The sequence below is a fragment of the Streptomyces sp. NPDC002886 genome (assembly GCF_042888445.1).
In the GTDB taxonomy this organism is placed as follows: domain Bacteria; phylum Actinomycetota; class Actinomycetes; order Streptomycetales; family Streptomycetaceae; genus Streptomyces.
In genome coordinates this window covers 813,840-870,191 of record NZ_JBIAPV010000004.1, presented here as the reverse complement: position 1 = coordinate 870,191, position 56,352 = coordinate 813,840, and the positions used below count along the sequence as shown (strand labels likewise).

Genomic DNA, 56,352 nt, shown 5'->3' with positions numbered 1-56,352 from the left:
TCAACGGGTTGGCCGCCTAAGTCAATGACGGCACCGGGGGCTGCTCCTAAGGTCGGCCTTCGGGCACCAAGAGCGGCACGCTCCAGCGCCCCCCCGCTCGGGGAGCGTGCCGCTCTTGCTGTCGCGATCGCCACCGCTCAGAGGAGTACGCCGTGATTCTCTTCCTGCTCCCCGCGGGAGACTACGACCCCACCGAGGCGGCGGTGCCCTGGGCCGCCCTGCGGAAGGCCGGCTTCGAGGTGCGGTTCGCGACCCCGGGCGGCAAGGCCGCGTACGCCGACCCCCGGCTCACGGACCTCGGCTTCTCCTGGCTGTCGCCCTGGCTGATGACCCGCCGCGCCGAGCTCGCCGCCTACCGGGACCTCACCGAGGACCCCCATTTCCTCGCCCCCTCCTCGTACGAGGAGGTGGACCCGGCCGACATCACGGGCCTGTTCGTACCCGGCGGCCACGCCGCGGGCATGCGCACCCTGCTCGAGGACGCCACCGCCCAGGACCTGTTCGCCCGGGTCTTCACCCAGGGGTTGCCGGTGGGGGCCGTCTGCCACGGAGTGCTCCTCGCCGCCCGGGCCAAGGATCCCGCCACCGGACGCTCGGTCCTCCACGGCCGGCGGACGACGGCCTTGACGTCCCTGCTGGAGCTGACCGGGTGGAACCTCACCCGGTTCTGGCTGGGGCGCTACTACCGCACCTACCGCACCACGGTGCAGCAGGAGGTCACCGAGGCGCTCGCCGATCCGGGTCACTTCCTCGCCGGGCCGCCGCTGCCCGTCCGCGACACCGCCGCGAGGCCCGGACGTGGCTTCACCGTCAAGGACGGCAACTACGTCTCCGCGCGGTGGCCCGGCGACTGCCATCGCCTGGCGGCCGACTACCTGGCCCTGGTCCGTACCCATGTCACGTCGTGAACGCACCGTGAAGGAGAAAGGGATGGGGATGAACCGTCGAAGAGCCCCCGGGCGAAGCCGGTACTTGTTAGCCGGCCTGGTCCTCGCGCTGGTCACCCTGCTGCTCGGCCCGCCGGCCGTCGGCGCGGCGGCCGGCCCGCAGTGGTGGGAGCCCGTGGCGCGCCCGGCCCCGGACTCACAGGTCAACGTCACCGGGGAGCCGTTCACCGGCACCGACGCCCAGGGCCGGGTCCGCGGATACGTCGACGGGCACGTCCACCTGATGTCCGACGAGGGCTTCGGCGGACGGCTGGTCTGCGGAAAGACCTTCTCCGCGGCGGGGGTGGCGGACGCCCTCAGGGACTGTCCCGAGCACTACCCGAACGGTGTCCTCGCCCTTTTCGACATGATCACCAAGGGGGGTGACGGCCGGCACGACCCGACCGGCTGGCCGACGTTCCGCGACTGGCCGGCCCACGACTCCGCCACCCACCAGCAGACCTACTACGCCTGGGTGGAGCGGGCGTGGCGGGGCGGCCAGCGGATCCTGGTGAACGACATGGTCACCAACGGGGTCATCTGCTCGCTGTACTTCTTCAAGGACCGCGGCTGTGACGAGATGACCGCGATCAGGCTCCAGATCCAGAAGACGTACGAACTCCAGAACCACGTGGACACGATGTACGGCGGCCCCGGCAAGGGCTGGTTCCGGGTGGTCACCGAGCCCGACCAGGCCCGCAAGGTCATCCAGGAGGGCAAACTGGCGGTCGTCCTCGGGGTGGAGACCTCCGAACCGTTCGGCTGCAAGCAGGTACTGGACGGCGCCCGCTGCACCATGGCCGACATCGACCGCGGCCTCGACGAACTGCACGGTCTGGGCGTGCGCAGCATGTTCCTGTGCCACAAGTTCGACAACGCCCTGTGCGGCGTCAGGTTCGACTCGGGCACCCAGGGCATGGCCATCAACGCCGGCCAGTTCCTGTCGACGGGCACCTTCTGGAGCACGGAACCCTGCCCCGGCGCCGAGCACGACAACCCGATCGGCTTCGGACTGGCCGCAGAGGGCCGTGCGGAGGCGGGGGCCGCCGTGCAGGCCTCGGCCCCCGGCACCTCCGAAGCGCAGGCGCAGGCCGAGGCCGAGGCCCGGATTCGGAAATCTCTGCCGGAAGGCGTCGAACTTCCCCAGTACGGCGCCTCCTCGCAGGACACACAGGCCGCACAGGCCGCACAGGCCGCACAGGCCGCACAGTGCAACCGCCGGGGCCTGACCGCGCTGGGCGAGTACGCGGTCCTGGGCATGACCAAGCGCAACATGATGCTGGAAATCGACCACATGAGCGTCAAGGCGGCCAACCAGGCGCTGCGCGTACTCGAAGCCGAACGCTACTCCGGCGTGCTCTCCACCCACGGCTGGATGGACGACAACTGGACCGAGCGGGTCTACCGCCTGGGTGGCTTCATCACCGGCCACATGTACGAGGCACCCGCGTTCACCGCCGAGGCGCGCAGACACGCCGCCCTGCGCGCCGAGTACGGCGCCGGATACGGGATCGGCACCGACATGAACGGCTTCGCCTGGCTCCCCGGCCCCCGGGCCGCGGCCGGGAACCCCGTCCGCTACCCCTTCCGCAGCCCCGACGGCGGATCGGTCCTCGACCGCCAGGTCACCGGCTCGCGCGTCTGGGACGTCAACACGGACGGCGGCGGAACCCACTACGGCCTCGTACCCGACTGGATCGAGGACATCCGGGTCACCGGCGGCCAGGACGTGGTGGACGAGCTCATGCGGGGAGCCGAGGGCTACCTGCGCACCTGGGAGGGAGCCAGTCGCCACACCACCCCGTACGTACCGCTGGTCCGCGGCCACCGACCCCACGCCGGGCACTTGGCGTCCTCGCGCTCCCTGCCCTCCGGGTTCACCCACGAAGGGGTCTGGAAGGTGCTGAGGGACCCCGCGCCCGGCACCGTCCGCCTCTACGAGTGCAAGGTGGCGAACCACTCGCTGCTGACCGCCGACCCGGGGTGCGAGGGCCAACAGCCCCTCGGCGCGGTCGGATACGTGTACACCAGGCCGGTGCCGGGCTCGGTGCCCCTCTACCGGTGTTACGCCCCCTCGGTGTTCGATCACTTCGTCTCCAACAGGGCCGACTGCGAGGGGCCTTACACGAAGGAGGGCCTGCTGGGCCACGTCATGCCCGTGGCCGCGCCGTAGCCTGGCGATGATCTGCCGATGGTGCCTGGCCTGGGGAAAACACCAGGTCAGGCACCATTTCGCGTGCCCCTAGAAGAAGCCGAGCTTCTGTGGCGAGTACGACACGAGCAGATTCTTCGTCTGCTGGTAGTGCTCCAGCATCATCTTGTGGGTCTCGCGGCCGATGCCCGACTGCTTGTAGCCGCCGAAGGCTGCGTGGGCGGGGTAGGCGTGGTAGCAGTTCGTCCAGACGCGGCCCGCCTGGATCGCTCGGCCCGCGCGGTAGGCCGTGTTGATGTCGCGGGTCCAGACGCCGGCGCCCAAGCCGTACGCCGTGTCGTTCGCGATGCGCACCGCGTCGTCGAAGTCCTGGAAGGAGGTCACCGACACCACCGGGCCGAAGATCTCCTCCTGGAAGATCCGCATGCGGTTGTCGCCCTCGAAGATGGTCGGCTGGACGTAGAAGCCGCCCGCCAGTTCCCCGCCGTGGTCGATGCGCCCGCCGCCGGTCAGGAGCTTCGCGCCCTCCTGCTGGCCGATCTCCACGTAGGAGAGGACCTTCTTCAGCTGCTCCGCCGAGGCCTGCGCGCCGATCATCGTGTCGGTGTCCAACGGGTGCCCCGGCACGATCAGTTCGGTGCGGGCCACGGCCGCGTCGAGGAAGTCGCCGTAGCGGCCGCGCTCGATCAGGGCGCGCGACGGGCTGGTGCACACCTCGCCCTGGTTGAGGGCGAACATCGTGAAGCCTTCCAGGGCCTTGTCCCGCAGGTCGTCGTCGGCGGTCCAGATGTCGTCGAAGAAGAGGTTGGGGCTCTTGCCGCCCAACTCCAGCGTGACCGGCTTGAGGTGCTCCGCCGCGTACTGCATGATCAGCCGCCCGGTGGAGGTCTCCCCGGTGAAGGCCACCTTCGCCACGCGCGGGCTGGACGCGAGCGGCTTGCCCGCCTCCTCGCCGAAGCCGTTGACGATGTTCACCACGCCCGGCGGCAGCAGGTCCGCGATCAGGCTCATCAGGTAGTGCACCGACACCGGGGTCTGTTCGGCCGGCTTCAGGACCACCGTGTTGCCCGCGGCCAGGGCCGGCGCCAGTTTCCACACGGCCATCAGGATGGGGAAGTTCCACGGGATGATCTGGGCGACCACACCCAGCGGCTCGTGGAAGTGGTAGGCCACCGTGTCCTCGTCGATCTGGCTGAGGGCGCCCTCTTGGGCGCGCAGCGCGCCCGCGAAGTAGCGGAACTGGTCCACGGCGAGCGGCATGTCTGCGGCCAGGGTCTCGCGGATCGGCTTGCCGTTCTCCCAGGTCTCCGCGACCGCGAGTGCTTCCAGGTTCCGCTCGATGCGGTCCGCGATGCGCAGCAGGATCGTGGACCGCTCGGTGGTCGAGGTGCGTCCCCACGCGGGCGCGGCGGCGTGCGCCGCGTCCAGTGCGCGTTCGATGTCCTCGGCCGTACCGCGCGCCACCTCGGTGAAGGTCTCGCCGGTCACGGGGGAGGGGTTGGCGAAGTACCGCCCGAGGGCGGGTTCGACGTACTCGCCGCCTATGAAGTGGCCGTAGCGGGACGCGTACGACATCAGCGCGCCTTCGGTACCGGGCGCAGCGTAACGGGCCATGGACGGTCCTCCCCTTGCCGGGCGTCGGCCGCCGTCGGCCGGTGCTCGCCGTGAGGCTAGGGGCGGGCAGGTTGCCGGTACGTTGCACGGCCGCGCGGTGAACGGCCCGCGGGCGGCGGTGCGGTGGCGGTCGGGGCGCTCCCCGCCGGGGTGTCGCGGCGCCGCGCCGGTGATCCGGGGACCGGGGCATGCGCCGGTGGCGTCCCGAGTTCCGCGTCGATGGCCCGTACGCGGGCCAGCGCGGCCGTCCGGCCGGCAGCCGGGAGGACGGCCGCCAGGGCCCGCCAGACCTCGGCGTCCTCCGCGCCCCACGGGCTGCACACCCAGTCCGTCAGCAGCCCGGGGTCGGCCCGCGCGATCACCGCGGCCCGCGCTTGCTCCTCGATGCGGCGCCGGAGCCGGACGATGCCGGGCGCCGTCGAGGCGGGCAGGAGCGGGCCCGGGTAGCGGGCCAGGGCCCCCGAGACGGCGCCGGAGGCCAGATGGCGGGTGACGGCGGTGAAGTCGGCCTCCAGCGGGGCCGCCGTGCGGTACGGGCGGGAGAGCGGGGCCTGGGGGCCCAACAGGCCGCGCAGTCGTGACATTTCGGCGCGCAGGGTGACCGGTGACACCGACTCGTCCTCGTACAGGGCGATCGCTAGTTCCTCCCCCGACAGTCCCTCGGGGTGGTGCGCGAGCAGCGCCATGATCTCGCTGTGCCGCCGCCCGAGCCGGAGCTCACGGCCACCGCCGGTCAGCAGCGCCTCGTCGCGGCCCAGCGCCGTCAGGCAGTCCCCGGGTGCGCCGGGCCCCGGATCCAGCAGGGCGAGCCGGGCCTCCGCCGCGCACGCCACCGCACGCACGAAGGCCAGGGAGTGCGGATGGGCCAGCCAGTCGCCCCCGGTGACGTCGACGGCGCCGAGCAGCCTTCCGGTGTGCGGATCGCGGACCGGAGCCGCCGCGCAGGTCCACGGGTGCACCCGACGGCTGAAGTGCTCGGCGCCGAAGACCTGGACCGGCTCCCCGACCGCCACCGCGGTGCCGGGGGCGTTGGTGCCCATCGCCGTCTCCGCCCAGCGGGCGCCCGGCACGAAGCCGAGGCCCTCCGCACGCCGCATCGTGGCGGGTTCGCCCTCCACCCAGAGCAGGCTGCCCCGGGCGTCGCACACCGCCAGCAGATGGGCCCCGTCCGAGGCGAAGGCGCCCACCAGGTCCCGGAACAGCGGCAGCACCCGGGCCAGCGGATGCTGCTCCCGGTACGACCGCAGTTCCGCCCCGGCCAGCTCCAGACGCGGCGTGCACTCCGGGCTGACCCGGGCCCGGGCGCAGCGGCGCCAGGACCTCGCGATGACCGCCCGCACCGGGGCCTCGACCCGCCCGTCCTGGGTGAACGCGGCGTGGGCCGCCCGTAGTTCCCGCGTCCGCTCGGCGGGGTCGGCCCCGCCCGGCAGAGCCACCGAAGGATCGTCCATGTCGCCCTCTCGCGGTGCCTTGGTACCCGGAGCGCCCCATCGTCGTACCGGCCCGCCGCCCCGGCAAGCGGTGCGTCGGCCAGTGCGGACGAACTCGGCCGGTCCCGATCGGTGCGCGCCCCGGGGAGGCCGCGCTAGGTCGTCTCTTTCGGATCTTGTCGGCCGAGTCCGCGGCGTCTGGTGCCGTGCCTGGGCGTGCTGTCGGGGCGCTCGCGTACTGGGCGTACGGGGGCGCCTCGGCAGTGCGGCCAGGCACGGTGCCAGGCGTCGCGGGCCCGGCAAGATCTGAAAGAGACGGCCTAGGCCGTCTCCTCCGGGTCCAGCGCCGCCAGCGCGGCCGCGGGGTCCGTGGACGGCGGGCCCGCCGGGAGCCAGTGGTCCGCCGCGCGGCGGTACGGCCACCAGCGGCCGTCGCGGCCCAGGCGGAGCTGGCGGTCGCCGCCCGGTTCGGTCCAGCGGGACCGGATCCGGCGCAGCACCGGGGCGTCGACGTCGGGGCCGGCGTCCGTGGTGGCTTCCGCCCCGTCGGGCCGTACCGCCGCCAGCGCGGCCCTGGCCCTGGCCAGCGACGCCCGGTCCGGGGTCCAGTCCTCCTCCAGCACCGCGACGGCCTGTGCCCCGCCCAAGCCCCAGGCGAGTACGGCCCGGTCCATGGCGGCCCGGTCCCTGTCGGAAGCCGCCGACAGGCGGGAGCGGACCCGAAGGTCGTGGGCCTGCGCCGTGAGCCGTACGGCGTCCTGCGCGAGCGTGGGACCGGGCTGCGGGGCGCGCTCCGCGTGCGCCGGAGCGAGCGCCTCCGCGAGCAGCCGGTACGCCTGCGTCGCGGCCGCCTGCGCCAGGAACTCCACCCCGTCCACATCCAGGCCCGGCGGCTCCGTCCCCGACTCCGTGTCCAGCGTCGGAGGCTGGCCCGGCGCGTCCGGCAGCCGCGCGGGCGGGGGCAGCGGGGGCAGGGCGGAAGCCGCCGCGTAGACCTCGGCGGCGGGGACACCGGCGTCGGGCGCGGAGCCGGGGGATCCCGCTCCTGCCTCCGCTTCCGCACCCCCCGCTTCCGCCGTGCTGCGCTCCTCCAGCTCGGCCACCAGGCCGGCCTCCGCCCGCCCGCGGAGCAGCAGCAGCACGAAGGGGTCCTCGTCCAGCAGCCGCGCCACCTGGTAGCAGAGCGCCGCCGTGTGCGGGCAGTGGTCCCACTCCTCGCAGTCGCAGCGCGGGTCGAGGTCCCCTATCCCGGGCAGCAGGTCCACCCCGGCCGCTGCCGCGTCCTCCGCGAGCTCCGGCGGGACCTCCCGGTCGAGCAGCGCCGCGATGTGGCCGGACTCGGCGGCGGCCATCCCGAGCAGCCGGTCCCATTCCGCTTCCGTGAACTCCTGCACCAGCACGTCGGTCCGGTGCGCCGTCCCGTCCGGGTCGCGCACCACGGCCGTCAGCCCGCCCGGGCGTACGGACACGGCCCCGACCGCGCCCGAACGCGCGTACCGGCGGCCCTGCTTGACCTGCTGCCCGTCGATCGCGCTGTCCTCCAGGGCGCGCAGCCAGGCATGGCCCCACCAGGTGTGGGCGAAGCCGCGGCCCGGGGCCGGCGGGAACGGCGGGAAGGTCTTCTCGTACGGGTCCCTCTCGTACGGGTCCCGCTCGTAGGAGTGCCGCTCGTAGGAGTCCTGCGTGTTCATCCGTGTCGCTCCCCGGAGGCGGTCGGGCGGAGGGCGACGAGTTCGGCCAGCTCCGCGTCGCTCAGTTCGGTCAGTGCGGCCTCGCCGCCCGCGAGGACGGCGTCGGCCAGGGCCCTTTTGCGTTCCAGGAGTTCGGCGATGCGGTCCTCGACGGTGCCTTCGGCGATGATCCGGTGGACCTGGACGGGCTGGGTCTGGCCGATGCGGTAGGCGCGGTCGGTGGCCTGTTCCTCGACGGCCGGGTTCCACCAGCGGTCGTAGTGGATGACGTGCCCGGCGCGGGTGAGGTTGAGCCCGGTGCCGGCCGCCTTGAGGGAGAGCAGGAACACGGGCACCTCGCCCGCCTGGAAGCGGTCCACGAGCTCCTCGCGACGCGGCACGGGCGTGCCCCCGTACAGCAGTTGGGACGCGATGCCGCGCGCGGTCAGATGGCGCTCGAGGATGCGGGCCATCGTCACGTACTGCGTGAAGACCAGCACCGAGCCGCCCTCGGCCAGGATCGTGTCGAGCAGCTCGTCGAGGAGCTCCAGCTTGCCGGAGCCCGTCCCGGCGGCCTCCTCGGGGCCGTACCGCTCCTTCGGGTGCCGCTCCTTCGTGTACTGCTCCTTCGTGTACTGGGCGGGGTGGTTGCAGATCTGCTTGAGCGAGGTCAGCAGTTTGACGACGAGCCCGCGGCGCTCCATCCCGTCCGCTCCCGCGATCGCCGCGAGGGTCTCGCGCACGACCGCCTCGTACAGCCCGGCCTGTTCGCGGGTCAGGGACACGGCGTGGTCGGTCTCGGTCTTGGGCGGCAGTTCGGGCGCGATCCCCGGGTCGGACTTCTTGCGGCGGAGCAGGAACGGCCTGACGAGCGCCCCGAGCCGGGCCGCCGCCCGCGGGTCGCGGCCGCTCTCGACCGGATCGGCGTAGCGCGTGCGGAAGGTGCCGAGGCGGCCGAGGAGGCCGGGCGTGGTCCAGTCGAGGACGGCCCACAGCTCGGACAGGTTGTTCTCGACCGGGGTGCCGGTGAGGGCCACGCGGGCGGCTGAGGGGATGGTGCGCAGGGCCTTGGCGGTCGAGGAGCGCGGGTTCTTGACGTGCTGGGCCTCGTCGGCGACGACCATGCCCCAGCGCACGGTGGCGAGTCGGGGCGCGTCCAGGCGCATGGTGCCGTAGGTGGTGAGGACGAATCCCCCGACTCCTCCGACGCCTTGGCCGGTCGGCCCGTCGAGCTCGCGGCCGGCGCCGTGGAAGCGTCGCACCGGTGTGCCGGGGGCGAACCTCTCGATCTCCCGCTGCCAGTTGCCCAGCAGCGAGGCCGGGCAGACCACGAGCGTCGGTCCCTCGTGCCCGTGCTCCTGGCGGTGCAGGTGCAGGGCGATCAGCGTGACCGTCTTGCCGAGGCCCATGTCGTCGGCGAGGCAGGCGCCGAAGCCCAGCCCGGTGAGACGGGCGAGCCAGCGCAGGCCGCGGAGCTGGTAGTCGCGCAGGGTCGCGCGGAGGGCGGCCGGGGCTTGTACGTCGGCCCGCGTCTCGGAACGCCCCGGGTCGCCGGGCCCGGGACCGGGACCCGCCTGCTCGGGGTCTGTGGTGAGGAGTGTGCGGAGCCGTTCCAGCGGACCGGTGGCCTCTACGTCGTACCGCGTGCCGTCGAGCTCCGCCGAGCCGGTCAGTACGGCCGCCAGCGCGTCGGCGGCCGTCACCTCGTGGACCTGGCGGGCGAGGGCACGGGTCCGCCGGGCCGCGGCCGGATCGATCAGGACCCACTGGTCGCGCAGCCGGACCAGGGGCCGCTTCGCCTCGGCGAGCCGGTCCAGCTCGTCGGCGGTCAGATCGCCCCGGCCGCCCAGGCCGTAGCGCCACCCGACGGGGTGCGCCGAGGTGGCGGAGGGCGGCCCGGACAGCCCCGGCAGGCCGGAGCCGGTGGCGGGCCCGCCCACGACGGCCCGCGCGGTGAGCGTACGGGCGAGCCCGCGCGGCCAGTGCACCTGCACCCCGTCGGCCGCCAGGGCTCCGGCGGCCTCCCCGAGCAGCTCCACGACCTCCTCGTCGGCGAGGTCCACCGCGTCGGGGACGGCGGCGCCGAGCAGGGGCGCGAGCGGCGGCCACAGCCGGGCGGCGCGGCGCAGGGCCCGGAGCGCGTCCAGGCGGGCACGGGGCGGGAAGGCCGCCGCGGCGGGTCCGGAGCCGGCCCAGACGTCGGCGGCGTCCGCGACGAGGGTGGCGTCGGCGAGGCCGTGCATCTGCAGGACGGCACGGAAGGCGGGGGGCTGGACGTCCGGGTCCACCTCGATGCGGAGCGAGACGCGGACCCCGGCGTCGTGCCCGGCCGCGACCTCCGCGGCCCAGTCGCGCAGTTCGGGGTGGCGCCGGGCCGGGCGGGCGGCGTAGGCGGAGCCGCCGGCGGCTGCGGGTGCGGCGGGGGAGCGGGGCAGGGTGTCGGCGACGGCGTCGAGGAAGGCGCGCAGCAGCGGCTCCGGGGCGGGCAGCAGCGGCGGTGCGGCGGTGTCGTGCCGCCCGCCGGTGACGGTGGCGGTGCTTCCGCCGGTCCTGGCGTTGCCGTCGGCGTCGAAGCCGGTGCCGGTGCCGGTGCGGGGGCCTGGACCTGGACCTGGGGCGAGCGGTACGCAGTGCGCGGCGGGCGGCATGGCCGCCGCCAGCTCCCGGACCTCCTCCAAGTCGGCGGCGTCCAGCGGCCCGAGCCGCCAGGCGTCGTACCCGGCGGGGCTCAGGCCCGGCAGCAGCAGCCCGCGGGCGGCGAGGCGCAGGGCCAGCAGGGCGGCGGCGCCCCAGAACGGCGCGGCGCCGGCCGACGCGGCGGACCGGACCCGGGTGAGCAGGGGCAGGGCTTCGGCGAGGGGCAGGACGAGGGCGGTCACGGTGGTGTGCCGCAGGTCGGGCGTGACGACGGTGAGCTGCTCGGTGGTGCCTTGGCCTTCGAGGTGGAGGACCTCGTCCGGGTCCGGCCGCCAGAAGGCGATGCGGCCGTCGCGGGCCGGCTCGGCGGGCAGGAAGACGGCGGAGCAAGGGATGAGACCGGAGATCGTCGGGAGCACACATTCCTCAAACTTGACTACCGAATACGGGGTGGCCGAGAGTAACTCACCCGAGGCCGCCCCGGCCCGTGGCGACACCGTGACCCGGGTCACGTCCTTTCTCCGTCCGCGCGAGCGGGAAGCGGGACCACGGGGACGCAATGCGGCGGGGCCGGGAAGCCGGAACGGAAATGTGGGAGCGGGACGGCGGGGCGGGAACGCGGGGGCGGAAGCACGCGTTGTGTGGGGTAGTGGCCGACGGAGAAAGAGGGTGCCGCAGATGTCCACGAGCGGAAAGATCGCGGTTGCCGGTGTGGTGGCAGCCATCGTGCTGTTCTGGGCGGTCGGCTTCTGGGCCGGGCTGCTGGTCCTGATCGGCGTCCCCGCAGCCGCCTACCTGCTGTTGGACTCCTCCCAGCGTCGTAGGCTGCGGGGTATATCCAGGAAGCAGATCGGCCGCTGACGGCGGCAGGGGGGTCAACCATGAGCGTGGGGATTACGGCCGGCGCGGCGCAGGTCGCGGCGGTCAGCAGCAACGGGGTCTATTCGTTCACCAAGCCCACGCGCGAGAGCATCAGGCTCCTCGAGGGGCTCGGGGTCGAGGGGGACGTCCACGCGGGAGTCACGGTCAAGCACCGTTCGCGTGTGGCCCAGGACCCCACGCAGCCGAACCTCCGTCAGGTGCACCTGATCCACCGGGAGCTCTTCGAGGAGGTGGCCGAGGCCGGCCACCAGGTCGAACCGGGCCAGCTCGGGGAGAACGTCACCACCACGGGCATAGACCTGCTCGCCCTGCCGACCGGCACCTTGCTGCGCCTCGGTGCGGACGCGGTGGTCGAGGTCACCGGGCTGCGCAACCCGTGCCTGCAGATCGACAACTTCCAGCACGGGCTGCTCAAGCAGGTGGTGGGCAGGGACGACGAGGGGAACCTGCTCCGCAAGGCCGGAATCATGGGCGTGGTCCACCGGGGCGGCACCATCCACCCCGGCGACACCATCGAGGTCACGCTCCCCCCGACCCCTCACATCCCGCTCGAACGGGTCTGACCCACCGGGCCAGGGGCCCGGCCCGGCCGATCCACGGACCGGGCGGGCCTTCTCGGCCGGTCTCAGCTGGTTGCGGCTGGTCGCGGTAGGTATCGGTCGGTCCCGGTAGGTCCCGGCCGGTCCCGGTAGGTCCCGGCGGGTGTCTCAGCCGATCCACGCGCGGAGACGCTCGCTGAGCACCACCTCATGGGGCAGCCGCTCCAGCTCGCCCGCGGGCACGTCCACCCCGTGCCGCCCCAGGACACCGGCCAGGTAGCCCCAGTGCCCGGCCGCCATCTGTTCCCGTGTCCTGTCGCCGAAGGGCTCGTCCGGCCCGACCACCGTCCGGGCCGTCTCCGCGATGTGCTCGGCGGAGGTGCGCGCGGGGAGGCCTGCCGGACCGGAGCTGCTCCAGCCGCGATCGTCGAGCAACACCACGTTGCGGCCGTCAGCGAGTACGGCCTCCAGCCGTGCCGACACGGCCAACTGCCGAGCGTTCGTCTGGTCGGCGTCCAGATCGGTGTAAGTGACCAAGCGAGTCACCCCAGTCATGCCGCACTCCTGTCGGCTCGCCCCAAGCTCGGACCTGTTCCTCGATCAAGGAATCCCGGAGCCTACACTCGGCGCCCGGCCCCCACCCCGCGCGACTCAGTAGTAGTCGCGCATCAGCTCCGTCGCCCACTCCGGCTGGCGGTGTTCGCCGCGCGGGCCGAATTCCGTCATGTACGGCTTGAGGTCGAGCACCGGCGTGCCCGCGACCGCGTCCAGCCCCTCCACGTGCAACTCCGGGCCGTCCGCCGCCCGTACGTCCACCTTCAGGACGCGACAGCGCGAGAGCCCCAGCCGGTTGGGCCGGTTCTTGCCGCGCTGGGCGAAGATGCCGACGAGCGGCCAGTCGGGATTGCCCCGGGGGCGCCGCGCACCCGTCTCGATCCTGTCCTCGGGCACCCGGTCGAAGTGGAAGACCACCTCGACGTGCGAGAAGTCCTCCAGTCCGTAGAGCGCTTCCGGACCGAACCGCTCCCGGTCCAGGCGGATCACCGCGACCTCCCGCCCCCAGTCGTCGTCGACGACCTCCGAACGGCCGCCCACCACCGTGCCCACCGGGACCAGTTCCAACGGGACCACTTCCACCGGATCCATCAACGCTTCCTCCCCCTCCAGCCCAACCCAGTCCAGCCCAGCCCAGCCCCGCACCACACGCGGCTCACCCGAGCGAACAGAACCCGCTCAAGCAGGCCGCACGGCGACCCGGTCCAGCGCCGCCAGCAGCTCCGACAGCTCCGGAAGCTTTCCGTGGGCCTCGTGCGGCACGGCCAGCACCTCGCTCGGTTCTGCGTCGAGCAGGACGAAGGCGGCCCCGTCCGTACGGGCCACCAGCGACCACCCCGGCCCGTCGACGCGCAGCGTCCGCGCCTGGTCGCCCGCGAAGGCCGACCGCACCCTGCCGGGTGGCGGCGGGCTCTGCGTGTATCCCAGGGCCTCCTCCAGGGCCCGCGCCAGCCCCGGGTGCGCGGCCGCCGCGGCGCCGCCGTCCGTCGCCACGCGCTCGCTCCAGGCGGTCCACTCCCGGGCGATCTGGTCGGCTCCCATACGCCGCTGTACCGGACCCCAGGCCTCCGCCGACGGCGGAGCCAGCGGCACCCGCCCCGTGCCGTCCGCGCCCTGCTCGGGATCGTGCGGGTCGGGTATGCCGGCCGTGGCCACCGCGAGGTCCAGCGGCCACCCCGCCAGCGAGATCACGATGGACCGTTCGTCGGGGGACAGGTCGTATTCCATCCCGCAGTCCCACGAGGCGATGGCCACGGCCACGAGCGAGACGTCGTCGACCACGACCGTCCAGCGCGCGCCCTCCTCGTCCTGTCCCAGCACCAGGCCGTACCCGGCGGCCGCCGGCGACACGCCGAGCAGCGAGCAGGCCTCGGGGTAGTCGTCACCCAGGATGCTCGGGAACTGCGCGGGGGTCAGCAGCACGGCGGTCAGCACGTACAGCGAACCGCCGTCCTCCTCTTCGGACACGTGGCCTCCCGGTCGTTCTCTCGTCGGCGCACCCTAACCAGCGAGTAACCACCGCGTCGAGAGCTGACGGGAGCCGATTTCCGAGCCCGCCACCTGCACGGAGGGCCGGCCGCCCCGCCACCGACGCGGTTCGGCGCGCCGGTGACGGCGCGCCCCGGTGCTCGGGAGTCGTGCCGCGCCGCTCAGGGCGTACGGACCGCCAGCGCGAGGAAGCGGGTGTCCTCGTCGGCGTACGAGGTGAGCCGCCAGCCCGAACCGGCGAGCAGCGGGCCGAGGTTGTGCTCGGCGCGCATGTCGTCCGGGGTCAGCTCGCGGCCGTGGCGCGCCGCGAGGGCGGCCCGGCCGATCGGGTGGAACAGTGCGAGCCGGCCGCCCGGGCGGACGACCCGGGCGAGCTCGCGCAAGTTGGCCCCGGGGTCGGGAAGATGGGCGACGAGACCGGCGGCGAACACGGCGTCCAGCACCCCGTCGCGCAGCGGCAGCAGGGCCACGTCCGCCAACAGCAGGGCGCCCTCCGCGTCCCGGCCGGCCTCGCGCGCGGCGGCGAGCATCTGCGGGGTGACATCGGCGCCGAGCACCGTCCCCGACGGACCGACGGCCGCGCGGAGCGCGGTCAGTGCCCGCCCGGTGCCGCAGCCCGCGTCGAGCACACGGTCCCCGGGACGCAGCCCGAACTCACCCACGGCGGTCGCGAAGGCGGGCCCGTCCCCGGGGAACTTGCGGTCCCAGGCCGCGGCGCGCGCTCCGAAGAACTCCTGGACGTGGCCGCGGTCCTGCGTCTGATCCCGAGGCCGGTCCCGAGCGGGGTCCTGAGTCCCGTCCCGAGCCGGGTCCTGAGCCGGGTCCTGAGCCGGGTTCCGGGTGTGGTCCTGTGTGCGGTCTTCGCTCATGTGCCCATGATCCCTCACCGGCGCTCCGGCACATGCCTGCGGAACGTGTGCAAGGTGGTACGTGGCGTGATCGAAGAAGAACGTATCTCTGTCATATTCCAGCAGTTCCAGTGGCTTTCGAAATGCGGCCCGTGTTCGCTCCCTCACCCGGACTAGCTTCCGTGGCCATGGGACACCTGGACCACGCCGCCTATGGCTGGCTTACCCCCGCGCTGTCATACGTGATGGCTTCCATCGGCGCCGCCCTCGGCCTGCGCTGCACCGTTCGCGCGCTCGCCGCGACGACCGGAGCCTCCCGCCGCAACTGGCTCCTCACGGCGGCCTCGGCCATCGGCACCGGGATCTGGACGATGCACTTCGTCGCCATGCTCGGCTTCCACGTCACCGGGACCGAGATCCGCTACAACGTACCGCTGACCATCCTCAGCCTCCTCGTCGCGATGATCGTCGTCGGCGCCGGAGTCTTCGCCGTCGGCTACGGGAAGGACCGCGGCCGGGCCCTCGTCGTCGGCGGCCTCACCACCGGCCTCGGCGTCGCCAGCATGCACTACCTCGGCATGGCGGCCCTGCGCCTGCACGGCTCGGTCTCCTACGCGCCGCTCACCGTCGGGCTCTCCGTCGCCATCGCCGTCGTCGCGGCCACGGCGGCCCTCTGGGCGGCCCTCAACATCAAGTCCCCGGTGGCCGTGGCCGTCGCCTCGCTCGTCATGGGCGCCGCCGTCAGCAGCATGCACTACACCGGCATGCTCGCCGTCGCCGTCGAGGTCACCCCCTCGGACGCGGCCCTGCCGGGCGCCACCGCCATGCAGTTCATCTTCCCGCTCGCCGTCGGCCTCGGCTCCTACCTCTTCATCACCTCCGCGTTCGTCGCCCTCTCACCGACCGCCGACGAGCGGGAGGCCTCGGCGGCGGCCTCCGCCGACCTGCGCCTGAAGGAGCGGGCCGCCACTACCGCCGCCCCCGCGCCCAGCGGCTGAGGCGCGGCCACCCCAGGCACCGCCGCGCCGGCCACCCACACCACCGCCCCCGCGACCGTCACGTACGTACGCACCGCCCGGAACGAGGAGCCCATGCGCAGACCCCGCAGAACACCGGAAGCAGCGGCGTCGCGGCCGCCCGCGCCCGCGCCGGCGGGTGGCCGCGGCAAGGGTCCGGGCCGCCGGGCGCACGCCGGACCGCCCGCCGAAGAGCCGGCGGAGCGCGCGGCGTCCGACGCGCTCGCGGCGATATCCGGCGCCGCCGGGAGCGGTGGCGGCGGTCCGCGGCTCCGCCTGCGTCCCGCCACCGTCCGGGCGAAGATCGTCTCGCTGCTGATGGTGCCGGTGGTCTCGCTCCTCGCCCTCTGGGCCTTCGCCACCGTCGACGCGGCCCAGGACGTCGCCCGCCTCGGCCGGGTCCAGCGCGTCGACCGGGAGCTACGGGCACCGGTCGAGGCCGCCATCACCGCGTTGCAGGCCGAACGGCGCACGGCCGTAAGGCTGCTGGCCGATCCCACCAGCGGTCAGGCGGCCGCCGCACAGGCCCCCGGTCAGGCCGCGGCCCTGGAGGAACAGGCCCGCCGGACCGACGGCTCGCTACGGGCCCTGCGGCTCGGTGACCGCAACACCGTGGCCGACTCCGGCGACTACCGCACCGACATCGTGATCCGGATGCGCGGCTTCGTCGCCGCCGCCGAGGGGTTGGGCCCGGTCCGCAAGGACGTCGCCGACCACCGGGCGACCCCGGAAGCGGCGTACGAGACGTACAGCCGGGTGATCGAGGCGGCGCTGGAGGTCGGCGGAGCCCTCTCCGGAGGTGGCCAGGACGCAGAACTGGGCGTCGACGCCAGGATCCTGCTGGAGTTCGCGCGGGCCGCGGAGCAACTGTCGCGGGAGGACGCCCTGCTGACGGCGCCGGGGCCGCGCACCGCCGAAACGCTTCGCCGTCTGACCGGCGCGGTCGAGACCCGGCGGGCCCTGACCGCCTCCGCCGCCCGGGACCTGCCCGCCGCGCAGCAGGACGCCTGGCAGTCCGTGGCCAAGAGCGCCGCCTACGCCGACCTCACCGGGGCCGAGGACCGGGCGCTGGCCGCCGCGGCCGGCGCCGGGACCTCCGCCCCGCCCGCCGGCTGGGAGGCCGCGTACACCTCGGTCGCCGGTTCGATGCGGGAGATCGGAGACGCCGCCCACGCCGCCTCCGCGGACCGCGGCGACCCGTTCGGCGAGGGTGCGCTGAGTCCCGCCGGAGCGGCCGTCCTCCTGGGCCTGGCCGCCGTGGCGGCCTCGCTCGTCATCTCGGTCCGCATCGGCCGGGCCCTCGTCGTCGAACTGGTCTCGCTGCGCAACACCGCGCTGGAGATCGCGCACCGCAAACTCCCGCAGGCCATGGACCGGTTGCGGGCCGGCCAGGACATCGACGTGGCTGCCGAAACCCCGCGGGGCCCGGCGGCCGACGACGAGATCGCCCAGGTCGGCGAGGCCCTGGACACGGTCCACCGGGCCGCCCTCAGCGCCGCCGTCGAACGCGCCGAACTGGCCAGCGGCGTGAGCGGGGTCTTCGTCAACCTCGCCCGGCGCAGTCAGGTCCTGGTGCACAAGCAGCTCACCCTGCTCGACTCGATGGAGCGGCGCGCCGACGACCCGAACGAGCTCGGCGACCTCTTCCGGCTGGACCACCTCACCACCCGGATGCGGCGGCACGCGGAAAGCCTGATCATCCTGTCGGGCGCCGCTCCCGGGCGCGCCTGGCGGATGCCGATCCCGCTGACGAACGTCGTCCGGGCCGCCGTCTCCGAGATCGAGGACTACCCGCGCGTCGAGGTCCGCCAGCTCGCCGAGGCGGCCGTCGTCGGCGGAGCCGTCGCCGACCTCACCCACCTGCTGGCCGAACTCATCGAGAACGCCACCCAGTTCTCCCCGCCCCACACCAAGGTCCGTGTCAGCGGAGAACCCGTCGGCGCCGGCTACGTCCTGGAGGTCGAGGACCGGGGGCTCGGCATGGGCCGCGAATCCCTCCAGGAGGCCAACCGGCGCATCGAGCAGTCCGAGGCCCTGGACCTCTTCGACAGCGACCGGCTCGGGCTCTTCGTGGTCAGCCGCCTCTCGGCCCGCCACGGTGTGAAGGTGCACCTGCGCATGTCACCGTACGGCGGCACCACCGCGGTGGTGCTCCTCCCCAACTCCCTGCTCCAGGGCGCCCTGACGGCCGCCTCCCCGCAGCCCGAGGAGGAGCGCACCGCCGCCCCGGCCCCGACCCCGGCCCAGGAGCCGGTCACCGAGCCGGTACGGGAGCGGTTCCGGGAGACGTCCCAGGTCATCAGCGTCGTACGGGACGACGCGCGCGGGGTGCCGGTCCCGGACCGGAGCCCCGTACGGGAGGAACCGCGGCCTTCCCCGGTGGCCCCGCTGCGGCCGCGCGGCTCGGCGGGGGCGGCTCCCCGTACGCCCGCCACGGCAGCGGCGCCCGCCCCGGCGGTCACGGCGGCGCCCTCGGGCCCGTCGGCCGCCTCGGGTGCGGCCGCCTCGGGTCCGGCCGCCTCGGTCACCGAACTGCCGCGCCGGGTCCGGCAGGCAAGCCTCGTCCCACAGCTGCGCGAGGCTCCCGCCCCCAAGGCCCCGGCCGGTGTCCGGGGGGCGGAGGGGCCGCCCGGCCGGAGCCCGGAGCAGGCGCGCGAGCGGATGGCGGCGTACCGGGCCGGCTGGGTGCGGGGCACGCAGGCGAGCGGCGAGTCCCGTGCGGACGGTCCGGGCGGCGCGGGCGGCGCGGGGTCCGCGGGCGGTCCGGGCGGCACAGGCAGTACTGGCGAAGGCGAAGGAGCACGATGATGATCGAACATCAGAGGATCGACCTCGACGGAGTCCGCAGGTCGGGCGAGCTCGACTGGCTCCTGGACGACCTCGTGGTCCGGGTGCGCGAGGTCCGGCACGCCGTGGTCCTGTCCAACGACGGCCTGGCGGTGGGTGCCTCCAGCGCGCTCAGCCGGGAGGACGCCGAGCACCTGGCGGCCGTGGCCTCCGGCTTCCACAGCCTGGCCAAGGGCGCGGGCCGGCACTTCCACGCCGGAGGCGTGCGCCAGACGATGGTGGAGATGGACGAGGGCTACCTCTTCGTGGCGGCCGCCGGAGACGGCTCCTGCCTGGCCGTGCTCAGCGGGGCGGGCGCCGACATGGGGCTGATCGCGTACGAGATGGCCCGGCTGGTCAAGCGGGTCGGCGAGCACCTGTACACCCCGGCCCGGTTCGCGGCGCGGCCGCCGGCCGCCGGTTGAGGGCGGCGGCCTTGAGCACGAACGGCCGGTGGTACGACGCCGACGCGGGCCCGCTCGTCCGTCCGTACGCCATGACGGGCGGGCGCACGAAGCCGGGACCCCACGGGGTCCGGTTCGACCTGATCGCGCTGGTCGCCGTGGACCCGGCGGGGACCGACGAGGCGGCCGAGTCGCTGCTGGGCCCGGAGCACCGGGCGCTCCTCGGCCTCTGCCGGGACGAGACCCAGTCGGTGGCCGAACTCGCGGCGGACGCGGACCTGCCCGTGGGCGTGGTGCGCGTGTTGCTCGGGGACCTGCTGGAGGCCGGGCACGTCAAGGTCAGCCGGCCGGTGCCGCCCGCACAGCTGCCGGACGAGCGGATTCTGCGTGAAGTCATCGAGGGATTGCGAGCGCTGTGATGGGACTGCACGACAACGGGCAGGCGCCGGCCGCCGAAGGCGGCGAGGAACTGGCCGCGCTCGCGCTGAAGATACTCGTGGCGGGCGGCTTCGGAGTCGGGAAGACGACCCTGGTCGGCGCCGTCAGCGAGATCAGGCCGCTGCGGACCGAGGAACTGCTCAGCGAGGCCGGTGAGCTGGTCGACGACACGGGAGGGGTCGACCAGAAGACGACGACCACCGTGGCCATGGACTTCGGGCGGATCACGATCAGGTCGGGGCTGTCGCTCTACCTGTTCGGGACCCCGGGGCAGGACCGGTTCTGGTTCCTGTGGGACGAGCTGTCACAGGGCGCGCTGGGCGCGGTGGTCCTCGCCGACACGCGGCGCCTGGAGGACTGCTTTCCGGCCGTGGACTACTTCGAGCACCGCAAGATCCCGTTCGTCGTGGCCGTCAATTGCTGGGCCAACGCGCGGCGGTACGCCTCGAACGAGGTCGCGCGGGCGCTGGACCTGGATCAGGGGACGCCGGTGGTGCTGTGCGACGCGCGGGACAAGGACTCGGGGAAGGAAGTGCTGATCCGGCTGGTGGAGTACGCGGGGCGGGTGCACACGGCGCGGCTGCTGGAGTCGGTGGAGCCGCGGGCCGACTCGGTGTGAACCGGCCCACGGCGAAGGGGGTGTTGAGGCCCCATGGGTCTGTCTGCGGACGGGGGCGCCGTCAGTCGGCCACGCCGGCGGCCGAGATCACCTTGTCGATGCGGACGCGCACGAGGAGCTCGCCGGGGACCGCGTTGCGACGGCCGAAGGCCTCGCCGTGCTCCGCTCCCATGTAGCGGGCGCCGATCCTGGTCGACCAGGGGAGCATCGCGTCCAGATCCTCGCTGATCTCCGCCCGGCCCTGGAGGACGACGTAGGAGAAGGGCGGCCGGTCGTCGTCGACGCAGAGGGCGACGCGGCCGTCGCGGGCCAGATTGCGCCCCTTGACGGTGTCCTTCCCGGTGTTGAACACGAAGGAGTCGCCGTCGAGAACGAACCAGATGGGAGCGATGTGCGGGCTTCCGTCCTCACGGACGGTGGACAGTTTTCCGGTGCGGGTGGAGTGGGAGACGAACTCCCGCCATTCCTCTTGAGTCATCTTCTTCACCATGGGCCCATCCTCCTTGCCGGAAAGCCCCTGGTGGGGAAGGCTGGCGGCACGACCATGCGGGGTGGGGCGCGGCCGGACCGGCCGCGTCGACGGGGAGGGACTGTATATGGCGCTGGACAAGCAGCTGGACTGGCTGCTGGACGACTTGACGCGGCGGGTGCAGCAGGTGCGGCACGCCGTGGTGCTCTCCAACGACGGCCTGGTGACGGGCGCGAGCGCGGGGCTGGCACGGGAGGACGCGGAGCACCTGGCGGCCGTCGCGGCGGGGTTGCAGAGCCTGGCGAAGGGCTCGGGGCGGCACTTCCGTGCCGGTGAGGTCCGCCAGACGATGGTGGAGTACGACGACGGGGTCCTCTTCGTCATGGCGGCGGGCGCGGGCAGCTGCCTGTGCGTGCTGAGCGCCTCCGAGGCCGATATCGGGCACGTGGCGTACGAGATGACGCTGCTGGTGAACCGGGTGGGGGAGCACCTCGGGGTCGCGGAGCGGCGGATCACCGGCGGCTGAGGCGGGCGGCGGGTTCGTCCTTTCCGGGTTGTCCACAGGCCCTGCGGGGCGTCGTAGCTCTGAGTTACGTTCTTCACACACAGTAATCACTCTGGTGGGGAGAGCGCGATGACACAGACGGTTCAGGCGCCGCGGACTACGGCTACGGCGACCGCCACGGCGACGGAGGCGATGGCGGAGTCCGCGGTGGCGGTGTGTGGCGAGGTCGCCGGACTGCTGGGCGGCGGGCGTGCCGCGGGGGAACTGGGGCTGACCCGAGCCGAGTTCGCCCGTGCCGTGCAGCTGGGCCTGGTACGGGCCGGCCCCCCAGGGGTCGCCGGGGCGGCGCGGTACACCCGGACCGAGCTCGAGCGGGTCCGGTCGGCCGCGGGGTTCCCGCAGGCGCTGATCGAGCGCGTGGAGACGGTCGCGGGAGCGGAGGCCGCGGCGGCCGTCCTGGGGGTCGGCCCGAGCCGGTTCACCCGGCTTGCCCGCTGCGGACACCTCACCCCGGTGGGATACCGGATCAACCGCTACCGGGCGGTGGTGTGGCTCTATCTGACCGCGGAGCTACGGGACTTCGCGGCCCGCGAGCCCGCGATGCTGACGGGGAGCGCGCCCCCGGCGGACCGGGAGCTGACGGCGGCGAGGGCCGACCTGCGCCCCCGGAAGTGGCGCGAACGGCACGTAGGGCTGTTGCTGAGACGGACCGCCGACCCCTGGGAGCGGGCTGCCGTACTGGCCTCCGTGCTCCCCGGGGACGACGTGCGCGCGACCGTGCCCGACCCTGCGGAGCGCATCCTGCTCTGCGCCCTCGCCCCGCCCCCGCCCTACGGACACCCTCAGGTCCCGGCGGCCGCCGAGGTGGCGGCCCGGCTGCTGAGGGCCGGGCCACCGGACGAGATCGGGTGGTACCGCACCAGCCTCGACTTCGCCCTGACCGGAGCCAGGGGTCAGTCGAAGTCGACGGGGGAGAGGGGGCCGACGTAGACCCAGGCCCCGTTTTCCCGGGCGAAGGAACTGTGCTCGTGCAGCGAGCCGGTGTGCCGGCCCTCGCGGTAGTGGGCCCGGAACTCCACCGAGCCCTCCGTCTCGAACATCCCGCCGCGCTCGGTGGCCATGATCTCCAGCCGTTCCCAGCGCTGCCCGGGATCCAGGTCGAGCACGCCCGGCCGGGTGGACGGGTGCCAGGAGCGCAGGAGGTAGGCGGTGTCGCCGACGGCGAAGGCGCTGAACCGGGAGCGCATCAGCAGCTCGGCGGTGGGCGCCTGCCGCTCGCCGGAGTGGAAGCGGCCGCAGCACTCCGGGTAGGCGGCGGGCAGCCCGCAGGGGCAGGGAACGGCTGGGGCGGGAGCCGGCGTGGGCATGGAAGCGCTCAGTTCTTCGGGAAGGTGAGGGACTACTGCGGGGAAACGGCCGGCTTGGAGGCCTTGGAGCCGTACGGGCGGAAGAGACCCTCCTGGACCACCGACACCAGCAGCTTGCCTTCGAGGTCGTAGATGCGGCCGCGTGCCAGGCCCCGGCCGCCGTGGGCGATGGGCGACTCCTGGTCGTACAGGAACCACTCGTCCGCCCGGAACGGCCGGTGGAACCACATGGCGTGGTCGAGGGAGGCCATGTCGAAACCGCGCATGCCCCACAGGGGCTCCACGGGGATGCGCACGGCGTCGAGGAGGGTCATGTCACTGGCGTAGGTGAGGGCGCAGGTGTGCACCAGCGGGTCGTCGCCCAGCGGGCCGACGGCGCGCATCCACACCGCGCTGCGCGGATCGGCGTCCTTGAGCTCCTCGGGGGTCCAGCGGAGCCGGTCCACGTAGCGGATGTCGAAGGGCTGGCGGCGGGCCATCCGTTCCAGCGCCTCCGGCAGCGTGCCCAGGTGCTCGCGGATCTCGTCCACGACCTTCGGGAGCGTGTCCGGGTGCGGGAAGTCGAGGCGGGGAGGCAGCTGGTGCTCGATGCTGCCCTCCTCCGGCTGATGGAAGGAGGCGGTCAGATTGAAGATGGTCTTGCCCTGCTGGACCGCGGTGACCCGGCGGGTGGTGAAGGAGCGCCCGTCGCGCACCCGCTCCACCTGGTACACGATCGGCACTCCGGGGATGCCGGGGCGCAGGAAGTACGAGTGGAGGGAGTGGACGGGCCGGTCGCCCTCCGTGGTGCGGCCTGCCGCCACCAGCGCCTGGCCGGCGACCTGGCCGCCGAAGACGCGCTGGAGGGACTCCTGGGGGCTGGCGCCCCGGAAGATGTTGACCTCGATCTGCTCCAGGTCGAGCAGATCGACCAGCCTCTCGGCGGGGTTCGTCATCAGAGGATCTCCACTGTCGGGCCCGGCCGCCGCGGCGGCGCCGGTCGGTTGCGGGTCGGGGTTCGGTGGCGGGTGGGGTGCCCGCCCGGGCGGAACCGGAGGGGGGTCAGAGCTGTCCGAGTTCGCCGACCGAGGTGACGCGCAGGACCGCGCGGCCCTCCTCGTCGGAGGCGGCGAGGTCCACCTCGGCGCTGATCCCCCAGCCATGGTCCCCGTTGGGGTCGGCGAAGGTCTGGCGGACGCGCCACAGGCCGTGCGCCGCGTCCTCCTCGATCTGGAGAAGCTTCGGGCCGCGCGCGTCGGGACCCGTGCCCAGGTCGTCGTACTCGTCCCAGTAGCCGTCCATGGCCTCGCCCCAGGCGTCGGCGTCCCAGCCGGAGTCGCCGTCCAGCTCGCCCAGGACGTTGACGTGGTCCAGGGCCGCCAGTTCCACCCGGCGGAACATGGCGTTGCGGACCAGGACGCGGAAGGCGCGGGCGTTCGCGGTGACCGGCTTGACCTGGTCGGCCTTCTCCTGGGCCTGCTCCGCCGTCTCCACCTCCGGGTTCGCCAGCTGCTCCCACTCGTCGAGGAGGCTGGAGTCGACCTGGCGGACCAGCTCGCCGAGCCACTCGATCAGGTCCTGGAGGTCCTCGGACTTGAGGTCGTCAGGGATGGTGTGGTCCAGGGCCTTGAAGGCGCTCGCCAGGTAGCGCAGCACGATGCCCTCGGTGCGCGCCAGCTCGTAGTACGAGGTGAACTCGGTGAAGGTCATCGCGCGCTCGTACATGTCGCGGATGATCGACTTCGGCGAGACCGGGTGGTCGCGGACCCACGGGTGGCTCTTGCTGTACACGTCGTAGGCGTGCAGGAGCAGCTCTTCGAGGGGCTTGGGATAGGTGATCTCCTGGAGCCGCTCCATCCGCTCCTCGTACTCGACCCCGTCGGCCTTCATCGCGCCCACGGCCATGCCGCGTTCCTTGTTCTGCTGGGCGGCGAGGATCTGGCGCGGGTCGTCCAGCGTGGACTCCACCACCGAGACCATGTCCAGCGCGTAGGAGGGGGACTCCGGGTCCAGCAGGTCGAAGGAGGCCAGCGCGAAGGTGGACAGCGGCTGGTTCAGCGCGAAGTCCTGCTGGAGGTCGACGGTCAGCCGGATCGTGCGGCCTTCGGCGTCCGGGGTGTCGAGCTTCTCGACGACACCGCCGTCCAGCAGCGAGCGGTAGATGGCGATGGCCCGGCGGATGTGGCGCAGCTGGGCCTTGCGCGGCTCGTGGTTGTCCTCCAGCAGGTGGCGCATCGCCTTGAAGGCGTCGCCGGGGCGGGCGATGACCGACAGGAGCATGATGTTGGTGACCTTGAAGCGCGAGGTCAGCGCCTCCGGGTCGGCGCCGATGAGCTTCTCGAAGGTGATGTCCGACCAGGCCACGAAGCCCTCGGGGGCCTTCTTGCGGACCACCTTGCGGCGCTTCTTCGGGTCGTCGCCGGCCTTGGCGAGGGCCTTCTCGTTCTCGATGACGTGCTCGGGCGCCTGGGCGACCACGTAGCCGGCGGTGTCGAAGCCGGCCCGGCCGGCGCGGCCCGCGATCTGGTGGAACTCGCGGGCGCGCAGCGTGCGGACCCGGGTGCCGTCGTACTTGGTCAGTGCCGTGAACAGCACGGTGCGGATCGGGACGTTGACGCCGACGCCGAGGGTGTCGGTGCCGCAGATGACCTTCAGCAGGCCGGCCTGGGCCAGCTTCTCCACCAGGCGGCGGTACTTGGGCAGCATGCCCGCGTGGTGCACGCCGATGCCGTGGCGGACGTAACGGGAGAGGTTCTGGCCGAACTTGGTGGTGAAGCGGAAGTTGCCGATCAGGTCGGCGATCTTGTCCTTCTCCTCGCGGGTGCACATGTTGATGCTCATCAGCGACTGCGCCCGCTCGACCGCCTGGGCCTGGGTGAAGTGCACGATGTAGACCGGTGCCTGCCGGGTCTCCAGCAGTTCGGTGATGGTGTCGGTGATCGGCGTGGTGACGTACTCGTACGACAGCGGGACGGGCCGGGTCGCGGAGCGCACCATCGAGGTGGGCCGGCCGGTGCGCCGGGTCAGGTCCTCCTCGAACCGCTTCATGTCGCCGAGCGTCGCCGACATCAGGATGAACTGCGCCTGCGGCAGCTCCAGGATCGGGATCTGCCAGGCCCAGCCGCGGTCCGGCTCCGCGTAGAAGTGGAACTCGTCCATCACGACCTGGCCGATGTCGGCGTACTTGCCGTCGCGCAGCGCGATCGAGGCCAGCACCTCGGCGGTACAGCAGATCACCGGCGCGTCCGAGTTCACCGATGCGTCGCCGGTCAGCATGCCGACGTTCTCGGTGCCGAAGAGCTTGCACAGGTCGAAGAACTTCTCCGAGACCAGCGCCTTGATCGGCGCGGTGTAGAAGGTGACCTTGTCCTGCGCCAGCGCCGTGAAGTGCGCGCCGGCCGCCACCAGGCTCTTGCCGGAGCCGGTCGGGGTGGAAAGGATCACGTTCGCGCCGGTGACCACCTCCATCAGCGCCTCCTCCTGAGCCGGGTACAGGGTGATGCCCTGGTCCTCCGCCCACGAGGAGAAAGCCTCGAAGAGGGCGTCGGGGTCGGCGTTCGGCGGGAGCTGATCAATGAGGGTCACACCCCCCATCTTGCCTGGCTTCGCCCCGGATCAGGGAACCGGAGGACAGAAGGAAGATCATCGGCGGTACGCTGTGCCGTCGATGAGGCCCGAACGACACCGTCAACAGGGTCCGACCAGCACACCACCGGGGCGGGGAACGACCATGATGGGTCCGGCGCACTCACTGTCCGGGGCAGCGGCCTGGCTGGGGGTGGGCGCCGCGGCTGCGGCCGCCGGGCACGCGATGCCCTGGCCCGTCCTCGTCGTCGGCGCGCTCATCTGCGCCGGAGCCGCGCTCGCCCCCGACCTGGACCACAAGTCGGCGACGATCTCCCGCGCCTTCGGCCCGCTTTCCCGGGTCCTGTGCGAGGTGGTCGACAAGATCTCCTACGGGGTCTACAAGGCGACCCGTTCGCCGCGCGACGCCCGCCGCACCGGAGGCCACCGCACCCTGACCCACACCTGGGTCTGGGCCGTCCTGATCGGCGCCGGTTCCTCCGCGATCGCCGTCACCGCCGACCGGTGGGGCGTGCTCGCGCTCCTCTTCATCCACCTGGTCCTCGCCGTCGAAGGCCTGCTGTGGCGCGCCGCCCGCATGTCCAGCGACGTCTTGGTCTGGCTGCTCGGCGCGACCAGCGCCTGGATACTGGCCGGCGTGCTCGACCAGCCCGGCAACGGCTCCGACTGGCTCTTCACCGCCCCCGGCCAGGAATACCTGTGGCTCGGCATCCCGATCGTGCTCGGCGCCCTGGTCCACGACATCGGCGACGCCCTGACCGTCTCCGGCTGCCCGATCCTGTGGCCCCTGCCCATCGCGGGCAAGCGCTGGTACCCGATCGGCCCGCCGAAGATGATGCGCTTCCGTGCCGGGAGCTGGGTGGAACTGAAGGTCCTGATGCCCGTCTTCATGCTCCTCGGCGGAGTGGGCGCAGCCTCGGCCCTGGGCTTCTTCTGAGGTCGTAGCCTGGCGGGATGCCTGAAATCCATGAGCTCTGGCCCCTGGCGCCTTCCTCCGAGACCGACTGGCTGACGGAGCTCTGCGGGGACGGGACTCTGGGCTTTGCCCCGCCCCGCAAGCCGGACGCGGCCTGGGTACTGAACGCTATGTACGAGCACATTGGCGGGATCCTGGGCATCTCCTACCACGAGGCGCGGCAGGCGGCCATCGCCGCCGGCGCCGTCACACCCGTCCGGTTCGGCGGCATCGACTCGGAAATGGGGGTTGCCACGGGCGGCGCACTGGGACGCGCGGAACACCCCGGGCCCCAGCACCGCCGCCTGCGCTGGGCCGAGCTGTCCGCCCGATGCGGGGACCCCATGGTCCCGGAAGGGAGCCTTCCGTCGTGGCGCTGCTTCCCGTCCGCGAAGCTGGACAACAGCTGGCCCGTCGGCCTCCAGCCGCCCACGGAAGGCAGCCTCGACCGTCCCACGTGGGACCGGCTGATCGGCCTGCTCACCGCCCATGCCCCCGAAGGCGCGGACACCCGCTGCCTGGCGTACTACAACCCGTTGATGCTGGCCGCCTGCGACTTCGACAACCTCCACGTTCGCGCGGGCAGGCTCGGGGACGCGCACGCCCTCTACGACAACCCGGAGGTGGACTTCAGCCCCTCCAACCTGTGGGCCGAGGACCGCTCCTGGATCCTGTACACCGACTACGACCTGTGGGCCACCAAGGTCTCCGGACCCGAGCACCTGGTCGAAGCACTGCTCCGTGACTCCGAGATCGAGGCCGTCCGCCTGCCCTGGACCACGTAGGCGGGTCCAGGGCCAGGCGGCCCGGCGCCGGTCAGCCGTGCCAGGAGCGCCACAGGGCGGCGTACGCGCCGTCGGCCGCGACCAGGGCGTCGTGCGAGCCGAGCTCGGTGATGCGGCCGCCCTCGACCACCGCGATCACGTCCGCGTCGTGCGCGGTGTGCAGCCGGTGCGCGATCGCGATCACCGTCCGGCCGTCCAGCACCCGGGCCAGCGAACGCTCCAAATGCCGTGCCGCTCGCGGGTCCAGCAGCGAGGTGGCCTCGTCCAGCACCAGCGTGTGCGGATCGGCCAGCACCAGCCGGGCCAGCGCGATCTGCTGCGCCTGCGCCGGGGTCAGCGCCGAGGCGCCCGAGCCGACCTCGGTGTCCAGACCGGCGTCCAGCGCCCGCGCCCAGCCCTCCGCGTCGACCGCGCCGAGCGCCGCCCACAGCTCGGCGTCACCCGCCTCCGTACGAGCCAGCCGCAGGTTGTCCCGCAGGGAGCCCACGAACACGTGGTGCTCCTGGTTGACCAGGGCCACGTGCTCGCGCACCCGCTCCGCCGGCATCTGCGACAGCCGCGCCCCGCCGAGGGTGATCTCACCGGTCCGCGGCGCGTAGATGCCCGCCAGGAGCCGGCCCAGCGTGGACTTGCCCGCGCCCGAGGGCCCGACCAGCGCCATCCGGGTGCCGGGCGGCACCGACATCGACACCTGGTGCAGTACGTCGACGCCCTCCCGGTATCCGAAGTGCACCCGGTCGGCCCGGACGTCCCGGCCGTCGGGGGAGACGCCGGCGTCGCCCGCGTCGGGCTCGATCTCCCGCACGCCCACCAGCCGGGCCAGCGAGACCTGCGCGATCTGGAGCTCGTCGTACCAGCGCAGGATCAGACCGATCGGGTCGACCATCATCTGCGCGAGCAGGGCGCCCGTGGTCAGCTGCCCCACCGACATCCAGCCCTGGATCACGCAGTACCCGCCGATCATCAGGACGGAGCCGAGGATCGTCACGTAGGTGACGTTGACGACGGGGAAGAGGACCGTGCGCAGGAACAGCGTGTACCGCTCCCACGCCGTCCACTCCTTGATCCGGCGCTCCGACAGCTCGATCCGGCGCCCGCCCAGGCGGTGCGCCTCGATGGTGCGGCCCGCGTCCACCGTCTCGGTGAGCACGGCCGCGACCGCCGCGTACCCCGCCGCCTCGGACCGGTAGGCCCGGGGCGCCCGCTTGAAGTACCAGCGGCAGCCGATCACCAGCACCGGCAGCGCCACCAGCGCGGCGAGCGCCAGCGGCGGCGCGGTCAGGGCGAGCGCCCCGTAGAGCAGGCTCGCCCACACCACACCGATGGCCAGCTGCGGCACGGCCTCGCGCATGGCGTTGGCCAGCCGGTCGATGTCCGTGGTGATCCGCGACAGCAGGTCACCGGTTCCCGCGCGCTCCAGCACGCCCGGCGGCAGGCCCACCGACCGCACGAGGAAGTCCTCGCGCAGGTCGGCCAGCATCTCCTCGCCGAGCATCGCCCCGCGCAGCCGGACCAGCCGCACGAACACGGTCTGGATCCCGAGCGCCAGGGCGAACAGCAGCCCCACCTGGCCCAGATGGAGGTCGCGCGCCCCTTCCGAGAGCCGGTCCACGACCTGGCCCAGCAGGTACGGGCCGACCATGGAGGCGATCACCGCGACCGTGTTGACCCCCACCAGGACCAGGAAGGCCCGCCGGTGGCGGCGGAACAGGCCGCGCACGTAGCCCCGTACCGTCGCGGAGCTGCCCACGGGCAGGGTCGCGGCCGTTTCCGGAGCGGCCGGATCGTAGTCCGGCGGCGCCACGCCGATCATGCGGATTCCTCGATCTCTGTCAGTACGGATTCCAGCCGCGGGAGCCGCTGTTCTTCCTCGGCCCGCTGTTCTTCCTCGGTCTGGCGGGTGACGACCGCCCGGTAGCGGGGGTCGGCGTGCAGCAGCTCGCGGTGCGTGCCGCTCGCCGCCGCCTTGCCGTCGTGGATCAGGACGACCCGGTCGGCGCGGTCCAGCAGCAGCGGCGAGGACGCCAGTACCACCGTCGTGCGACCGGAGCGCAGGGCGGAGATCCCGTCCGCGATCCGGGCCTCGGTGTGCGAGTCGACCGCCGAGGTCGGCTCGTCCAGCACCAGCACCTCGGGGTCGGTCACCAGGGACCGCGCCAGCGCCAGCCGCTGTCGCTGCCCGCCGGACAGCGAGCGGCCGCGCTCGGTGATCCTGGCGTCCATCGGGTCGTCCACCCCGTCCGGGGCGGACTGCAGGAGGGCGTCCAGTACGTCCGCGCACTGGGCCGCCGCGAGCGCTGCCGGCGGTGCGACCGCACCGGACGCCGGTACGTCGAACAGCTCGCGCAGCGTCCCGGACAGCAGGACCGGATCCTTGTCCTGTACGAGGACCAGCTCGCGCGCGGTGGCCAGCGCGAGCTCGTCCAGCGCGACCCCGCCCAGCAGGACGGAGGGCCCGGTCTCGGCGTCCATCGGGTGCCCGCCCAGGCGCTCGGCGAGCCGGCCCGCCAGATCGGGGTCCCCGCACACCACGGCGGTGAGCCGGCCCGCCGGGACCAGCAGCCCGGTCTCGGGGTCGTACAGGTCGGCGCCGGGGGCCGGGGCCCGCGGCACCTCGGTGGCGACGACCGGCTCCGTACGGGCCTCCGGCTCCGTACCGGCCTCCGGCTCCGTACCGGCCTCCGGCCGCGCACCGGACTCCGCCCGCGCTTCGGTCCGCGTCAGCGACAGCACCCGCGCCGCCCGTTTGGCGGAGGGACGGGAGAAGGAGTACGCCATCGCGATCTCCTCGAAGTGCCGCAACGGGTAGAGCATGGTCGCCACCGCGCTGAAGGCGGCGACGAGTTCGCCGACGTCCAGCCGGCCGTCCAGCACGAGCGAGGATCCGTACCAGACCACCGTGACCAGCAGAGCGCCCGGCAGCAGCACCTGGATCGCGGAGATCAGCGCCCACATCCGGGCGCTGTGCACGGCGGCCTCGCGGACCTGCTGCGAGGCCTCGCGATAGCGGCCGAGGAACAGTTCCTCGCCGCCGATGCCGCGCAGGACCCGCAGCCCCGCCACGGTGTCCGAGGCCAGCTCGGTGGCCTTGCCCGCCTTCTCCCGCTGGACGTCCGCGCGCCGGGTGGCGCGGGGCAGCAGCGGAAGGACGGCCAGGGCGAGCACCGGCATGCCGACGGCCACGACCACGCCGATCGTCGGCGCGTAGAAGAGCAGGACGACACAGCCGATGACCAGGGTCAGCGCGGCGGCCAGGAAGCGGGAGACGGCTTCGACGAACCAGCCGATCTTCTCCACGTCGCCCGTGGACACGGCCACGACCTCGCCCGCCGCGACCCGCCGGGTCAGGGCCGAGCCCAGCTCGGCGGTCTTGCGGGCGAGCAGCTGCTGGACCCGCGCGGCGGCGGTGATCCAGTTGGTGACGGCCGTACGGTGCAGCATCGCGTCGCCGAGCGAGATCGCGACGCCGAGCAGCGCGATCAGCCCGCCGACCCACAGCAGCCGGCCGCCGTCGCCGTCCACGACGGCGTCGATGCCCAGGCCCACGGTGTACGGCAGCCCCGCGATGCCGCCGAAGTGGAGCAGCCCCCAGCCCAGGCTTTTGGCCTGTCCGCCGAGTTGGCCCCGCCCCAGCCACCAGAGGAAGCGGGGGCCGGAGCGCGCATCGGGTACCCCTGGGTCCGGATACGGAAGATCGCTGATCTGCATGACGCCCCATGACTGGTCGAGAGTTCCAAACCGTGCAAGGTTCGCGTTCCGGACCGGTACGGGGCAATCGATTTTCCGTCGGTCGGAGCTCTGCGCGGGCGGACCTGCCGCTCACCCGTCGAGGCGGGTTCGGTGTCCGCTGTCAAGGCACGAATTCCCGAGACATGACGCGCGGTCTTTCGATCATGCCTAGTGAGAGGCGACCCTTCACCCCGCATGACGGCTTGGGAGAGACGAATGCCGACGAACCCGGAGATCGATACGGTCGAGTGCGCCGGACAAAAGACCGGAGGCCGCGCGTGCGCGCTTCGTGGCATGTGCGGATCTCAGGCTTCTGCCCTGCGCGAGATCAAGCGCTGGGCGACCGCCGACCGAATGCCGGAGGAATCCGACGGCATTTCCCTCGCCCGGTCCGTGGCGGAACACGTGCGGGGGAAAGGGAAGCATTTCCTGTCGGATCGCGTACGCGTCATGCTGAGTGACATCAGGCGACGCCACGGCGTGGACCGCCCGTTCCTCAGTGCTTTTCTCGACTGTGCCCTCGACAAACACGAGGGACGTTTCCACAACCGCACCTACCTCGCGCTGCCGGTCCTGGAGCTGCTCATGGACGACCGGGGCGCCGCGCTGAGCGCGGACCGGATGTCGACCCTGCTGATGGCCGATGTGGTGCGTTTCGAGATCGGAGCGGCGGCCGTGGCGCCTGCGGGGCCCGGGCGGGACCGGCCGGATGCGGCGACGCTGAGCACGAGGTTGAGGCACTCCCTGCGGCTCGTGACGACGGGGCTCGGTACGCCGGAGTCCGACGACCTTCCGTCGCGGCTGGCGCACACGCCCCGATCCCGCCTCGAAGGCCTTGCCGATCGCCTGCCCCGGCCGCCGGCGAACGATTGCGCCCGATGGTTCGACGTCACCGTCCAGCCCGTCTCCCTCGTGCACGACGAATACTTCTTCATTCGCGTCCTCCAGACCCACGAAATGCATTTCACCGCCATGGCGGAATCCATGAGGAAGGTGATCGGGGTGCTGCGCGCAGGAAATCCGGAAGGGGCTGCGGAGCTGGTGGAGCACGCGGTGGTCATGTTCGAGCGGACGGCGACGCTCTTTCGCGTCGTGGCCACGATGAGGGCGGAGCAGTTCTCCGCCTTCCGGCAGTACACCCAGGGCGCAAGCGCCATTCAGTCCGAACAGTACAAACGGTTCGAGAGTCTCTGCGGCGTACCGCCCGCCCCCCGCCTGCGGTCGTCCGCGTTCACGAGCGTGCCCGCCGTACGGGCCGAGGCGGAAGATCCCGGCCACGACACCGTCACTCGGGCCTACCTCGACCTCCGGAACGCGGGGGGTCTCGACCGGACGCGGTGGAACCGCCTCGACACGGCGATAAGTCGTCTGGAGGGCGGGCACCAGCGGTGGAAGTCGGCACATCGCGGGCTCGCCGCACGCATGCTCGGCGACGCCCACGGCTCGGGCTACACCGACGGCGTTCCGTACCTGACGCAATGCCTGGGGAACCGGCTCTTCCGGCAACTGGATACCGGCCCCTGATGCGCGAACCGTCCCTCATTGCGGCCGTGTTGCAGGTTCGTGGCCATCCGGGCGAGGAGGTTCCCGCAGGTGGGGCCCGGCTTCTACGGTCCGTCGGGAATCACGACCAAGGAGTGTCCCGCCATGCCCCTCGACCTGTCGGACGAGAGCCAGTACGACCGTGCGCGCCTGCGGCAGTGGGCGCGTGGCCGCGCCCGCTCCTCCGGGGTGGACCGCCGCGACCTGCTGAAGCTGTTCGCCGCGGGGGCCGCGGCCGGCTCCCTGGGCCTGGGCGCCGCCGGAACCGCCGAAGCCTCCGCAACGGGCGCGGCCGCGAACGGAGCCTCCGGAGCCGCCGCGTCGACCGCCGCCGCCGCGCCCGGGACCGTGAAGCCGCTGCCGCCGGAGCTGTTCACCATCCGGGGCACCAACGCGGAGACGAACTTCGCCGCCCTGCGCGACACGGGCCCCCTGACCCCCATCGACCGGTTCTTCGTACGCAACCACACCGTCACCCCGCGCCTCGACGCGCACGACTGGCGGCTGAAGGTGTGGGGCGACGCCCTGACCGGCGGGCCGGTCGAGTTCTCCTACGACCGGCTGCGCGCGCTGCCGGCCGTCGAGCGGACCCTGTTCATCGAGTGCGCGGGCAACGGCCGGAGCTTCTACACCACCCAGCAGGGGCAGCAGGTGAGCGGGACCGCGTGGACCCTCGGCGCGATCGGCGTGGCACGCTGGCGCGGCGCCCGACTGTCCGACGTCCTCAGGCGGGCGGGCCTGGACCGCCGGGCCGTGGACGTACTGCCCCGCGGGCTGGACGACGAGGTCGTCACGAACGGGGTGAACCTGGGCCGGGTGCGGCGCCCGCTGCCCGTCTCCAAGGCCCTCGACGACGTGATCCTCGCCTACGAGATGAACGGCGAGCCGCTGCCGCCCGACCACGGCGGTCCGGTCCGGGTGGTCGTGCCGAACTGGATCGGGATCTCCTCGATCAAGTGGGTCGGGGACATCGAGGTGAGCGGGCAGCCCCTCTACACACCGTGGAACACCGACCTGTACCGGCTGTTCGGGCCCGACCAGCCCCCGCAGGGCAGCGCCCCCCTGACCCGCCAGACCCTCAAGAGCGCCTTCGAGCTGGAGCACGGTGCGACCGTCCCGGCCCACCGGACGCGGCTGCTGACCGGGCGCTCGTGGTCGGGCGCGGCGGCCGTGCACCGGGTGGAGGTCAGTACCGACGGCGGGGTCCGCTGGCAGCGGGCCCGGCTGCACGATGCCCCGCGCCGGGGCGGCTGGGTGCGCTGGTCACTGCCGTGGACCCCGCGGGCCACCGGTCCGACCGCGCTGCTCGCGCGGGCCACCGACACCACCGGACGGACCCAGCCGGCGACCACGCCCCACAACACGCAGGGCTACCTGTTCGACGCGGTGGTGCACCACCAGGTGACCGTGGTCTGACCCGAGCGGCCGAGCGGGCTCCGCCACCCGCCCCTAGGGGCGGGTGGCGCGCTCCAGTTCCAGCAGCGCCGAGTAGTAGCTGCGGCCCGTGGCCCGGTCCATGCCCACCTCGCACATCCGGTTCGCCGACAGGTGCGCGTCGAACTCCCGCGCCGTCACCTCGGCGGCCTCGCGCGCCGTCGCCGACTCCGTCAGCTCCGGGTGCAGCATCCCGCGGTCGCCGGCGAAGGCGCAGCACCCCGCGTCGTACGGGACCACCACCTCGTCGGCGCAGGCCTCGGCCACCGCCCTCAGCTGCGCCTCGTCGTCCAGGTGCCGCATCGAGCAGGTGGGGTGGAGCACCGCCGAGCCGACCGTCCGCCGTACCTCCAGGTGCGGCAGCAGCTCCTCGGCGGCCCAGACGATGGAGTCGACGATCCGCAGCTCGGAGTGGAGCGAGCGGTTGTCGTCCGTCAGGTAGGGGACGACCTCGTGCGCGATGCCCAGGGTGCAGGAGGACGCGTCGACCACCAGCGGCAGCCGCCCGCCGGCCGTCCAGCCCCAGGCCGCCTCCACGATCCGGTTGGCCATCACGCGGTTGCCGGCGTCGTACCCCTTGGAGTGCCAGATCGTCGCGCAGCAGGTTCCCCGGACGTCTCCGGGGATCCACACCGGCCTGCCCGCCCGCTCCGACACCGCCACCACGGCCTCGGGCAGGGAGGGCCCGGACCCACCGTCGGGGCCGCCGAAGATCCGGTTGACGCAGGCCGGGTAGTAGACCGCGGCGGCGCCCACGCGCCGGGTGGCGGGCAGCTTGCGGGCCGCCGCGCCCGGGATCTGCGGAAGCCACTCCGGAACCAGGTCGGGCCGTACGGCCTTGCGCGCGGCCCCCGTCACGGCCCGCAGGATCCCGTCCCCGACGGCGTCGGTGATCGTGTCGGCGGCGGCCACGGCCAGCCGCGCGGCCACCTCGACCGCGCCGAACCGCAGGGCGGCGAGCTCGGCGGCGCGCTCCTCGCGCGGGCTGTGCCGGCGGTGGCGGAAGTCCTTCATCAGGGCGCCGGTGTCGATGCCCACGGGACACGCGAGCTTGCAGGTGGAGTCGCCGGCGCAGGTGTCCACGGCGTCGTACCCGTACGCGTCGAGCAGGCCGTCGAGCACAGGGGAGCCGGGCTGCTGGCGCATCATCTCCCTGCGCAGCACGATCCGCTGGCGCGGGGTGGTGGTCAGGTCCTCGCTGGGGCAGGTCGGTTCGCAGAACCCGCACTCGATGCAGGGGTCGGCGACGGCCTCCACCTGCGGGATCGTCTTGAGGCCGCGCAGGTGCGCCTTCGGGTCGCGGTCCAGGAGGATCCGCGGGGCGAGGACCAGGTCGGGGTCGACGACCCGCTTGGTGCGCCACATCATCTCGGTGGCCCGGGGCCCCCACTCCAGTTCCAGGAAGGGGGCCATGTTGCGGCCGGTGGAGTGCTCGGCCTTCAGCGAGCCGTCGAACCGCTCCACGGTGAGCCGGCAGAAGGCGTCCATGAACGCGGCGTACCGCTCGACGTCCGCGGGCCGGGCGGCGTCGAAGGCGAGGAGGAAGTGCAGGTTGCCGTGGGCGGCGTGGCCCGCGACGGCGGCGTCGAAGCCGTGCTCCGCCTGGAGTTCGAGGAGGGCCTCGCAGGCCTCGGCCAGCCGGGACGGGGGGACGGCGAAGTCCTCGGTGATCAGGGTGGTGCCGGAGGCGCGGGCGCCGCCGACGGCCGTGACGAAGGCCTTGCGGGCCTTCCAGTAGCCGGAGATGGTCTTGGCGTCGCGGGTGAAGGCATTGGTCACCGAGGCCACCGGGGCCACCAGGTCCAGCCCGGCCAGCACCCCGGCGGCCCGCCGCTCGTACTCCGCGCGGCCGGCCTCGTCGGGGGCCCGGAACTCCACCAGCAGCGCGGTGGTGTCCTTGGGCAGCTCGGCCCAGTCGGCGGGGACGCCCGCGACGCTCACCGAGGCGCGCAGGGTGTTGCCGTCCATCAGCTCGACGGCCAGCGCCCCCGCCTCGTTGAAGAGCGGAACGGCGGCGGCCGCGGCGGGCAGCGAGGGGAAGAAGAGCAGGGCGCTGGTGAGCTCGCGGTCCAGCGGCAGGGTGTCGAAGACGACCTCGGCGATGAAGCCGAGCGTGCCCTCGGAGCCGACCATCAGCCCGCGCAGGATCTCCACCGGGGTGGTGCCGTCGAGGTAGGCGTCGAGCCGGTAGCCGGTGGTGTTCTTGATCTCGTACTTGGCCCGGATACGGGCGACGAGTTCCGGATCCGCCTCGATCTCCTTCTTGATCTCCATCAGCCCGCGGCAGAGGGAGGGCTCGGCGTGCGCCAGCTCCTCGTCGGCGAGCGGGTCGGCGGTGTCCACGACGGTGCCGCTCGGCAGGACGAAGGTGAGGGAGGACAGGGTGCGGTACGAGTTCCTCGTGGTGCCCGCCGTCATGCCCGAGGCGTTGTTCGCGACGACCCCGCCGAGGGTGCAGGCGATGGCACTGGCCGGGTCCGGGCCGAGGACGCGGCCGTGCCGGGCGAGCGCGGCATTGGCGCGCACGACGGTGGTGCCGGGCTGGATCCGGGCCCGCAGGCCCTCCTCCAGCACCTCGATCCCGGCCCAGTGGCGGCGGACGTCCACGAGGATGTCCTCGCCCTGGGCCTGACCGTTCAGGGAGGTCCCGGCGGCCCGGAAGACCACCTCGCGCTGTTTGCCGTGGGCGTAGGACAGGACGGCGGAGACGTCGTCGATGTCCTCCGCGATCACGACGACCTGCGGCAGGAACCGGTACGGGGACGCGTCGGAGGCGTAGCGGACCAGGTCGGAGACGCCTGAGAGCACCTTGCCGGCGCCCAGCAGTTCGGCCAGCTCGCTCCGCAGCGGCTCGGGGGTGCCCGTCGACCTGCGGTCCGGCACCCGGTCGGGGGCGGGACCACTGATGGTGCGCGGGCGCAGGGCCCCCGGCTTTGGTTCCAGCAGTGGCATCTGCAGCCCCTCAACTCGCGCCGTGTCGGTCGATCACGCTCAGTCGATCTCACTCGTTCGGCGCAGCGCCGGCCCGGTTCCGGCCGGACCGTCGCCCGTCAGCAGCCGTGCTCCGCCGGAGCGTCCGCCAGAGCGTTCAGCAGCCCGCCGAGCACCTCGCGCTGATCGGCGGTCAATGGAGCCAGGATCTCCTCTGCGGCGCCGGTTCGCGCGTTGCGCAGACGGCGCAGCGTGGCGCGGCCGGTGTCGGTGAGCTCGATCCTTATGACGCGGCGGTTCTCCGGGTCGGGCACGCGGCGGACGCAGTCGGCGCTCTCCAGACCGTCGACCAGGGTGGTCACGGCGCGGGGCACCACCTCCAGGCGGGCGGCGAGGTCCGCCATCCGGGGCGGCCGCACCGCGGAGAGGTGGGCGACGGTGCGCAGCAGCCGGGACTGGGCCGGGGTGATGCCGAGCGGCTCCAGATGGCGCTTCTGGATGCGGTGCAGCCGCCGGGTCAGGCGGAGCAGCTGCTCGGCGAGCACGCCGTCCGTGGTGTCGGCGCCGTCGGTGCCGGCGCCCTGGCTGCTGTCGGTCTCGGAAGCGGTGCTCATGCTGCGGTCCTCATAATGGGAACGATATCAGGACCAGATTCATTGTGAGTATAGGTAACAATGAGCTATGCTCATTCGAGTCTCGTCACCTGTCATGAAGGAGGCCCATGCGCCCCAAGGAACCCGAGTGGGAGCCCTCGAAAGAATCCCTGGACCCCAGCGGTCCCGCCCCGGACGAGCGGCCGCGCGAGCTGCGCCGCATCGTCGGACTGTTCCGGCCCTACCGGGGCCGCCTCGCCGTCGTCGGCGTACTGGTCGCCGCCTCCTCGCTGGTCGGGGTCGCCACCCCCTTCCTGCTGAAGGAGATCCTCGACGTCGCGATCCCGCAGGGCCGTACCGGGCTGCTCAGCCTGCTCGCCCTCGGCATGATCGCGACCGCCGTCGTCACCAGCATCTTCGGCGTGCTCCAGACCCTGATATCCACCACCGTCGGCCAGCGCGTCATGCACGATCTGCGCACCGCCGTCTACGCACAGCTCCAGCGGATGCCGCTGGCCTTCTTCACCCGTACGCGCACCGGCGAGGTGCAGTCCCGCATCGCCAATGACATCGGCGGCATGCAGGCCACGGTCACCTCCACGGCGACCTCCCTCGTCTCGAACGCGACGGCCGTCATCGCCTCCGTCGTCGCGATGCTCGCGCTCGACTGGCGGCTCACGCTCGTCTCGCTCGCCCTGCTGCCCGTCTTCGTGTGGATCAGCCGCCGCGTCGGCGGCGAGCGCAAGAAGATCACCGCGCAGCGCCAGAAGCAGATGGCCGCGATGGCGGCGACGGTCACCGAGTCCCTGTCGGTCAGCGGCATCCTGCTCGGCCGCACCATGGGCCGCGCCGATTCGCTCACCAGCTCCTTCGCGGAGGAGTCCGAGAAGCTCGTCGACCTCGAAGTGCGCTCCAGCATGGCCGGGCGCTGGCGGATGTCCACCATCGGCATCGTCATGGCCGCCATGCCCGCGCTCATCTACTGGGCGGCCGGCATAGCCCTGCAGACCGGAGCCCCCTCGCTCTCGGTCGGCACCCTCGTCGCCTTCGTCACCCTCCAGCAGGGCCTGTTCCGGCCCGCCGTGAGCCTGTTGTCGACCGGCGTCCAGATCCAGACCTCCCTGGCGCTCTTCGCCCGCATCTTCGAGTACCTCGACCTGCCGGTGGACATCACCGAGCGCGAGGACCCCGTCCGCCTCGACCGCGCCAAGGGCGAGGTCCGCCTGGAGGACGTCCACTTCGCCTACGACGCCAAGAGCGGCCCCACCCTCACCGGCATCGACATCACGGTCCCGGCCGGCGGTTCCCTCGCGGTGGTCGGCCCGACCGGATCCGGCAAGAGCACGCTGAGCTACCTCGTGCCCCGGCTCTACGACGTCACCGGCGGCCGGGTCGTCCTCGACGGCGTGGACGTGCGCGACCTCGACTTCGACTCCCTGGCCCGCTCCATCGGCGTGGTGTCCCAGGAGACCTACCTCTTCCACGCCTCCGTCGCCGACAACCTGCGCTTCGCCAAGCCGGACGCCACCGACGAGGAGATAGCGGAGGCGGCCCGCGCGGCCCAGATCCACGACCACATCGAGTCCCTGCCCGACGGATACGACACACTCGTCGGCGAGCGGGGCTACCGGTTCTCCGGCGGAGAGAAGCAGCGCCTGGCCATCGCGCGCACCATCCTGCGCGACCCGCCGGTGCTGATCCTCGACGAGGCCACCAGCGCGCTGGACACCCGCACCGAGCACGCCGTGCAGCGAGCCATCGACAATCTCTCCGAGGGCCGCACCACCATCACCATCGCCCACCGTCTCTCCACCGTCCGCGACGCCGACCAGATCGTCGTCCTCGACGGAGGCCGGATAGCTGAGCGCGGCACCCACGAGGAACTGCTGAAGGCCGACGGCCGGTACGCCGCCCTCGTGCGCCGCGACCGGGAGACCACGCTCAAGCCGGAGACCCCGATGGCCGGGGGGCTGCTGTCCGGGGCGCCCGGTTCCGCGTTGCGCACGGCAGGCCTGCTCAAGCCGGGGACGTTCAAGCCGGACACCCTGCGCGGCACCGAGCCGACCCCGGTGAACGTGTGATCGTATGACCGGCGCACGGGTCGGATGTCGGGAATCCGACGGTTCGCGGGTTAGCGTGCCCGCATGCGTCATGAGAACCGGCCGCCGTCACCGCGCCGTTCCCGGCTCACCCGCCGGGGCAGGCTGGCGCTCTTCCTCGGAACCGTCCTGGGACTCGGGGCAGCCCTCCTGATCCCCCTGTTTCCAGGGGAGCGAGCGCCCGAGAAGCCGCGCCAGTTGCTGATCCCCGAGGGCTGGCGGGCCCCGCAGGTCTACGCCGCCATCGACCGCGAACTGAAGCTCCCCGCCGGCTCCGCCAAGGCCGCGGCCGCAACGACCGCCCTGCCGCTGCCCGCCGAGGCGAAGGGCAACCCGGAGGGGTACCTCTTCCCGGCCACCTACCCGGTGACCTCGAAGTCCACCCCGGCCGCCCTGCTCACCTACATGGTCGAGACGGCCAACAAGAGCCTCTCCACCCAGGCCGTCGCGGACGGCGGCAAGGCCCACGGAATGACCCCGTACCAGACGGCCACCCTCGCCAGCATCATCGAGGCGGAGGCCGAGACCCGCGGGGACATGGGCAAGGTCGCCCGGGTGGTGCACAACCGGCTGGCGAAATCGATGCCGCTCCAGATGGACTCCACCATCAACTACGCGCTGAACCGTTCCGCGGTGGACACCAAGCTGAGCGAGACGAAGATCGACAGCCCCTTCAACACGTACGAGCGCCAGGGCCTGCCGCCCACCCCGATCGACAGCCCCGGCCTGCAGGCCATGGCTGCCGCGGTGGCCCCGACGCCCGGAAACTGGCTCTTCTTCGTCACGGTGAAGCAGGGGGACACCCGCTTCTCGGCGACGTACGAGGAACACAAGCGGCACGTGGCCGAGTTCAACCGGCTCCGGTCGGCCTCGCGCGCGACCTGAGCCGGCGGCGTGCTCCGGCCCCGGGCGGGCCGGCCTAGCGGATACCGGCCCCGGTGCGGGCGAGCAGGCGGCGGATCTCGCGGACCGCGGCGCCGCCGGCCCGGTTGGCGCCGATGGTGGAGGCCGAGGGGCCGTATCCGACCATGTGGATCCGCTCGTCGCGGACCGTCCGGGTGCCGTCGAGGCGGATGCCGCCGCCCGGCTCGCGCAGGCGCAGCGGAGCCAGGTGGTCGATGGCGGGCCGGAAGCCGGTGGCCCACAGGATCACGTCGGCCTCCACCCGGCTGCCGTCCGACCAGGCGACCCCCGTCCTCGTGAGGTGGTCGAACATCGGGAGGCGGTCCAAGACCCCCGACTCCAGCCCGCCCCGGACGGCGTCGTTCAGCGCCAGCCCGGTGACGCTGACCACGCTCCGCGGCGGCAGACCCTGCCGGACCCGGTCCTCCACCAGGGCCACCGCCGCACGGCCCTGCTCCTCGCCGAAGCTCCCGTCTCGGAACACCGGGGGGCGGCGGGTGACCCAGGTGGTCCGCGCCGCGCCCTCGGCGATCTCCAGCAGGTGCTGCACCGCCGAGGTGCCACCGCCCACCACGACGACCCGTGCTCCGGCGAACTCCGCCGGGCCCGGGTAGTTCGCCGTGTGCAGCTGGCGGCCCCGGAAGAGCTCCTGTCCCGGATAGCGCGGCCAGAACGGCCGGTCCCAGGTCCCGGTGGCGTTGATCAGGGCCCGCGCCGACCAGGTCCCCGACCGGGATTCCACCAGGAGCCGGCCGTCTTCCCCGTCGCGTACGGCGGTGACGTCCACGGGTCGGCGTACGCGCAGGTCGAAGCGGTTCTCGTAGGCGGCGAAGTACTCCGCGATCACCTCCGAGGACGGCCGCAGGGGATCGGCGCCGGTCAGTTCCATCCCGGGCAGGGCGTGCATGCCGTGGACCTTGCCGTAGGTGAGGGAGGGCCAGCGGAACTGCCACGCACCGCCCGGGCGCGGCGCATGGTCCAGGCCCACGTGGCCGATGCCCGCCCGCGCCAGGTGGTAGGCGCTGGACAGTCCCGCCTGCCCCGCGCCCACGACCACCACGTCCACGTCCTGCACCGCGAATTCGTTCACGGTTCTACCAACTGGGAGCGGCGCCGAGATCTTCCCGGCCCCGGCTCAGCGCGCCAGCAGGCCGCGCGCCGCGAGCTCCGGAGTCACCCCCTCGCCGAACCAGTACGCCTCCTCCAGGTGCGGATAGCCCGACAGCACGAAGTTCTCGATCCCGAGCGCGTGATACTCCTCGATCCGGTCCGCCACGTCCCCGTGGCTGCCGACCAAGGCGGTGCCGGCGCCTCCGCGCACCAGGCCGACCCCGGCCCACAGGTTCGGTGAGATCTCCAGCTTGTCGCGCGAGCCGCCGTGCAGGGCCAGCATCCGCTGCTGGCCGACCGACTCGCTCGCGCCCAGCGCCGTCTGCGCCGCGGCGATGGACGCGTCGTCCAGGTCGCCGAGCAGCCGGTCCGCCGCCGCCCAGGCCTCCTTCGCCGAATCCCGGGAGATGGTGTGCAGCCGGATGCCGAACTTCACCGTCCGGCCCCGCTCCTCGGCCAGCGAACGGATCCAGTCGATCTTCTCCTTCACCTCCTGCGGCCGCTCGCCCCACGTCAGGTACACGTCCGCGTGCTCGGCGGCCACCGGCCCCGCCGCGGCCGAGGAGCCGCCGAAGAAGATCTCCGGCAGCGGGTCGGGCGGCAGCGCCGTCAGTCCGCCGTCGATCCGGTAGTGCTCGCCGTGGAAATCGAAGGGCTGCCCGCCCCAGACGCCCCGTACGACCGAGAGGAACTCGGCCGTGCGCGCGTAGCGCAGATCGTGACCGAGGTGGTCGCCGAACCGCCGCTGCTCCGCCGAGTCGCCGCCCGTCACCACGTTGAGCAGCAGCCGGCCGCGCGTGATCCGCTGGTACGTCGCCGCCATCTGCGCGGCCAGCGTCGGCGAGATCACCCCCGGCCGGAAGGCCACCAGGAACTTCAGCCGCTCGGTGTGCTGCGCCAGCGCCACCGTCGTCAGCCAGGCGTCCTCGCACCAGGTGCCGGTCGGGGTCAGCACCGCCTCGAAGCCGAGCCGCTCGGCCGCCTTCGCGATCTGCGCGAGGTACTCGATGTCGGGCTCGCGCACCCCGGCGGCGGCGTGGTTGTTGGCGTAGGCGTGCCGGTCGACCAGGGTGCGGCCGTCGCCGCCGGTCGGCAGGAACCAGTGCAGTCGTACCGTCATCAGGAGTCCTTCCCGTACGTGCGCGCGGGGGTGGTGGAGGGCGGCAGGTTCTTGTTGAAGCGGGTGTCCACGAAGTCCTTGAAGACGACCTTGCCCGGGATCAGCTTCAGCTCGGTGAAGGTGTCGGCGATCTTCTGCTCGGAGGCCACGGCCGCATCGTCCACGGCGACCGGCACCCGGGTGCCGTTGCTCCGCTTCACCGCGTCGAAGGCCACCTCGTACGGCAGTCCCGTCTCCTTCGACCAGACCTTGGCCCACTCCTCCGGGTGCTTGAACACCCAGTCCTGGGCGCGCTGGAGGCGCTCCAGGTAGTCCCCGATGGCCTTGCTCTTGGCCTCGTCGGCCAGCGCGCCGGGCGCCGCCACCTGGAAGCCGAGTCCGTTGACGATCCCCTCGCCGCTGGTCAGGATGCGGGCGCCGGAACGCAGCACCTGGGAGGTGTACGGGTCCCAGACCGCCCAGGCGTCGACCTTGCCGCTGTTGAAGGCGGCCAGCGCGTCGGCCGGCTGGAGCAGGGTGATCTGGACGTCGGCCGGGGTCAGACCGGCCTGCTGGAGGCTCGCGATCAGCTGGAAGTGGGCCGAACTGCCCTGCGCCACCGCGATCTTCTTGCCGCGCAGCTCGGCGGGGGTCTGGAGGGCCGAGCCCTTGGGTACGAGGATCGCCTCGCCGGTGGAGGAGCCGTGGGTGGCGCCCACCACCACGATCTTCGACTTGGCGGCGGCGGCGAAGACGGGCGGGGTGTTGCCGACGCCGCCGATGTCGACGGCCTTGGCGTTGACGGCCTCCAGCAGCGGCGGCCCGGAGGTGAAGGTGGACCACTTGATCTGGTAGTCGAGCTTGTCCAGTTCACCGGCGGCCCGCAGCAGCGACTCGTTACCGCCCTTCTGGTCACCCACGTTGAGGGTGACCTTGGCGCCGCTCTTGGCGCCGTCCTTCGCACCGGAACCGGTGTCGGCGGCCGAACTGCCGCCGCAGGCGGTCAGGACCAGCGACAGCGGAAGCAGCGCGGCGAGCAGGGGCAGGGTGTGACGTCTCATGTCGCTTCTCTTCGATCTCTCGTACGGGAATCAGGGCGGGGAAGGCGGAGGGGGTCGGTCGGAGCTCAGCCGACGCCGAGCTCGGCCAGCAGCCGGGCCCGCAGCGCGGCGAACCCGGGGTCGCCGACCGAGCGCGGCCGTTCCAGCGGCACTTCGGTGTCGTGGGCGATGCGGCCCTCGTCCATCACGAGCACGCGGTCGGCCAGCAGCACCGCCTCGTCGACGTCGTGCGTGACCAGCAGCACCGCGCAGCCGCGCCGCTGCCACAGCTCGGCCACCAGCCGCTGGGCATTGATCCGGGTCAGCGCGTCGAGCGCGCCGAACGGCTCGTCCAGCAGCAGCAGATCGGGCTCCCGGACCAGGGCGCGGGCCAGGGAGGCCCGCTGCGCCTCGCCGCCGGACAGGGTCTTCGGCCAGGCATCGGTCCGGTGTTCCAGCCCGACCTCGGCCAACGCCCGCTCCGCGCGCTCCCGTTCGGGGCGCCCGGGCAGGCCGAGCAGCACATTGCGCCAGACCTTCTTCCAGGGCATCAGCCGGGGAGCCTGGAAGGCCACCGCCCGGCGCTCGGGCACCAGGACCTCGCCCTCGATCTCCCGGTCCAGACCGGCGAGCACCCGCAGCAGGGTGGACTTCCCGCAGCCGCTGCGGCCGAGGAGCACGGTGAACTGACCGGCACGCAAGGTCAGATCGAGTCCGTCGATGACGGCCCGGCCGTCGAAGGACCGGGTCAGGCCCCGGACCCGTACGGCGGTATCGGCCGGGCCGGTCGGGTCGGTTGGGTCGGTCGGGTCGGCCGGGTCCGCCGCGATGGTGCCGGTGGCGGCGGCAGCCGTCACTGGCCGGTGAAGGTCGGTCGCCATTGCAGCAGCAGCCTTTCGAGAGCGCGGACGATGAGGTCGGCGGTGAGGCCGAGGAAGGCGTAGACGACGAGGCAGACGACGATGACGTCCGTGCGGAAGAATTCGCGGGCCTGGTTCATCAGGAACCCGATCCCGGCGTCGGCGTTGATGGACTCGCCGAACACCAGGGCCAGCCAGCCGGTGGCGAGGGAGTACCGCAGCCCGGTCATGAAACCGGGCAGCGCGCCGGGCAGCACCACGTGCCGTACCAGGCCCCAGCGGCCCAGCCCCAAGGCCCCGCCCGCTTCGATGAGTTGCTCGTCCACCCCGCGGATCCCGGCGTACACGTTCAGGTACAGGTGGAAGGCCGTTCCGAGGGCGATGAGCGCCACCTTCGGCGCCTCCCCGATGCCCATCCAGATGATGAACAGCGGGATGAGCCCCACCCACGGCACCGTGCGCAGCATCTGCACGCTCGCGTCGATCAGGTCCTCGCCCAGCCGCGAGAGTCCGGACAGCAGCGCCAGCACCGTCCCCACCGTGCCGCCCAGGACCAGGCCGATCGCCACGCGCTGCAGCGACACCCCCATCGCGGCGGGCAGGGTGCCGTCCCCGATCAGGCCGGCGGCGGCGCGCGCGATGGTCGAGGGCGGAGCGAGCACGTCGGCGGGCAACCAGCCGGCACTGCTGGCCAGTTGCCACGCGGCCAGGAGCAGGAGCGGTCCGATGGTGCGCCGTGCCCAGCGGGGCGGGGAGCGCCGTTTCGCCGAGGCGGGTACGACGGGTACGAGTACGGGGGCGGCGCCGACCGAGTGCACGGATGCTCTTTTGACGGATATGTCCGGTCGAGCATGGCTGGTGAGAGTCATGGGTGCTCCACGGAAGGGGAGAGGGAGGGGCGGGGAGGGGAGGGGTGGGGCAGGAGGAAGCGCACGCCCCTCGGTCTCCACGCCCATCGACCCCACCCGCCGTGTACGGCGGCGGAGTTCGTGGGGCTGCGGGGGTGCGGAGAGCCGGAGCCGGCGGAGCCGCGGGAGCCGGGGCCGCGGAGGGCCGGGGCTCAGGGGATCAGCGGATCAGGGCGTGCGAAAGGAGAGCGCGGAGCGCTCGTGTCACAGGGGAAAGGGCGTCAGCAGCCGCGACAACACGCGGCGGAGGCCACCCGCAGCAGGTCGATGTGACCGCGCGTGGTGAGCATGACTGAACGCAACATGCGGCGAAACTTAGCCATTCGCCCGCGCCGGGTCAATGGCGTCTCGCGCTCTGGGACGGCGATCTCTCCCGTCGGGACAAGACCGGTCAGGGGCGGTGTGCGCGGAGGGTGGCCAGCACCGGGTCGCGGGGCTGGAGGGTGAGGCCCGGGAGGACCCTCGCGCGGGTCGGGCCGCTGTCCAGGTGGAAGCGCTGGGCCACGACGGCCAGCACCAGTGCGGCCTCGACGAGGGCGAAGCGGGCACCCAGGCAGGCGCGCGGGCCGCCGCCGAAGGGGAACCAGGCGTGCTCCGGGATCTGGTGGGCGGCGGTCCCTTCGGCGGACCACCGCTCGGGGCGGAAGGCCTCCGGCTCCGGGAACCAGCGCGCGTCCCGGTGCATCGACCACGGGCTGATCCACACCGACAGGCCGGCCGGTACCGGACGGCCGCCGAGCGTGGCGCCTTCCCCGGCCACCGCGGAGATCAGCCAGATCGGCGGGTAGATCCGCAGTGCTTCCTTGACCACCTGCTGGGTCCAGGGCAGCCGCGCGTAGTCCTCGTAGGTCGGCAGCCGGCCGCCGAGTACCCGGTTCAGCTCCTCCGTCAGCCGCTCGCGGGCCTCCGGTGCCCCCGAGAGCAGTTGCCAGGCCCAGGTCAAGGTGGTCGACGTGGTCTCGTGGCCGCCGATGTAGAGGGTGATCGACTCGTCCCGCAGCTCCGTGCGCGACAAGGGCGCGCCGTTCTCGTCGCGGGCGGCGAGGAGCCTGCCGAGGAGGTCGTCCCGCTCCTCGCCGGCCGCCGAGGCCGCCTCGTGCTCCCGGATGACGTGCTCGATCTCGCGGTCGAGCACGTCCACGGCCGCCCGCATCCGGCGCCGGCCCGGAGTCCGGACCCAGGGCGGGAGGAACATCGTCACGCCCCGGAACTCGGCGCCGAGTTCGCGCTGCGCGGTGGCCATGGCCGCGCTGATGGGCGCCTCCCGGCCGGCGGCGTCGCTCCCGAACAGGGTGCGCACCGCGATGCGTTGGGTGAGTCCGGCCATCTCCCGGTGCACGTCGATCCGCGCGCCGTCGCTCCAGCCGGAGACCAGCGCGTCGGCACACTCCACCATCGTGGCCGCGTACGCGCGCACTTGGCGCGGACGCACCGAGGGCTGGACCAGCGCCCGCTTGCGCCGCCAGTCCTCACCGGTGGCCACGACCACCCCATTGCCCAGCAACTGCCGAAAGGCCCAGCCCAGTTCGGTCGGACTGAAGGTGGACTCCACCGCGCCGAGCAGCTCACCGGCGTGCTCAGGCCGCGAGACCAGCACGTTGCGCTGCGGGCCGAGCGCCCAGGGCACCCAGTCCCCGTACTCGTCGCGCAGCGACTCGAAGAAGGCCAGCGGATCGCGGGCGAAGGCGGGCAGGTTCCCCACCAGGGGCCAGCGGCGCGGTCCGCGCTCGGAGCCCGGGGGCGTCAGGGTGGCGGTCACCCCGGCATGGTGACAGCGCCGCCGCCAGGAAACCAGAGCACGTCAGGGAACGCTGGAGCGTACGGGACCCCGGACCGCCGGCGGAGGCCGCCGGGCCCGGGGTGGTCCGGACGGTTCAGGCCGCCTGCGCGGCGGTCAGCCAGCTGTAGGCGCTCTCCGCGCTGAACTCCGCCTGCCCGGAGGGGAAGAGCAGTCCGGCCGCCGCGAAGGCGGGGTCGTCCGCCATGGCCGCCACGTACGGGATCGCCACGCACCGCATGCCCGCCGCCCGGGCGGCCAGGGCGCCCGGCGCCGCGTCCTCGACGACCACGCAGTCGGCGGGCTCCGCGCCCAGCCGGCGCGCCGCCTCCAGGAACACGTCCGGGGCGGGCTTGCCCTGCGCGACCTCCTCGGCGGAGACGACCGTGGTCAGCAGCGCGTCCAGCCCGGTGCCCGCCAGGACCGCGTCGATCGCCTCGAGCGAGGAACCCGAGGCCACCGCCATCGGGACGCCCTCGGAGTGCAGCCGCCGCACGAACGCGCGCATCTCGGGGTAGGCCTCGGTGTGGGTCCGGGCCAGCTCCAGATAGGCGGCGTTCTGCTCGGCGAGCAGCTGCTCCACCGGCGCCGTGATCCCGTACTCGTCCCGGAGGATCTCCAGGGTCTCCAGGGTGCCGATGCCGATGTACCGGGCGTGCTGCTCCCAGGTGAAATCGGGGACGCCATGGCGCTCGAGGGTGCGCCGCCCGGACTCGTAGTAGTTCGGCTCGCTGTCCACGAGGGTGCCGTCGAGATCGAATATGACGGAGATCATCCGTTGTGCCCGTCCTGCCGGTGCCGGTCCTGCCGGTGCCTGTCCTGCTCCTGTCCCGTCCATCTTGTCAGCATTTTTAGGGTTTCCGTGCTGCTCGTCCCACGGACTCGACCAAGGGGAGCAGTCGGTGCGGCACCCGCTCGCGCAGCGCGACCTCGGTACGGGTGCGCACCACACCGGGCAGCCGGATCAGCCGCTGGATGACGTCCTCCAGATGAGCGTTGTCCCGCGCGGCCACCCGGGTCAGCAGGTCCCCGCCGCCGGTGATGGAGAAGGCCTCGATGATCTCCGGCACGGAGGCCAGCGCGTCGCCGACTTCGTCCAGGTGCCCCTGGGTGACCTCGATGTGCACGAAGGCCAGGACCGGATGCCCGAGGGCGGCGGGGGAGAGCGCCGGCCCGGTCCCGGTGATCACCCCGGTGCGTTCGAGCCGGTCGATCCGGGCCTGGAGGGTGCCGCGCGCGACGCCGAGGATCCGGGCGTACTCCCGGACGCTGGTGCGCGGCTGCTCGATCAGCAGGCGCAGGATCCGTGTGTCGAGCTCGTCCACCGCCATGCCGCGACTGTACCAACGCGTCCCGATATCGGTAGCCGGCCGATCACGCCCGCTCCGAGCCGCCCTGGCGCCGCGGCCGGCGGGGCGGCAGCGGCAGGAAACCGCTGGTACGGGCCCGGTACGCGGCGTAGCCGGGCCGGTCCGCCATGTGCCGCTCCAGCAGCCGCTTCCCGCTGCCGCCGATCAGCAGGTACGACATCACGAGCGGGGAGACCACCGACACCGCCACCGCTCCGCCCGAGGTCCAGGCGGTCAGCGACAGCCCCCACCACACGCAGAAGTCACCGAAGTAGTTCGGGTGCCGGGTCCAGGACCACAGGCCCCGGTCCATGATCCGGCCCCGGTTCGCGGGATCGGCCTTGAAGCGGGCCAGCTGGTGGTCGCCGACCGCCTCGAAGAGCAGCCCGCACAGCCACAGCGCCGTGCCCGCCACCGCCAGGGCCCCGGGCCGCCCGGTCGCGTACGCCGCCGCCTGCACGGGCAGCGAGACCAGCCAGACCAGGCCCGCCTGGAGCAGGTAGACCATGCGCAGCGCGTACAGGTTGCGGTGGCCCGGAGCCTTGGCGAGCATCCGCTCGTAGCGCGGGTCCTCGCCGTGCCCCCGGCCCCGCCACGCGATGTGCCCGGCCAGCCGCAGGCCCCACACCACCGCCAGGACCGCCGGGAGCGGATGCCGGCCGCCCGACTGCGCGTACGTGGCCACCGCGACGGCGACGAAGCCCAGGCCCCAGGCCACGTCCACCCCGCGGTGCCGGCGCAGCCGGACCCCGATGGCGAAGGCGGCCAGCATCACGGCGAGGGCCGCCCCCGCCGAGACGGCCAGGTTGAGCCCGAAGGCGCCCCAGTTCACCGGGCACCACCGCCCGCGGCGAGCCCCTCCGGGGCCGTGCGCGTCAGCAGGAACTGGTGCACGTCCAGGTAGCCCGAGGCGAAACCGGCCTCGCAGTAGGCCAGGTAGAAGGTCCACATCCGCCGGAACGCGGCGTCGAAGCCCAGCTCCGCCACCCGGTCCGCCCGCTCGGCGAAGCGCTCCCGCCACAGCCGCAGCGTCTGCGCGTAGTGGGCCCCGTACGCCTCGGATCGGGTCACGCGCAGCCCGGAGTGCGAGCGCGCCACCTCCTCCACCGCCCGTACCGACGGCAGCATGCCGCCGGGGAAGATGTACTTGTGGATCCAGGTGTACGTGTCCCTGGTGGCGAGCATCCGCTCGTGCGGCATGGTGATGGCCTGGAGCGCGACCCGCCCGCCGGGCGCCAGCAGCCGGTCCAGCGTGGCGAAGTACACCGGCCAGTACTCGGCGCCGACCGCCTCGATCATCTCGACGCTCACGATGGCGTCGTAGCTCCCCTCGGCCTCCCGGTAGTCGCACAGCCGCACCTCGACGCGGTCGGACAGCCCGGCGGCCGCGATCCGGCGCAGGGCCAGCTCCCGCTGTTCCCGCGAGAGGGTCAGGGTGACCACGTGCGCACCGCGCCGGGCGGCCCGGACGGCCAGCTCGCCCCAGCCCGTGCCGATCTCCAGCAGCCGGGTCCCGGGGCCGGTCCCCGCCAGGTCCAGCAGCATGTCGATCTTGCGGTGCTGGGCCTCGGCGAGCAGCTCCGGGGTGGCGGGCAGGGCGGCGAACACCGCCGAGGAGTAGGTCATCGTCGGGTCGAGGAACTCGGCGAAGAGCTCGTTCGACAGGTCGTAGTGGCGCTGGATGTTCGTCCGCGAGCCGTCCGGGGTGTTCCGGTCCGAGGCCGGGTGCCGCGAGGCCCACAGGCCGCGCAGCCGCTGGAGCGGAGCCGGCACCAGCCCCGTCACGTGCCCGGCCAGCACCGTCAGGACGGCGACCGGGTCGCGCGCGTCCCACTCCCCGGCCAGGTACGACTCGCCGAACCCGATCAGCCCCTCGGCCGCGATCCGGCGCTCGAACGCGTCCGGGTCGTACACCGCCATCGCGGGGCCGCCCCGCCCCAGGGTCCCGTCGGGGCCCATCCGGACCTGGAGCGGCAGCCGGTCCAGGGCCCGGCGGATCAGCAGCCGCCCGACGGCGGCCCTGGCCCGGGAGCAGGGCGGCACGGCCGGGGCGGCGGCGGTGTTGGTGGTGGTCGACGTGCTCACTTCAGGCCCTCCTGGGGTACGTGTACGGGGCGCGGCCGGACCGGCTGGCCGCGCAGCCACAGCCGGACGCCGTGGAAACGGATGCCGACGCTGACGGCGGCGGTGGACCAGGGCCGGCGCAGCGCGGCGCGCAGCAGCCCGCGGGCGCCGGCGGGGCGGCGTTCGCCGCGGACGGTCGCGGTCAGGCGGGCGCCGTCGGTCCCGCCGGCCAGCCGGACGGTCAGTGCGAGGTGTTCGCCCGGTTCGGGCAGTTGCATGCGGTAGGCCCCTTCCACGGCGAGGAAGGGGGAGACGTAGAACTCCTTGGGGACGGGGGACACTTCGAGATCGCCGCGGTCACCGTGGTCGCCGCGGTCACCCCTGGCGCCCCGGCCGCACCCGGCGGTTTCCGGCGGGAGCAGGTAGCAGTGCCGTTCGCCGTAGGTGTTGTGCACCTCGGCGACCACCTGGCGCAGGGAGCCGTCCGGGCCGCGGCACCAGTACACGGTCAGCGGGTTGAAGACGTGGCCGAACACGCGGGCGTGCGCCAGCATCGACACCCGGGAACCCGGCGGGAGTCCGGCGCCGCGCGCCGCCAGGAACGCGTCCAGTCCGGCTCGGATCGAGGGGGCGCCGCCGCCGAAGTGATCACGGGCTTCGAACCGGGCGAGCGACCGCAGCGGCCGGGGGAGGCGGGGCAGCCGGTCCAGGTCCACCAGCCACAGGTACGTACGGTGCCGCAACCGGTAGCGGCTCCCGCCCGACCGGACGTGCCGGATGTCGGCCAGGTAGAGGCAGGGCTCCGCCGGGCGGGGCTCCGCCGGACGCGGGTCCGCCGGGGCGGGGCTCACCACGACACCCCCAGCGCGGCGGCGGCTTCCACGCCCGAACGGCAGCCGTCCTCGTGGAACCCCCACCCGTGATACGCCCCGGCGAAGGCCGTCACCGGACCCGACAGGGCCGGCAGGAGCCGCTGGGCGGCCACCGACTCCGTGGTGTAGACGGGGTGTTCGTACTCCATCTCGGCCAGGACCGACCCCGGCCGTACGGCATCGCCCGCGTTCAGCGTGACCACGTACGCCTCCGGCCCGTCCAGCCCTTGGAGCCGGTTCATGTCGTAGCTGACCCGTACGTGCGCGTCGTCCGGCAGGCACCCCGACAGCCGGTAGTTCCAGCAGCCCCGGGCGCCGGGCGCGCTCGGCAGCACCGAGTCGTCGGTGTGCAGCACGGTCCGGTTGCGGGAGTAGCGGAAGGCGCCGAGCGCGGCGCGCTCCGCGTCCGTCGGATCGGCCAGCAGGCGCAGCGCCTGATCGGCGTGGACCGCGACGACCACCGCGTCGTAGAGAGCGGTGGCCCCGCGGGCGGTGGTGACCGACACGCCCTGCGGGGTGCGCGCGAGGGCCCGTACGGGCGTCGCCGTGTACACGGCGTCCAGCCGTTCGCGGACCCGCTCCACGTAGCGCGCCGAGCCGCCCTCGACCGTACGCCAGGCCGGCGAGCCGCCCACCGACAGCAGGCCGTGGTGCTCCAGGAACCGGAACAGATACCGGGCCGGGTACCCGAGCGCCGTGTCCGGCGGACAGGACCACACCGAGGCGACCAGCGGGATCGCGAAGTGGGCGGTGAAGTAGGCCCCGAAGCGGCCCTGTTCGAGGAACTCGGCGAGGGTGATCTCGCCACCGCCCGCCCCTTCGGTGCCGACGGTGTCGGCCGTGGCCAGCAGCCGCCTCGCCCGCCGGTGGAACGCCGGGATCCGTGCCAGCATCCGCAGGTACCGAGGGTTCACGGCGGATCGGCTGCGGGCGAAGAGCCCGCGCGGCCCGCGCGCACCCGCGTACTCCAGCCCGCACCCCTCGCAGTGGACCGACAGGCTCATCGTCGTCGGCCGGGTGGCCACCCCCAACTCGCCGAAGAGCCGCAGGAGATGCGGGTACGTGCGGTCGTTGTGCACGATGAACCCGGAATCCACCGCCCGCACCACCCCGTCCGGCCCTTTGACCTCGTGGGTGTGCGCGTGCCCGCCCAGCCGGTCGTCCGCCTCGTAGACGGTCACCTCGTGCGAGCGCGCCAGCACGTACGCCGCCGTCAGCCCCGATACGCCCCCACCGATCACGGCCGTCCGCGGGCGCGGCGCCCCTCGCTCGGTCATCGTGTTCCCCTCTCGTCACCCGCCCCCCGTCACCCCCTCTTCGGAGCCGAGGGGGGTCTTGGATGTGCCGTACGGGGGAATCCCGCATCCGATCCGGCGCGTCGCGGGGAACCGAAGGCAGGGGGTCGGGGTACCGAAGGACAGGGATCGAGGAGCGGAGACAGCCATGACGGGCAAGAATTGCCTGGTCACCGGGGCCAGCGGATATATCGGCGGACGTCTCGTGCCCGACCTCCTGGAGGCCGGGCACCGGGTCCGCTGCCTGGCCCGCACCCCGGAAAAACTGCGCGACCACCCCTGGGCCGGGGACGCCGAGATCGTCCGGGGAGACGTCACCGACCGCTCGTCCCTCGCCGCCGCGATGGACGGCATCGACGTCGCCTACTACCTCGTGCACTCCCTCGGCACCGGATCCCGTTTCGAGGAACGCGACCGGGAAGCCGCCCGGGCCTTCGCGGACGAGGCCGAAGCCGCCGGTGTCGGCCGCATCGTCTACCTCGGCGGGCTCACCCCCGTGGACGTCCCGCCGCGGAACCTCTCACCGCACCTGCGCTCCCGCGCCGAGGTCGGGGAGATCTTCCTCGCGGGCGCCGTTCCGGCCACCGTGCTGCGCGCCGCCGTGGTCATCGGGTCCGGGTCCGCGTCCTTCGAGATGCTGCGCTACCTGACCGAACGCCTGCCCGTCATGGTCACCCCCAGCTGGGTCGGCACCCGCTGCCAGCCGATCGCCGTCCGCGACGTGCTGCGCTACCTCGTCGGCAGCGCGGGCATGCCGCCCGAGGTGAACCGGCACTTCGACATCGGCGGGCCCGACGTGCTCACGTACGAGGAGATGATGCGCCGCTACGCCGTCGTCGCGCACCTCCCCGCCCGCCTCATCCTGCGGGTCCCGATGCTCACCCCGAGGCTGTCCAGCCACTGGATCGGCCTGGTCACCCCCGTGCCGAGGGCGCTGGCCCGGCCGCTCGCCGAATCCCTGCGGCACGAGGTGGTGTGCGCGGAGCACGACATCGCCGCCCACGTCCCGGACCCGCCGGGCGCGCCCATCGGCTTCGACGAGGCCCTCGAGCTGGCCCTCCGGCGGATCCGCGAGGCCAAGGTGACCACCCGCTGGTCCTCCGCCGCCGTCCCCGGCGCGCCGAGCGACCCGCTGCCCACCGACCCCGACTGGGCGGGCGGCAGCCTCTACACCGACAGCCGGGAGCTGGCGGTCGAAGCCCCGGCCGCTGCGCTGTGGCGGGTGGTGGAGGGCATCGGCGGGGAGAACGGCTGGTACTCCTTCCCGCTGGCCTGGGCCGTACGGGGCTGGCTGGACCGGCTCGTCGGCGGGGTCGGCATCCGGCGCGGCCGACGCGACGCGGCACGGCTGCGGGTGGGGGACTCCCTGGACTTCTGGCGGGTGGAGGAGATCGAACCGGGCCGGCTGCTGCGGCTGCGCGCCGAGATGCGGCTGCCGGGGCTGGCCTGGCTGGAACTCCACGCCGATCCGCCGGCCCCCGGGGAGACCGGATCCCGCTACCACCAGCGAGCCCTCTTCCATCCGCACGGCCTGCTGGGCCACATGTACTGGTGGAGCGTCTCACCGTTCCACGCGGTCGTCTTCGGCGGCATGGCCCGCAACATCGCCCGCGCGGCGAAGCGCGCGGACGCCGAGCACACGAGCCCGACGTAGCCCCCGCCGGGTGGGGCCCCCGCCGATCGCCCTGTCGGCCGGAGCCGGTGCGGCCGGGGCGAAGCCTCGGGGCCCCGCCAGTACCCGGGCGCCGCGCGCCACCGCATCCAGGACGCTGCGGCACCGGTGCCCCCTCGGGGGACGGGGCGCGCCCCCGCCGGGCCCTGGGCGGCCAACCCTGGACGGCCCCTGTGTGGGACTCGTACGGCCCCAGGGCGCCCAACCCCGGACGGCCCCGGGCGCCCGACCCCGTACGGTCCCCGGACCGAACCCGATTGCGGCCCCTCGGCGGAGCCGGTGCGGTCCGGGCGAAACCCCGGGGGTCCCCGGCGGCTCCGCCCTGGGCAGCCCCCGTGCGGGCCCCGTGCGGGCCCCGTGCGGGACCCTACGCCCCCGGGCGCCCGACCCCGTACGGCCCCCGGACCGAACCCGATTGCCACCCCTCGGCGGACCCGGTGCGGTCGGGGCGAAGCCCCGGGGGGTCCCCGGCGGCTCCCGGGCACTGCGCGGCAGTGTCATCGCATCCGGGACGGGGTCCGGGGGCGAAGTACCCCGTGAGACCGAGCCCGTACCCCCATCCCCACGCGGAGCGAACCCCATGAACGTCGCGGTGGTCCTCTACACGTCCGACCTCCGGCTGCACGACCATCCGCCGCTGCGGGCCGCCCTGTCCTCCTCCGGGCAGGTCGTGCCGCTCTTCGTGCGCGATCCGGCGGTCGCCGCCCCGCCCAACCGGCTCGCCTTCCTCGCCGACTGCCTCGCCGGCCTCGACGACGGGCTGCGCGCCCGCGGCGGCCGCCTCGTCGTACGGTCCGGCGATCCGGTCGCCGCGGTCATGGCGGTCGTACGGGAGGCCGACGCCGACGAGGTGCACATGGCGGCCGGGGTGAGCGCCTACGCCCACGCACGCGAGGCGCGGCTGCGCGAGGCCCTCGAAGCGGAGGGCCGGCGGTTCCACGTCCACGACGCGGTGATCACCGCGGTCGCCCCCGGGGCCGTCACCCCCTCCGGGTCGGCCGCCGACCACTTCGCCGTCTTCACCCCGTACCACCGCCACTGGTCGGAGCACCCCCTGCGGGCCGCCGCACCCGCGCCCCGCAGCGTCTCGGTGCCCGACGCGGTCGGCTCCGAGGCCCTGCCCGAGCGCGCCGCCGTCACCGGCACCTCCCCGGGCCTCGCCCCGGGCGGCGAGCCCGAGGCGCGCCGGCTGCTGGCCCGGTGGCTGCGCTCCGGCATCGACCGCTACCCCGAGACCCACGACGACCTGGCCGGCGACGCCACCTCCCGGCTCTCCCCGCACCTGCACTTCGGCACGCTCTCGCCGACCGAGGCCGTCCACCGGGCCCGAGCCGCCGGTGGCCCCGGTGCGGAGGCCTTCGTACGGCAGCTGTGCTGGCGAGACTT

General features: G+C 73.2%; 47 protein-coding genes (1 of these 47 cut by a window edge). 19 read left to right on the top strand and 28 right to left on the bottom strand.

Annotated features, from left to right (window positions below):
• The first annotated feature begins 152 nt into the window (after nt 1-152).
• Nucleotides 153-908 carry a type 1 glutamine amidotransferase domain-containing protein gene (locus ACFYYB_RS22260; protein ID WP_389436963.1) on the top strand — a complete coding sequence of 252 codons (756 nt, stop codon included), beginning with the start codon at nt 153-155 and terminating at the stop codon, nt 906-908.
• A gap of 28 nt (nt 909-936) precedes the next feature.
• Nucleotides 937-3,099, top strand: coding sequence for a hypothetical protein (locus ACFYYB_RS22255; RefSeq protein WP_389436960.1), 2,163 nt, complete (start codon nt 937-939; stop codon nt 3,097-3,099).
• A gap of 69 nt (nt 3,100-3,168) precedes the next feature.
• Here the strand turns inward: ACFYYB_RS22255 and ACFYYB_RS22250 are convergent, their stop codons facing one another.
• The 4 genes from ACFYYB_RS22250 to ACFYYB_RS22235 form a co-directional block, all read right to left on the bottom strand.
• The gene (locus ACFYYB_RS22250; protein ID WP_389436959.1) at nt 3,169-4,692 is read right to left on the bottom strand and encodes an aldehyde dehydrogenase family protein; all 1,524 of its coding nucleotides are present in this window, start codon (nt 4,690-4,692) and stop codon (nt 3,169-3,171) included.
• 56 nt (nt 4,693-4,748) lie between these two features.
• On the bottom strand, nt 4,749-6,143 hold the full coding sequence (locus tag ACFYYB_RS22245; protein ID WP_389436958.1) for a transcriptional regulator: 1,395 nt from the start codon (nt 6,141-6,143) through the stop codon (nt 4,749-4,751).
• A 299-nt stretch (nt 6,144-6,442) separates the two neighbouring features.
• Entirely contained in the window at nt 6,443-7,813 is a 1,371-nt protein-coding gene (locus ACFYYB_RS22240) for an SWF or SNF family helicase (RefSeq protein ID WP_389436957.1), read from the bottom strand.
• The gene (locus ACFYYB_RS22235) at nt 7,810-10,848 is read right to left on the bottom strand and encodes a DEAD/DEAH box helicase (protein ID WP_389436956.1); all 3,039 of its coding nucleotides are present in this window, start codon (nt 10,846-10,848) and stop codon (nt 7,810-7,812) included. Before ACFYYB_RS22235 ends, ACFYYB_RS22240 begins: the two co-directional genes overlap by 4 nt.
• Nucleotides 10,849-11,107: 259 nt before the next feature.
• Between ACFYYB_RS22235 and ACFYYB_RS22230 the strand changes: the two genes are divergently transcribed.
• Nucleotides 11,108-11,290 (top strand): hypothetical protein, encoded by a 183-nt coding sequence (locus ACFYYB_RS22230; RefSeq protein WP_327251421.1) that lies wholly within the window; start codon nt 11,108-11,110, stop codon nt 11,288-11,290.
• A gap of 20 nt (nt 11,291-11,310) precedes the next feature.
• Nucleotides 11,311-11,874: an MOSC domain-containing protein gene (locus ACFYYB_RS22225; RefSeq protein WP_389436955.1), complete on the top strand. Its 564-nt coding sequence runs from the start codon at nt 11,311-11,313 to the stop codon at nt 11,872-11,874.
• A 144-nt stretch (nt 11,875-12,018) separates the two neighbouring features.
• Here ACFYYB_RS22225 and ACFYYB_RS22220 read toward each other — a convergent pair whose 3' ends face one another.
• The 4 genes from ACFYYB_RS22220 to ACFYYB_RS22205 form a co-directional block, all read right to left on the bottom strand.
• Complete coding sequence (locus tag ACFYYB_RS22220; protein WP_389436954.1) at nt 12,019-12,405, bottom strand: hypothetical protein; 387 nt, start codon at nt 12,403-12,405, stop codon at nt 12,019-12,021.
• A 96-nt stretch (nt 12,406-12,501) separates the two neighbouring features.
• Entirely contained in the window at nt 12,502-12,996 is a 495-nt protein-coding gene (locus ACFYYB_RS22215; protein ID WP_389436953.1) for an SAM-dependent methyltransferase, read from the bottom strand.
• A gap of 87 nt (nt 12,997-13,083) precedes the next feature.
• Nucleotides 13,084-13,872, bottom strand: a complete 789-nt coding sequence (locus ACFYYB_RS22210) for a hypothetical protein (RefSeq protein WP_389436952.1) — start codon at nt 13,870-13,872, stop codon at nt 13,084-13,086.
• Nucleotides 13,873-14,054: 182 nt separating this feature from the next.
• A complete protein-coding gene (locus ACFYYB_RS22205) occupies nt 14,055-14,762 on the bottom strand; it encodes a class I SAM-dependent methyltransferase (protein WP_389436951.1) in 708 nt (235 codons plus the stop codon).
• Between the two features lie 167 nt (nt 14,763-14,929).
• Between ACFYYB_RS22205 and ACFYYB_RS22200 the strand changes: the two genes are divergently transcribed.
• From ACFYYB_RS22200 to ACFYYB_RS22180, 5 genes are all read left to right on the top strand, one after another.
• Entirely contained in the window at nt 14,930-15,739 is an 810-nt protein-coding gene (locus tag ACFYYB_RS22200) for an MHYT domain-containing protein (protein ID WP_389436950.1), read from the top strand.
• Between the two features lie 93 nt (nt 15,740-15,832).
• A complete protein-coding gene (locus ACFYYB_RS22195; RefSeq protein ID WP_389436949.1) occupies nt 15,833-18,565 on the top strand; it encodes a nitrate- and nitrite sensing domain-containing protein in 2,733 nt (910 codons plus the stop codon).
• On the top strand, nt 18,565-19,008 hold the full coding sequence (locus ACFYYB_RS22190; RefSeq protein WP_112449851.1) for a roadblock/LC7 domain-containing protein: 444 nt from the start codon (nt 18,565-18,567) through the stop codon (nt 19,006-19,008). The genes ACFYYB_RS22195 and ACFYYB_RS22190 overlap by 1 nt, the downstream gene beginning before the upstream one ends.
• A gap of 11 nt (nt 19,009-19,019) precedes the next feature.
• A complete protein-coding gene (locus ACFYYB_RS22185; RefSeq protein ID WP_274547500.1) occupies nt 19,020-19,406 on the top strand; it encodes a DUF742 domain-containing protein in 387 nt (128 codons plus the stop codon).
• Nucleotides 19,406-20,044, top strand: a complete 639-nt coding sequence (locus ACFYYB_RS22180) for an ATP/GTP-binding protein (RefSeq protein WP_389436948.1) — start codon at nt 19,406-19,408, stop codon at nt 20,042-20,044. Before ACFYYB_RS22185 ends, ACFYYB_RS22180 begins: the two co-directional genes overlap by 1 nt.
• Nucleotides 20,045-20,105: 61 nt before the next feature.
• On the opposite strand, the gene ACFYYB_RS22175 is transcribed toward ACFYYB_RS22180, so the two are convergent.
• Complete coding sequence (locus ACFYYB_RS22175) at nt 20,106-20,534, bottom strand: PPOX class F420-dependent oxidoreductase (RefSeq protein ID WP_266875986.1); 429 nt, start codon at nt 20,532-20,534, stop codon at nt 20,106-20,108.
• Between the two features lie 106 nt (nt 20,535-20,640).
• Between ACFYYB_RS22175 and ACFYYB_RS22170 the strand changes: the two genes are divergently transcribed.
• A complete protein-coding gene (locus tag ACFYYB_RS22170; protein WP_243340556.1) occupies nt 20,641-21,039 on the top strand; it encodes a roadblock/LC7 domain-containing protein in 399 nt (132 codons plus the stop codon).
• A gap of 108 nt (nt 21,040-21,147) precedes the next feature.
• A complete protein-coding gene (locus ACFYYB_RS22165) occupies nt 21,148-22,008 on the top strand; it encodes a DUF6397 family protein (protein ID WP_389436947.1) in 861 nt (286 codons plus the stop codon).
• Here ACFYYB_RS22165 and ACFYYB_RS22160 read toward each other — a convergent pair.
• From ACFYYB_RS22160 to ACFYYB_RS22150, 3 genes are all read right to left on the bottom strand, one after another.
• On the bottom strand, nt 21,972-22,385 hold the full coding sequence (locus tag ACFYYB_RS22160; RefSeq protein WP_389436946.1) for a YchJ family protein: 414 nt from the start codon (nt 22,383-22,385) through the stop codon (nt 21,972-21,974). The two genes, ACFYYB_RS22165 and ACFYYB_RS22160, sit on opposite strands and share 37 nt — an antisense overlap.
• Before the next feature lie 32 nt (nt 22,386-22,417).
• On the bottom strand, nt 22,418-23,320 hold the full coding sequence (locus ACFYYB_RS22155; protein WP_389436945.1) for an acyl-CoA thioesterase: 903 nt from the start codon (nt 23,318-23,320) through the stop codon (nt 22,418-22,420).
• A gap of 106 nt (nt 23,321-23,426) precedes the next feature.
• Nucleotides 23,427-25,949, bottom strand: coding sequence for a DEAD/DEAH box helicase (locus ACFYYB_RS22150; protein ID WP_389436944.1), 2,523 nt, complete (start codon nt 25,947-25,949; stop codon nt 23,427-23,429).
• Nucleotides 25,950-26,094: 145 nt separating this feature from the next.
• On the opposite strand from ACFYYB_RS22150, the gene ACFYYB_RS22145 reads away from it, so the two are divergent.
• On the top strand, nt 26,095-26,886 hold the full coding sequence (locus ACFYYB_RS22145; RefSeq protein ID WP_389436942.1) for a metal-dependent hydrolase: 792 nt from the start codon (nt 26,095-26,097) through the stop codon (nt 26,884-26,886).
• 17 nt (nt 26,887-26,903) lie between these two features.
• Nucleotides 26,904-27,689 (top strand): hypothetical protein, encoded by a 786-nt coding sequence (locus tag ACFYYB_RS22140; RefSeq protein WP_389436940.1) that lies wholly within the window; start codon nt 26,904-26,906, stop codon nt 27,687-27,689.
• A 31-nt stretch (nt 27,690-27,720) separates the two neighbouring features.
• Here the strand turns inward: ACFYYB_RS22140 and ACFYYB_RS22135 are convergent, their stop codons facing one another.
• Both ACFYYB_RS22135 and ACFYYB_RS22130 read right to left on the bottom strand, forming a co-directional pair.
• A complete protein-coding gene (locus ACFYYB_RS22135; protein ID WP_389436939.1) occupies nt 27,721-29,502 on the bottom strand; it encodes an ABC transporter ATP-binding protein in 1,782 nt (593 codons plus the stop codon).
• Entirely contained in the window at nt 29,499-31,397 is a 1,899-nt protein-coding gene (locus tag ACFYYB_RS22130) for an ABC transporter transmembrane domain-containing protein (protein WP_389436938.1), read from the bottom strand. Before ACFYYB_RS22130 ends, ACFYYB_RS22135 begins: the two co-directional genes overlap by 4 nt.
• A 237-nt stretch (nt 31,398-31,634) precedes the next feature.
• Here ACFYYB_RS22130 and ACFYYB_RS22125 point away from each other — a divergent pair, with 237 nt between their 5' ends.
• Both ACFYYB_RS22125 and ACFYYB_RS22120 read left to right on the top strand, forming a co-directional pair.
• Entirely contained in the window at nt 31,635-32,942 is a 1,308-nt protein-coding gene (locus ACFYYB_RS22125; RefSeq protein WP_389436937.1) for a tryptophan 2,3-dioxygenase family protein, read from the top strand.
• Nucleotides 32,943-33,065: 123 nt separating this feature from the next.
• On the top strand, nt 33,066-34,376 hold the full coding sequence (locus tag ACFYYB_RS22120; RefSeq protein ID WP_389436936.1) for a sulfite oxidase: 1,311 nt from the start codon (nt 33,066-33,068) through the stop codon (nt 34,374-34,376).
• 33 nt (nt 34,377-34,409) lie between these two features.
• Here ACFYYB_RS22120 and ACFYYB_RS22115 read toward each other — a convergent pair whose 3' ends face one another.
• Nucleotides 34,410-37,346, bottom strand: a complete 2,937-nt coding sequence (locus tag ACFYYB_RS22115; RefSeq protein WP_389436935.1) for an FAD-binding and (Fe-S)-binding domain-containing protein — start codon at nt 37,344-37,346, stop codon at nt 34,410-34,412.
• A 98-nt stretch (nt 37,347-37,444) separates the two neighbouring features.
• A complete protein-coding gene (locus ACFYYB_RS22110; RefSeq protein WP_389436934.1) occupies nt 37,445-37,939 on the bottom strand; it encodes a MarR family winged helix-turn-helix transcriptional regulator in 495 nt (164 codons plus the stop codon).
• A gap of 107 nt (nt 37,940-38,046) precedes the next feature.
• On the opposite strand from ACFYYB_RS22110, the gene ACFYYB_RS22105 reads away from it, so the two are divergent.
• Both ACFYYB_RS22105 and mltG read left to right on the top strand, forming a co-directional pair.
• Nucleotides 38,047-39,999 (top strand): ABC transporter ATP-binding protein, encoded by a 1,953-nt coding sequence (locus ACFYYB_RS22105; RefSeq protein WP_389436933.1) that lies wholly within the window; start codon nt 38,047-38,049, stop codon nt 39,997-39,999.
• A gap of 63 nt (nt 40,000-40,062) precedes the next feature.
• The gene (gene mltG / locus ACFYYB_RS22100) at nt 40,063-40,902 is read left to right on the top strand and encodes an endolytic transglycosylase MltG (protein ID WP_389436932.1); all 840 of its coding nucleotides are present in this window, start codon (nt 40,063-40,065) and stop codon (nt 40,900-40,902) included.
• 34 nt (nt 40,903-40,936) lie between these two features.
• On the opposite strand, the gene ACFYYB_RS22095 is transcribed toward mltG, so the two are convergent.
• The 12 genes from ACFYYB_RS22095 to ACFYYB_RS22040 all read right to left on the bottom strand — a co-directional run bounded on the left by ACFYYB_RS22095 (nt 40,937) and on the right by ACFYYB_RS22040 (nt 53,276).
• A complete protein-coding gene (locus ACFYYB_RS22095) occupies nt 40,937-42,010 on the bottom strand; it encodes an NAD(P)-binding domain-containing protein (RefSeq protein ID WP_389436931.1) in 1,074 nt (357 codons plus the stop codon).
• A gap of 45 nt (nt 42,011-42,055) precedes the next feature.
• The gene (locus tag ACFYYB_RS22090) at nt 42,056-43,150 is read right to left on the bottom strand and encodes an LLM class flavin-dependent oxidoreductase (protein ID WP_327308149.1); all 1,095 of its coding nucleotides are present in this window, start codon (nt 43,148-43,150) and stop codon (nt 42,056-42,058) included.
• Nucleotides 43,150-44,190 carry an ABC transporter substrate-binding protein gene (locus tag ACFYYB_RS22085; protein ID WP_389436930.1) on the bottom strand — a complete coding sequence of 347 codons (1,041 nt, stop codon included), beginning with the start codon at nt 44,188-44,190 and terminating at the stop codon, nt 43,150-43,152. The genes ACFYYB_RS22090 and ACFYYB_RS22085 overlap by 1 nt, the downstream gene beginning before the upstream one ends.
• A gap of 65 nt (nt 44,191-44,255) precedes the next feature.
• Nucleotides 44,256-45,050 carry an ABC transporter ATP-binding protein gene (locus tag ACFYYB_RS22080; RefSeq protein WP_389436929.1) on the bottom strand — a complete coding sequence of 265 codons (795 nt, stop codon included), beginning with the start codon at nt 45,048-45,050 and terminating at the stop codon, nt 44,256-44,258.
• A complete protein-coding gene (locus ACFYYB_RS22075) occupies nt 45,023-45,898 on the bottom strand; it encodes an ABC transporter permease (RefSeq protein WP_389436928.1) in 876 nt (291 codons plus the stop codon). The genes ACFYYB_RS22080 and ACFYYB_RS22075 overlap by 28 nt, the downstream gene beginning before the upstream one ends.
• A gap of 430 nt (nt 45,899-46,328) precedes the next feature.
• A complete protein-coding gene (locus tag ACFYYB_RS22070) occupies nt 46,329-47,696 on the bottom strand; it encodes a cytochrome P450 (RefSeq protein ID WP_389436927.1) in 1,368 nt (455 codons plus the stop codon).
• A gap of 115 nt (nt 47,697-47,811) precedes the next feature.
• Nucleotides 47,812-48,489: an HAD family phosphatase gene (locus ACFYYB_RS22065; protein ID WP_327308155.1), complete on the bottom strand. Its 678-nt coding sequence runs from the start codon at nt 48,487-48,489 to the stop codon at nt 47,812-47,814.
• Nucleotides 48,490-48,565: 76 nt separating this feature from the next.
• Nucleotides 48,566-49,045 (bottom strand): Lrp/AsnC family transcriptional regulator, encoded by a 480-nt coding sequence (locus tag ACFYYB_RS22060; RefSeq protein ID WP_389436926.1) that lies wholly within the window; start codon nt 49,043-49,045, stop codon nt 48,566-48,568.
• A gap of 43 nt (nt 49,046-49,088) precedes the next feature.
• Complete coding sequence (locus tag ACFYYB_RS22055) at nt 49,089-49,835, bottom strand: DUF1295 domain-containing protein (protein ID WP_389437236.1); 747 nt, start codon at nt 49,833-49,835, stop codon at nt 49,089-49,091.
• Nucleotides 49,836-49,891: 56 nt separating this feature from the next.
• On the bottom strand, nt 49,892-51,148 hold the full coding sequence (locus ACFYYB_RS22050; protein ID WP_389436925.1) for a class I SAM-dependent methyltransferase: 1,257 nt from the start codon (nt 51,146-51,148) through the stop codon (nt 49,892-49,894).
• Nucleotides 51,145-51,978: a DUF1365 domain-containing protein gene (locus ACFYYB_RS22045; RefSeq protein ID WP_389436924.1), complete on the bottom strand. Its 834-nt coding sequence runs from the start codon at nt 51,976-51,978 to the stop codon at nt 51,145-51,147. The genes ACFYYB_RS22050 and ACFYYB_RS22045 overlap by 4 nt, the downstream gene beginning before the upstream one ends.
• Nucleotides 51,975-53,276 (bottom strand): NAD(P)/FAD-dependent oxidoreductase, encoded by a 1,302-nt coding sequence (locus tag ACFYYB_RS22040; RefSeq protein ID WP_389436923.1) that lies wholly within the window; start codon nt 53,274-53,276, stop codon nt 51,975-51,977. The genes ACFYYB_RS22045 and ACFYYB_RS22040 overlap by 4 nt, the downstream gene beginning before the upstream one ends.
• Before the next feature lie 166 nt (nt 53,277-53,442).
• On the opposite strand from ACFYYB_RS22040, the gene ACFYYB_RS22035 reads away from it, so the two are divergent.
• Together ACFYYB_RS22035 and ACFYYB_RS22030 are read left to right on the top strand one after the other, a co-directional pair.
• Nucleotides 53,443-54,948, top strand: coding sequence for an SDR family oxidoreductase (locus tag ACFYYB_RS22035; RefSeq protein ID WP_389436922.1), 1,506 nt, complete (start codon nt 53,443-53,445; stop codon nt 54,946-54,948).
• 598 nt (nt 54,949-55,546) lie between these two features.
• Nucleotides 55,547-56,352 carry the 5' portion of a cryptochrome/photolyase family protein gene (locus ACFYYB_RS22030; RefSeq protein WP_389436920.1) on the top strand. It continues 616 nt past the right edge of the window, so 806 of the gene's 1,422 nt are visible here — the first part of the coding sequence; it begins with the start codon at nt 55,547-55,549; its stop codon lies beyond the right edge, outside the window.

Excerpts from the sequence above, each read along its gene's own strand:
- ACFYYB_RS22255 (WP_389436960.1), top strand. The coding sequence starts at position 937 with ATGAACCGTCGAAGAGCCCCCGGGCGAAGCCGGTACTTGTTAGCCGGC.
- ACFYYB_RS22220 (WP_389436954.1), bottom strand. The coding sequence starts at position 12,405 with ATGACTGGGGTGACTCGCTTGGTCACTTACACCGATCTGGACGCCGAC.
- ACFYYB_RS22090 (WP_327308149.1), bottom strand. The coding sequence starts at position 43,150 with ATGACGGTACGACTGCACTGGTTCCTGCCGACCGGCGGCGACGGCCGC.
- ACFYYB_RS22080 (WP_389436929.1), bottom strand. The coding sequence starts at position 45,050 with ATGGCGACCGACCTTCACCGGCCAGTGACGGCTGCCGCCGCCACCGGC.
- ACFYYB_RS22230 (WP_327251421.1), top strand. The coding sequence starts at position 11,108 with ATGTCCACGAGCGGAAAGATCGCGGTTGCCGGTGTGGTGGCAGCCATC.
- ACFYYB_RS22140 (WP_389436940.1), top strand. The coding sequence starts at position 26,904 with ATGCCTGAAATCCATGAGCTCTGGCCCCTGGCGCCTTCCTCCGAGACC.
- mltG (WP_389436932.1), top strand. The coding sequence starts at position 40,063 with ATGCGTCATGAGAACCGGCCGCCGTCACCGCGCCGTTCCCGGCTCACC.
- ACFYYB_RS22225 (WP_389436955.1), top strand. The coding sequence starts at position 11,311 with ATGAGCGTGGGGATTACGGCCGGCGCGGCGCAGGTCGCGGCGGTCAGC.
- ACFYYB_RS22160 (WP_389436946.1), bottom strand. The coding sequence starts at position 22,385 with ATGCCCACGCCGGCTCCCGCCCCAGCCGTTCCCTGCCCCTGCGGGCTG.
- ACFYYB_RS22040 (WP_389436923.1), bottom strand. The coding sequence starts at position 53,276 with ATGACCGAGCGAGGGGCGCCGCGCCCGCGGACGGCCGTGATCGGTGGG.
- ACFYYB_RS22075 (WP_389436928.1), bottom strand. The coding sequence starts at position 45,898 with ATGACTCTCACCAGCCATGCTCGACCGGACATATCCGTCAAAAGAGCA.
- ACFYYB_RS22115 (WP_389436935.1), bottom strand. The coding sequence starts at position 37,346 with ATGCCACTGCTGGAACCAAAGCCGGGGGCCCTGCGCCCGCGCACCATC.
- ACFYYB_RS22200 (WP_389436950.1), top strand. The coding sequence starts at position 14,930 with ATGGGACACCTGGACCACGCCGCCTATGGCTGGCTTACCCCCGCGCTG.
- ACFYYB_RS22145 (WP_389436942.1), top strand. The coding sequence starts at position 26,095 with ATGATGGGTCCGGCGCACTCACTGTCCGGGGCAGCGGCCTGGCTGGGG.
- ACFYYB_RS22105 (WP_389436933.1), top strand. The coding sequence starts at position 38,047 with ATGCGCCCCAAGGAACCCGAGTGGGAGCCCTCGAAAGAATCCCTGGAC.
- ACFYYB_RS22240 (WP_389436957.1), bottom strand. The coding sequence starts at position 7,813 with ATGAACACGCAGGACTCCTACGAGCGGCACTCCTACGAGCGGGACCCG.
- ACFYYB_RS22245 (WP_389436958.1), bottom strand. The coding sequence starts at position 6,143 with ATGGACGATCCTTCGGTGGCTCTGCCGGGCGGGGCCGACCCCGCCGAG.
- ACFYYB_RS22250 (WP_389436959.1), bottom strand. The coding sequence starts at position 4,692 with ATGGCCCGTTACGCTGCGCCCGGTACCGAAGGCGCGCTGATGTCGTAC.
- ACFYYB_RS22155 (WP_389436945.1), bottom strand. The coding sequence starts at position 23,320 with ATGACGAACCCCGCCGAGAGGCTGGTCGATCTGCTCGACCTGGAGCAG.
- ACFYYB_RS22085 (WP_389436930.1), bottom strand. The coding sequence starts at position 44,190 with ATGAGACGTCACACCCTGCCCCTGCTCGCCGCGCTGCTTCCGCTGTCG.
- ACFYYB_RS22065 (WP_327308155.1), bottom strand. The coding sequence starts at position 48,489 with ATGATCTCCGTCATATTCGATCTCGACGGCACCCTCGTGGACAGCGAG.
- ACFYYB_RS22170 (WP_243340556.1), top strand. The coding sequence starts at position 20,641 with ATGGCGCTGGACAAGCAGCTGGACTGGCTGCTGGACGACTTGACGCGG.
- ACFYYB_RS22215 (WP_389436953.1), bottom strand. The coding sequence starts at position 12,996 with ATGGATCCGGTGGAAGTGGTCCCGTTGGAACTGGTCCCGGTGGGCACG.
- ACFYYB_RS22110 (WP_389436934.1), bottom strand. The coding sequence starts at position 37,939 with ATGAGCACCGCTTCCGAGACCGACAGCAGCCAGGGCGCCGGCACCGAC.
- ACFYYB_RS22205 (WP_389436951.1), bottom strand. The coding sequence starts at position 14,762 with ATGAGCGAAGACCGCACACAGGACCACACCCGGAACCCGGCTCAGGAC.
- ACFYYB_RS22165 (WP_389436947.1), top strand. The coding sequence starts at position 21,148 with ATGACACAGACGGTTCAGGCGCCGCGGACTACGGCTACGGCGACCGCC.
- ACFYYB_RS22055 (WP_389437236.1), bottom strand. The coding sequence starts at position 49,835 with ATGCTGGCCGCCTTCGCCATCGGGGTCCGGCTGCGCCGGCACCGCGGG.
- ACFYYB_RS22125 (WP_389436937.1), top strand. The coding sequence starts at position 31,635 with ATGCCGACGAACCCGGAGATCGATACGGTCGAGTGCGCCGGACAAAAG.
- ACFYYB_RS22060 (WP_389436926.1), bottom strand. The coding sequence starts at position 49,045 with ATGGCGGTGGACGAGCTCGACACACGGATCCTGCGCCTGCTGATCGAG.
- ACFYYB_RS22175 (WP_266875986.1), bottom strand. The coding sequence starts at position 20,534 with ATGGTGAAGAAGATGACTCAAGAGGAATGGCGGGAGTTCGTCTCCCAC.
- ACFYYB_RS22135 (WP_389436939.1), bottom strand. The coding sequence starts at position 29,502 with ATGATCGGCGTGGCGCCGCCGGACTACGATCCGGCCGCTCCGGAAACG.
- ACFYYB_RS22190 (WP_112449851.1), top strand. The coding sequence starts at position 18,565 with ATGATCGAACATCAGAGGATCGACCTCGACGGAGTCCGCAGGTCGGGC.
- ACFYYB_RS22120 (WP_389436936.1), top strand. The coding sequence starts at position 33,066 with ATGCCCCTCGACCTGTCGGACGAGAGCCAGTACGACCGTGCGCGCCTG.
- ACFYYB_RS22130 (WP_389436938.1), bottom strand. The coding sequence starts at position 31,397 with ATGCAGATCAGCGATCTTCCGTATCCGGACCCAGGGGTACCCGATGCG.
- ACFYYB_RS22035 (WP_389436922.1), top strand. The coding sequence starts at position 53,443 with ATGACGGGCAAGAATTGCCTGGTCACCGGGGCCAGCGGATATATCGGC.
- ACFYYB_RS22180 (WP_389436948.1), top strand. The coding sequence starts at position 19,406 with ATGGGACTGCACGACAACGGGCAGGCGCCGGCCGCCGAAGGCGGCGAG.
- ACFYYB_RS22195 (WP_389436949.1), top strand. The coding sequence starts at position 15,833 with ATGCGCAGACCCCGCAGAACACCGGAAGCAGCGGCGTCGCGGCCGCCC.